Origin of the sequence: Bacillus sp. EKM501B (genome assembly GCF_011800505.1) — a bacterium.
In the GTDB taxonomy this organism is placed as follows: domain Bacteria; phylum Bacillota; class Bacilli; order Bacillales; family Bacillaceae_G; genus Bacillus_A; species Bacillus_A cereus.
The window spans coordinates 57,672-115,342 of record NZ_JAALFZ010000008.1; the positions used below are offsets into that span (position 1 = coordinate 57,672).

Below are 57,671 nucleotides of genomic sequence, written 5' to 3' on the forward strand. Positions count from 1 at the left end.
GGTTCATTTAGATGAAAGAATTCATGACAAGGTAAAAACGTACTCACTTGGTATGAAACAACGCCTTGGAATTGCGCAGGCGCTCCTTGGGAATCCAAAATTGCTCATATTAGATGAGCCAACGAATGGTTTAGATCCAGCAGGGATTAGAGAACTTAGGGAATTTATACATAAGCTTGTAAAAGAAGAAAATATGAGCGTGTTTATTTCAAGTCACTTGCTAAGTGAAGTGCAAATGATATGCGATCGCGTTGCTATTATTCATAAAGGAAAAATGATAACAGTTGCCAAGGTTGAAGAATTAATTAAAACAGCAAGTGATCGTGTAGAATGGATTGTTACACCAATTTCTAAGGCGAAAGATATGCTAGAAGCGGCCGAAGAAGTAAGGGAAGTGAGTGTAGAAGGCGATCGATTACTATGCCGCATGGATATTGCATCTATAAGTAGTTGGAATAAACACTTTGTCGAAAATGAAATAGATGTACATAGCGTTAAGGAGCTTGTATTTACGCTAGAAGATTTATTTATTGAACTCACAAGGGGTGAGCAGCATGCGTGAATTTGCGAATCTAGTTTTAAATGAATCAGAAAAGATTTACCGCAAGAAACGTATTTTTGTTGTCATGCTTATTTTAGCAATCTTGATCCCGCTTTTTGTGTATGCGCAGTATCGTGAAATAGAAACGACACAAAAAAGACTCGGTACAACTGATTGGAAGGTTTCATTGCAACAGCAAATTGTTGATTCTCAGAACCGGTTGAACAATTCTAGGTTGCCAGAAGAATGGCGTGATTGGTTAAAGGTAAGAGTTGAGCAACAACAATATTATTTAGATCATGATATTAATCCGATGGCACCGGGTGCACCGACTTTTGTCAGAGCATTTATTGAACAAGGAATTACATTATTTATTCCGCTTCTTGTAATGATTGTAGCCATTGATATCGTTTCAGGAGAACGAAGTGATGGGACGATGAAGATGTTACTTACGCGGCCAATTCGGCGTTGGAAAATACTCCTTAGTAAATACGTGACGATGTTATTTTTCATTTCGCTCATACTGTTTCTTGTAGGTTTGTTTGCTTACATATTATCAGGGCTTGTATTTGGATACTCGGGATGGAATTTACCTGTTTTAACAGGATTTGTTATTGATAAGGAAACGCTAAATACGAACTTTGTGCATCTTATTCCGCAGTGGCAATACATCTTAATGGCGTATGGACTAGCATGGTTTGTTGCTATCGTTGTCGGAACTATATCATTTATGGTCTCTGTTTTAATTCGTAATACACCAGCTGGTATGGGCGTTATGCTAGCTGCATTAATTGCAGGCGGTATTTTAAGCTCGTTCGCAACATCTTGGGAAGGCGCCAAATATATTTTTAGTGTGAATTTATCATTAACGGATTATTTATCAGGAAAATTACCTGCATTACAAGGTTTATCGATGGGATTTTCTTTGATGAATTTAACTGTTTGGGCAGTTGTTTCTCTTGTTATTTCGTTCGTAGTATTTACAAGACAGGATATGGTGAATTAATTAGACAGGAAGTGACAGTATGGAAAATGTTTTAAAGAATGATTGGGAGCCACTATTGGCACCAGAATTCGAGAAAGAGTATTATCTTACTCTATCCAGTTTTTTGACAGAAGAATACAGCACGCATGTTGTTTATCCGAAGGTAGAAGATATTTTTAACGCTCTTCAGTATACAAGTTATGAAAATACAAAGGTTGTTATTTTAGGACAAGATCCATATCATGGACCGAATCAAGCGCATGGTTTAAGCTTTTCTGTGCAACCTGGTGTTAAAACACCACCGTCATTGTTAAATATGTATAAAGAACTTCGAGATGAATATGGTTATGAAATCCCGAATAACGGTTATTTAGTAAAATGGGCGGAACAAGGAGTATTATTACTAAATACCGTATTAACAGTTCGGCAAGGCGAAGCAAATTCTCATAAGGGAAAAGGATGGGAGCACTTTACAGATCGTGTAATTGAACTGTTGAATGAACGTGAAAAGCCAGTTATTTTCATATTGTGGGGGCGCCATGCGCAGGCGAAGAAGAAGTTAATTACGAATCCGAATCATCATATTATCGAATCTGTACATCCAAGCCCATTATCGGCAAGACGTGGTTTCTTTGGTAGTAAGCCATATTCTAAAGTAAATACGATTTTAGCTAATATGGGCGAAAGAGAAATTGATTGGGAAATTCCAAATTTATAAATAGAAAAGGTAGTTAACAGTCGTTAACTACCTTTTTATTATTATTGTTGCTCGTTCTTTAATTTTGCATCTAGTACAAAAGTGCCAAATGGGATAACTGATGAAACAAATGCTCCAAGTGCCCATAAAATTGATTTACGGTGTACGATTGTTACTTGAATTACTGCAAAGATGAATAGAATAAATAGAACACCATGAGCCATGCCTGTAATTTTAACAGCTGTTGCAAATCCTGCGAAATATTTCAATGGCATTGCTACAAATAATAGTAATAGGAAAGAAATACCCTCAACTAGTCCAATTGCTCTTAATCGTCCGATTGGTGTAGATAACATAAAGTAGCCTCCTTTAACGTATGCTTGTATATAGTAAATTTGTATTCTTTTTCAAAATAAAATAGTCTATTTTGTTTCATTATATACAAAAAGAAAGTTTACACTACGAGAATAGTGCAAAGTTCAAAATATAGTCACAAAAGCATGAGAATTTAAATAAAAACCTATTTGAAGTATTTGACTTCAAATAGGTTTTGTGAATGAAAATATTAAACAAGTACATCCGTTTTTAAAACGAATTTCTCTACAACTTTTGCAACACCATCGTTCATGTTTGTATCTGTTACGTAGTTTGCAATTTCTTTAATATCATCAGGTGCATTGCCCATTGCAACGCCAAGACCAGCAAATTCAATCATCGCTTGGTCGTTATAGCTATCGCCCATTGCGATAACTTCTTCACGCTTAATGCCAAGCTTTTGGATCAGTTTGTTTAAGCTCGTTCCTTTTGTAACACCAGCTTCAGTAAATTCTAAGAAGAATGGTTTCGAACGCATCACGCTTAATTGGCCTTCTAGCTGTTTTTGTAGTTTCTTTTCAACTTCAACAAGGCGTTCAGCTTCTTTATTCATTAATACTTTTACTACGGGCTCTTTAACTGCAGCTTTAAAGTCATCTACTACAACAATTGGCATACCAGTAATATCGCCCTCAATTTCAGTATAAGGATTATTTTCTTCCGTTACGATATCATCGCCCATATAAGTATGAATCCATACATCTTCAGTTTGACTAATTTCAAATAGGTTGTGAACGATTTCAGGAGATAGTGTACTACTAAAGATTTCTTCGTTTGTTTTACAGTTAATAATTTTTGCACCATTAAAAGATAAAATGAAACTGCCGTATTCTTCTAAACGAAGTTCTTTCGCTACATTGCGCATACCGAACGTTGGACGTCCAGAAGCAAGTACAACCTTTACGCCTTGCTCTTGTGCAGTCATTAACGCTTCTTTCGTACGAGGTGAAATAGTATGGTCATCACGTAATAAAGTATCATCTAAATCTAAAACAATCATTTTATAAGTCATATAGAAAATTCCTTTCTTTAATTGAAATCAAAATACATGTTCATGAAGAGATTGAGGAATAATAGTAAGACATCAAACCTCTTTGAAAAGAAGTAGATAAATTATTATGAGTGTGTTGCTCATAATATTGGTTAATAATCATTGGGGATGAATAAAACCCCAATGATTAAAGTTTGATTTTATCGTAACAACTCTAAAGGTAGAGTGCAATAATGGAAGTTTTCCAATTTAAGATATTTGTTTTGCTGTGGAACGAGAAAATAGTATTTCTAGCAAGATTGCCATTACAGATCCAAGAACGAGACCATTACTTAAAAACGATGCTAGAAATGGTGGAAGTGTGGAATATGCTCCTGCTGGAACAAACATAACTCCGACTCCCGTAAAGATTGAAAGACCGGCTACTTTAAATAATCGTTCTTTATCCTGGACAGTTTCGTATTCTCGAAAGGCGAGGCCAATCATGCTTGCGAATACAGGATAAATAGCGGCATAACCAACTGCAACAGGGATTGCTGCAAAGAATGAAGTAATCTTTGGAAATATACTAACGACAATAATAAAGCTTGACCCTAATATAAACGGGAGACGTTTATAAATATTAGTCGTTGCAATAAAACCTGCTGATCCAGAAATAGCGACAGGCCCAATAGCTGAAAATAGGCCGCCTAGCAATTGGTTGATTCCTGTTATAATGCCAGCTTGTTTAAAACGATCTGATGCAGCGTTTTCTTCATATTTAGAGACAACCTTTTGTACAACGCGAATACTTGCTAACATATTTGTTAGAAGTAAGAGCGTAACGAAAATGACCGTAATTACCATGTTCCATTCAACACGAGGCATTCCGAAAACAAATAAGGATGGAAAACGGATTATGTCTGTCACTGGTGTTATTGGATTAGATAATCCGAAGCATGCGAATAATATCCAGCCGCATACGATACTGAAAAGAACGGAATATTGTCCAATAATAGGTAGCTTCATGATGAAAAAGGATAGTAAAATAACAATGAGTGAAAGAATAAATACGTTAGGTTGTACTTCTGTATGTTTTCCATCAAGGCCAAACATTCCCTTTAAGAAGGAGCCACTAAGCTGCGCGACAAGAAGAAATAAATACGTTCCAATGACTGTCGGTGTAAAATAGCGAACGAGTTTATCAATAAGTCCAAAAACGCTAAGAATAATACAAATAATACCACTTAATAAGAAAGCATATTGAAGAACTTTAAGTGTCTCATTATTTGATCCAAATAGTACGACGCCTAAACTTGCGTAAAGGGAGAAAATTCCCCACCAAAGGCCAGCAGGACCTTCTTGAATAGGAAGTTTATGCCCAAATATAGCTTGCAAGAGACCAGCAAAACCTAGAACAAATAATGTTCTTTGTACAAATGCGATGGCTTCAGCGCCATTAAGACCATAACTAGTTGCGACACTAATTGGTACAATAAGGCTTCCAGCTAAAATAAATAGTGCCCATTGTAAGGCGGAAAGAAATGTCTTCATTATATCAACCTCTTTCATAGATTCCGTATCTAGTATATACGTATTTTATTTCCACTGGCAAAGATTGTAGATAGAGAAAAGAGTTGAAACACAGTATGAATGCACGTAAGCAATTATGGATAGCAGTTATATGTATGACTTTTGTTGTAATTCTAGGAACGATAGGATTTATGACGATTGAAGAGATTAGTTTGTTTCAAGCATTTTGGATGACAATGATTACTGTATTGACTGTTGGATACGGAGATGCCGTTCCTGTAACGCAAACGGGGAAAGTATTTGCGCTTCTTATTATTCCTGTTGGCGTAGGTATTGTTACGTATGCAATTGGGGTAGTGGCAGCTATGATTATTGAAGGGAATTTATTTCATGCAGTACGGAGGAAGAAGATGGATAAACAAATAGCGCAGTTGAAAAATCATATTATAGTATGTGGTTGCGGTAGAGTGGGGCTTCAAGTTGTACATGAATTGCAAGAAAAGAATATTCCATTTGTCGTTGTTGATAAAGATGAAAGTATATTGGAGCAGGAAAAGCTTTTATTTGTACATGGAGATGCAACGGAAGATCAAGTATTACATAATGCCGGAATTTTAAAAGCAGCTGGTTTAGTTGCTATTGTTGCAAATGATGCCGAAAATGTATTTATTACATTAACAGCAAGAGGGTTAAACGATACGATTAAAATTGTGGCGAGATCTGAAAAGCCAGAAACTGAAGAGAAATTAAGGCGTGCTGGTGCAAATAAGGTTATTAATCCATCTAGTATGGCGGGTATTCATATCGCAAAAGGTATTGCAAATCCATTAACCGTTCATTATATTGATACAGTGTTGTATGGAGTAGAACAGTCATTTGTCATTGAAGAAATTCTAGTTGGAAAAGATTCAATATTAGTTGGTAAATCGTTACTAGAGAGTAATGTAAGGAATCAGTTTGATGTAACAATATTAGCGATTTCAAGAAATGGGAATATTATACATAATCCGGCAGGGCAGGAAAAATTGAAAGAACGTGATATGATAATAGTATTTGGTTCAGTAGAAAAATTGGGACAATTCGAGAAAGAATTACAAAGTACGAGGTGATAAGGAATGCAAATATCTAGCGACAAGATTTTAAATAAAATGGCGAATGAAATTGCGAAGGCAAAAAGTAGTGAAGGACAAAAGTCAAAAGAACATTTATTAGTTGTGCGTGCTTTATGTGACTTATTATTAGATGAACAAGTTGAAACATCTACATATAGAGAACCGAAAATTCAATCGCAAGTAATTGGATCACAACCAGTAACAACTATGCAACCAATTGCACCTGTTTCTGGGGAGCCAGTATATATAAAAGAAAGTGATGCAAACGGTAATTCTTTATTTGATTTTTAGAAGATAAATCGTTTGGCTTATATGCAAAAATTGCTTATGATAAAGGTAAAAAAGGGGAATTAAGATGAAAATTTTCTTTTTACTAGGTTGTATTGCAGCGGGGCTATCTGTTGCGTTAGGGGCCTTTGGAGCACACGGTTTAGAAAATAAAATTTCTGCAAAAATGTTAGAAGTTTGGAAAACAGGCGTTACATATCAAATGTTTCATGCAGGTGGACTATTCGTAGTTGCTTTATTGATGGATAAGGTTCAATCATCACTTTTAACTACTGCTGGTTGGCTAATGGTAGCTGGAATTATTATGTTCTCAGGTAGTTTGTATGCATTAAGTACGACAGGCATTAAGTTCTTTGGTCCAATTACACCTCTTGGTGGTGTAGCGTTTATTGTGGCGTGGATTCTAGTAGGGACTGCAGTTGTAAAAGGATTATAAAAAAACAAAAGCTGGCATTTGCCAGCTTTTTTTATGGTCTTGGAGTATAAGTTGCTTGTTGACTAGGTAAATACGTAATTTCTTCTGGAAACTCTACGTAATCTAAGTAGATCATTAGTAGTAAATAGCGTTTTCCTGATTGCGGTTCACTAATAACAATATGGTCACGTCCAGCTGCTTCAATAATACCTGTATAAGATTGTGTACCAAGGGAACTGCCACGTTCATAAGTCATTACAACCGTAGCTTGCTTACCTTTGTTTAAACGAAGGATATTTTCAATATAGGATTGCTCTAGAGGTAACATGCCTTGAGAAATTGCATATTGAGCTTGCGCAGCTTGAGCTGTTTGTTGTTGCATCGCTTGCTGCTGTTGTTGAGTCATTTGTTGCGGTTGTACATAAGTTCCAGATGGTTGATAAAAACCTGTTCCATAGTACGGATTTTGTTGCTGTGCCATTCAAAAATCCCTCCTCATTTTTATTCCTTAATATACGCTAGGGCAGTCTCCAGCAGATGGCTGGAAGAAGCAGTGCTTTTTAAAGCGACCAGAGTTTTGTTGGTTATACCAAGTCGGTGGACATGCCCCTTCAGGTCTAAAGAACCATAAGGCAAAGTTGGCAGGCCAAAAACGTTGCCCTTGAATGGTCCGTCTTGCTAGGGCAATATCTTGTTCACGTGCCCGTTGATAAAAGTATCCTTTTTGCGTTGCTTCAAAACCGCCGGGGTTTTGATAAACCATTTGACGTAAATTACGAATGCTTTTAAAGTCTAAACAATTTCCGCGGACACGATTTACCCCAACGTTTCCGACCATTAACATTCCTTGTTGTCCTTCTCCTTCGGCTTCAGCACGCATCAGTCTAGCTAACAACTTTACATCTTCTTCGTTATAAGCAATAACTCCCATTATGTGTCACCTCTCTTTTTGGAATACCTTTTGGAAAGAGGTTTATCTCTAGATGAAGTGTGTAACAATTACTAGTTCATACGTATGAGGAAAAGGGCTCAGATATGACAACCAAACGAAGTTTTACATTGAGAGCGGAAAATAAAAAAAGCTAGCGTGAGCCAGCTTTTTTATTAAAAAACTTTAGACCATAAGTTTGAGAAGAAATCACCAATAGAGCGCATTGTTAACACAAACCAATTTGCTTTTTCAACTTCCTCTGTCGTTTTTGCAGTAACTTTCATACTTTTACTACCGTCTAAGAAACCATATTTATCAGTTGATTCTAAAGTAATTGAGCCTACTTTGGCATCTTTCTTAATAGGAGCAACTAAATGTCCATCTTCAGCAAGAGATTTATCTAATTCAGTCCCAATTTTATAAGGTTCTTTGCTACCTTTTTTCGCAATTACTGTTATTTCTTTTTCGGGTGCAACAGTTACTTGGTCTTCTTTCCCTTTTACTACAGAGATTGTATTGTTCTTATTAACTTTTAGTTTTTGTTTTTCAAAGTTATTAAATCCATATTCGATTAATTCACGAGATTCTGTGAAACGTTCATCCATTGATTTTGTTTTAATAATAACCGAGATAAGACGTACATCACCACGTTTAGCAGTAATAGTAAATCCGTATCCAGCTGTATCAGAACTTCCAGTTTTTAAACCATCAGTACCTTCATAAGCGAAAGCAGCTCCTGGTAACATCCAATTCCAGTTTTCCATACGAATTGGTTTTGGGTGATTGTCTGGGAAGTTTCTAAATCTTTGTTTTGTATCCTCTAGCATTTCTGGATACTTTGTAATCATTGCTTTTGAAAGCATACCCATATCACGAGCTGACATAGAGTTTTCTGCATTTGGATCAGTACCCTCAGGATGTTTTCCTTTTAAGTCAGCGTTATTTAAGCCCGTAGCGTTTACAAATTTATATTTCTTTAATCCTAGCTTTTTAGCATGTTCATTTGCAAGATTTAAGAAGTTTTTCTCACTTCCTGCAAGAAGTTCTGCTAAAGCGATACTAGATCCATTTGCAGAGAATATAACAATAGAATGATATAATTCTTTTACAGTATATTGACGTCCTTTTTCGAACGGTACATTAGAGAATTCATTATTACGAGAGACTTCATAAGCGTAATCAGAAATATTTACTTTCGTATCCCATGTGATTTTTCCTTCTTTAATTGCTTCTAAAACAGCGTAAACAACAATTAATTTCGACATACTAGCAATAGCTAGCAATTCATCGGGATTTTGCTCGTGAAGTATTTTTCCTGTATCTGCATCAAATAAAAGTGCAGCGGCTGCCTCAATATGTATTTTTTCTTCCGCATGGGATGTTGTTACTCCTAAGGAAGAAATTGACAATACAAGCAATAGTAAAATAGACAAAATTTTTTTCATATAGATTATCACCTTCGCATCGTTATTTAGCATATAGCTCGTATCATTTTAGCATATCTTTACATATAAAAAGGTTACAATTTTACAATAAATTTGAAAAAATGTCGGTTTTTCTTCAAAAGTGCAGAAAAAAGGGGATTTTTGAGGATAAATATAGAGAAGAATAAAAAAAGGAACGAATTTCGTTCCTTTTCACCATTTATATGTGTAAAAATTTCTCTACTTTTTCGTCTGGTAAAATGTTTCCAACGAAGAATGTTCCAAATTCACCATAACGAGCACTTACTTCATCGAAGCGCATTTCATATATAAGTTTTTTAAATTGAAGAACATCGTCAGCGAATAATGTTACGCCCCATTCGAAATCGTCGAATCCAACAGATCCTGAAATCACTTGGCGTACTTTACCTGCGTATTGACGGCCAATTTTACTATGACTGTACATCATTTTTTTACGCTCTTCCATAGGAAGCATGTACCAGTTGTCATCACCTTGGCGACGCTTATCCATTGGATAGAAGCAAATATGATTTGCTTTCGGCAATTCAGGATATAAGCGAGCTAAAATTTGCGGGTTTTGGTATGGATCCTCATCAGCTGGAAGATAGTTGCTTAATTCAACAACAGATACGTAAGAATATGCAGGAACCATATATTCAGCTAAAGTTGTTTTATTCAATTCTGTCTCAATTTCATTTAACTCTTCCATTGTTGGACGTAAAATCATAAGCATAATATCAGCTTTTTGGCCAACAACTGTATACATTGCGTGACTACCTTTTTTCGCAGTAGCTACTTCGTTCCATTTTTCAACGACATTTAAAAATTCAGACACTGCTTGTCCGCGTTCGTCGCTAGATAATGTTTTCCATGCAGCCCAATCAATAGAACGTAAATCATGTAAACAATACCAGCCATCTAACGTTGTTGTTGCTTCACTCATTCTATTCACCTCAGTTAATGATAGTTTTACACGTTAACTATAGCATATATAGTTTTAAAATCATCTATATAAAACCTTGGCGCATAAAATTGTCACATTTAAGTGTTTAAGCAAGGTGAATTTAACGACTGAATTTTATGAAAATATAATCATTTTTATTTTATCTATTTTTTGGGAGCTATAAGTTTAAAATATAGAAGAAAAGCAGTATTCTTAAAGATAGAGTTTTTTTAACATATGTAGGAGGGTTTATTCGTGAGCAACTTATTTACAACAGTAAAAGAAAAAGTTCAAGGAAAAGGCATTTCTATCGTACTTCCTGAAGGAACTGATGAAAGAATTTTAGGCGCTGCAGAGCGTTTAGCAAAAGAAGAGTTAGTAAAACCAATCTTAGTTGGTAATAGAGAAGAAATTAGCGCAAAAGCTGCTAGCATGAATTTAACATTAGCAGGCGTTGATATTTACGACCCAGCTACATACGAAGAAATGGATGCAATGGTAGCATCTTTCGTTGAACGCCGTAAAGGTAAAGCAACTGAAGAAGACGCTCGCAAAATCCTTAAAGACGAAAACTACTTCGGTACAATGCTTGTATACATGGGCAAAGCACACGGTCTAGTAAGTGGTGCAGCTCACTCTACAGCTGATACAGTTCGTCCAGCACTTCAAATTATTAAAACAAAACCAGGTGTTACAAAAACTTCTGGCGTATTCATCATGGTACGTGAAGAAGAGAAATATGTATTCGCTGATTGCGCAATTAACATTGCACCAAACAGCCAAGATTTAGCTGAAATCGGTATCGAAAGTGCGAAAACTGCTGAGTTATTCGGCATTGATCCACGCGTTGCTATGTTAAGCTTCTCTACAAAAGGTTCTGCGAAATCTCCAGAAACAGAAAAAGTTGTAGAAGCAACTCGCATTGCAAAAGAAATGGCTCCTGAGTTAACTTTAGATGGAGAATTCCAATTCGATGCTGCATTCGTACCATCTGTAGCTGAGAAAAAAGCTCCAGGTTCTACAATTAAAGGTGATGCTAACGTATTCGTATTCCCAAGCTTAGAAGCTGGTAATATCGGCTACAAAATCGCTCAACGTTTAGGTAACTTCGAAGCAGTAGGACCAATCTTACAAGGCTTAAACATGCCTGTAAATGACCTATCTCGTGGATGTAACGAAGAAGAAGTGTACAAGTTAGCTTTAATTACAGCAGCTCAAGCACTTTAATTCTATAATGAATTGAAATAAAGACCGTCGCTATTATAGCGACGGTCTTTATTTTTCTAAACCAAGTGCTTTATTATTACGATCAATAATACGTTGTAAATTCGTCTCATATAAAGGAATCTCATCTATTGTTAATTGAGATGGTGTTAACTTTGGAGCGAATTGCTGCAATGTTTTTAAAAGACGCATCATTAAATCTTGTACTGTAATGGTTTCACCAAGTAATTCTGAGAGTGAGGCCATCGTACTTGGTACAATTTCAGGGTACGTAAAGCGTGTTTCTTCCCCTTGAATTGCTAGGTTGTAGAAATCACGAACGAGTGCGGCACGCTCAGAGCCACTTCCGGTAGCGCAGAGATAGATTTGGACAGCGACACCTCCGCGAATACGACGTTGTGAAATACCAGCGAATTTTTGATCGCGAATACTTAAGTCATAACTACCAGGACAGTAAGAGCCGACAATTTCTTTTGCCTCGATAGTAACGTCGTAATCCTTTAACATCTCCTTAATCAAATGCCACATTGTATCGTATCCAAGGTCAATATCGATACCTTTTTCTGTTTCTTGGAATAAAAGTGATACGTTTAAAACACCTTCATCAAGCACGACCGCAAGCCCGCCAGAATTACGGACAATAACATTGAAGTTGTTTTGTTTTAAAAAAGAAATACCTTCTTCTAAATGCGGAAGGCGTGAATCTTGAATGCCAAGGACAATTGTATTGTGATGAACCCAAGAACGCATTGTTGCGGCTGACTTGCCATTTCCAATGCTTGTGCATAATGTGTCATCCATTGCGAATGACTGAAGTGCATGGAATGTTGGTCCCAAACTAGATTGATCTACAATGCGCCACTCTGGCTGAGATAAAATGGAACGGGAATTGCTCATATAACTAACCCCTTATCTTTAAAATGACAATCTCTATTATAGCAAAAAATGAAGAATGGAGTTTTCTCACATATAAAGGGGGAGCTTAGAGGTGAAATAATAAAAAGGATGCATTACATGCATCCTTTTTATTCTGCAATTTTTTCTAAATTACCGTTTCGGTCCATTCGGAAAGATGTTTGAGAACGTTCTTCGTCATCCATGACTGCCAATTTACGAGCTCGGTTCATAATGTTCATAAGTGTTTCGTAATCTTCTTGTACAGTATGAGATTGCTTTTCTAATTTTTCTAGTTTCTTTTCTAGTTCCTCATTCCGAAGGATTTGTGCTTTAATTTCTTGTTTCAATCTCGTATTCTCGTTTTCAAGAGCTGTCACTTTTATATTTGAAGATCCGACTGTTTGTAAAAAATAAATAACATCTTGCATTGTCATAGAGCTTCTTGCAGCAGGAGCAGTAGATTCTTGATATGGAATAGCTTCTTTATATTGTACGATTGATTCTTCTTGTACTAATTCTTCATAATCAGTTATCGAATCTGAAGCTGGTGGTGTATAAAGTAAACGTTTTTTCGCTTGTTCACCGCTTGCAGCACGCATTTTATCTTTACGATGTTTTTTTGCTAGTTGAAGAGCTTGTTCATAGCTATAGCGAACAACAGCATTCCAGCGGAAACCACAAGCAGCAGATGTACGATTTAACTGATCCCCTACTTCCTCAAATGCATTTAATTGCGTACTTCCTTCTCTAACATGACGAAGTACCGTTTCAGCAAGTAATAAATCATCCTCATCTGTCCAAGCATCTTGTCTTACTTTCATAGATTCAACTCCCTTTCTTTTTATGAACTTCCTATTTTTATAATGGGCAAAAAAATAAACTTTTATACAAAGCTTTTAAAAATATGGTAGATTTCGATGAAAGGTAAAAATTTTCCCATGAATGGTGAGCGCTTCTGTAGGAGAGCATATAAAATATGTAGCATTATGTAGAGAATAGGCTTTGTAGGGAAACTTGCAACGAGCTTCAAAGAGCGGTAAAATACCATTTAGTGTTTATTTTTAAACGTACTTGAGAAAAGTTTAAAATAGAGGAAGTGTTATATAATGGGAAACGAGTTTCGCGTGTGCGATGACTGTCAGGCAACGAACGTTAAAACGTTAGTTCCGAAGTTAAAAAAAGTAGATTCATGTGCAACGATTGAAGTTGGATGTCAGTCTTACTGTGGTCCTGGTCGTAAAAAATCATTCGCATTTGTAAATAACCGTCCAGTTGCGGCTCCAACAGAAGATGAGTTAATCGCAAAAATTGAAGCAAAGTTAAATAAGTAAGAAAAAGAAGAGTGAAAAGATTACTCTTCTTTTTTATGCCCATAAGAGGAATAATTTATTCTGCGAAAGTACTCTTGTATGGACGAACGTTTTCTAAAGGATAGACACAACTTTTGTATTAAAATTCCAATTTGTATAAATTTATATTTCAAAATAATGGTTGACAGTCTTTTAAAGCGATAGGTAGAATAGAAGTGTCTGATTCTGAGAATCATTATCAGGAAAATAACAATTCACCTAATTTTTTTATTACTATTTGAGAATAAATTTCATTTCAATAAATATATGTTGTTAGTTAGGATGGTTGAGGGATGGAAGCGAGCGCAAGCAGTATAGAACAGCAAGAAGAGAATGTTAAAGAGATTAAGAGCAGACCGCTTATCGCTTCTATTATTTTAGTAGCGGGTACAGTTTTGTTAGCTTTAAGCATGGCAGTTTCTATTTCTTTTGGGGCTGCAGATATTAGTTTAAAGACTGTATGGCAAGCTGTATTTCAGTTTGATGGATCTATTACACATCATAATGTAATTCAAGAGCTTCGCATGCCTAGAGCAATAGGGGGCGTAGTTGCAGGTGCCTTTTTAGCGGTATCAGGAGCAATTATGCAAGGTATGACGCGAAATCCACTTGCTTCGCCATCGTTAATGGGGATTACAGATGGGGCTGTATTTGGAATTGCAATTATGTATGCATTTTTTCCTAATTCACCTTATTTAATGTTTGTTATCGCATCTTTTATTGGAGCTGCGTTTGGTGCAAGCATTGTATATGGAATTGGGTCTTCTTCACCAGGTGGATTAACACCTGTGAAATTAGCTTTAGCAGGTGCAGCTATTAGTGCTTTATTAGGGGCGATTTCATCTGGAATCGCATTGTATTTCAATCTTGCCCAAGAGGTAAGCATGTGGAATGCAGGCGGAGTTGCTGGAGTGAAATGGCAAAGTATTAATATGTTAGTGCCAATTGGCCTTGTTTGTCTTTTTATCGCAATTATGATGTCGAGATATATTACAATTTTGAGCTTCGGTGAAGAAATTGCAATTGGACTTGGTCAAAATACGACATTAATTAAATTTATCGGAACAGTACTTGTTCTTGTTTTAACGGGTTCCGCAGTTTCCATGGCAGGATCAGTTGGATTTGTTGGTCTTGTAATTCCGCATATGACTCGTTTTCTTGTAGGCTCGGACTATAGATGGGTTATTCCATGTTCTGCGGTCTTAGGCGGGCTGTTAATTGAATGTGCAGATATGTTATCTCGCGTTATTAACCCGCCATTTGAAACGCCAATTGGAGCAATTACAGCGCTAATTGGGGTTCCATTCTTCCTCTACTTAGCACGTAATGAAGGGAGAGGAAAGATGTGAGGACGAGTGTCTTAACAAAAAAGAACATTTCTATATTAACGATTTTAGTAGGACTAATCGTTTCTATATTTCTTATTAGTTTAAATACAGGAACTTTTAAAATCCCGCCAATGGACGTATTAAAGTCATTGGTTGGACTAGGGGCTGAAGATCAGTCTGTTATTTTATTTGAATTCCGTATGCCGCGTATGGTAATTGCTATACTAGTCGGATCTGCTTTAGCTATGTCAGGTGCGATTTTGCAAGGTTTATCACGAAATCCGCTTGCTGATCCAGGTATTATAGGTATTAATGCTGGAGCGGGATTAACAGTTGTTATATTCGTCTACTTCTTCTTCGGGAAAGTAGGGACTGGTACATTTTTATCTGTATTCATTCTTCCATTCTTCGCACTAGTTGGAGCGATATTAGCAGCGGTAATTATTTATTTACTAGCATGGAAAGACGGCGTTTCATCGACTCGATTAATACTTGTCGGTATTGCCGTTGCAGCTGGATTTGGAGCTGTTAGTTTAATTTTCTCTATGAAGATGACATCTAACGATTTTCGTTTTGCTACGATTTGGCTGGCGGGAAGTCTATGGGGTACAGATTGGAAATTCGTATTAAGTGTACTTCCATGGATGGTTATTTTCTTACCGCTTGCTATAAGTAAAGCACACATATTAAATGTAATGAACCTAGGCGATTCTACAGCAGTTGGCCTTGGTGTAAACGTAGAAAAAGAAAGACGTAAATTATTATTTATTGCAGTTTGTTTAGCAGGTGCATCTGTTGCTGTTGCGGGCGGAATTGGCTTTATCGGTTTAATGGCCCCGCATTTAGCAAGGCGCCTTGTTGGTGGTAAACATCAAATTATGTTGCCCACCGCTGCGCTAATAGGAACGTTTTTACTTTTATTCGCAGACGTAATTTCAAGAAGTGTATTAACAACTTCAGAAATACCAGTCGGTCTTGTTATTTCTGTAATTGGTGCACCATATTTCATTTATTTACTTATGAGGACAAAATAAAGGGAGGCTTTTCGTATGGCAACTTTAGCGGTGGATGCGGTATCTGTTGGCTATAATGAAGGTTTAATTATTGACGGGTTAACAGTTGAAATTCCGGAAGGGAAAATTACAACAATTATTGGACCAAATGGTTGTGGGAAGTCCACATTATTAAAAACGGCGTCTCGTATTTTGAAGGCAAAGCAAGGTACTGTTTATCTCGACGGAAAAGCAATTGAGAAACAGCCAACGAAAGAAATTGCAAAGAAAATGGCGATTTTACCACAAACTGCAGAAGTGCCAACGGGTCTTACTGTATTTGAGCTTGTGTCATATGGAAGATTCCCTCATCAAAAAGGGTTTGGCACGTTGAAAGAAGAGGATTATCGCTACATTAACTGGGCACTTGAAGTGACAGGAATGAAAGAATTTGCGAATCGTCCAGCAGAAGCGCTATCAGGTGGCCAACGTCAACGTGTTTGGATCGCAATGGCTCTTGCACAAGGAACAGAATTACTTGTATTGGATGAACCAACAACGTACTTAGATATGGCTCATCAATTAGAAGTATTAAACTTATTGAAAAAGTTAAATGAAGAAGAAGGTAGAACGATTGTTATGGTTATCCATGACTTAAACCACGCTTCTCGTTTCTCTGATCATATGATTGCATTAAAAGCAGGTAAGTTAATGAAACAAGGAACGCCAGATGAAGTTATGACAAGTGAAACACTTCGTAACGTATTTGAGATTGAAGCTCAAATCGTTCCATGTCCAGTAAACTGTAAGCCAATTTGTTTAACATATGATTTAGCGATGATTAGTAATCAATTGCGTAAAAAAGCATAAGTAGAACCCCCTCGTAAAGAGGGGGGCTTCTAATGGACGTTGAGCTTCTTATATATGAATGGGAAGTTGAACGCCCGTTAGAATGGGTTATTAACAACAGTTAATAAATATATATTAATTAATTGTTATCTTTGTTTCTTATAGTTCATTGTAACTTATAAGATAAATACAGCTAGAAGGAGTGGGAACATGAAGAATTTTAAAATGGCACTATTAGCAATGGTACTAGTTGTGACTTCTGTACTATTTGCAGCTTGTTCTAACAAAGAAGAAGAAAAGAAAACAGATGCAAAGACTGAAGAGCGCACTGTAAAACATGCAAAAGGGGAAATTAAAATTCCTGCAAACCCAAAGAAAATTGCTGACCTTAGTGGTTCAACAGAAGAATTATTAATTTTCGGTATGAAACCGGTTATTACTGCTAATACATCTCAAGAAAAAATTGATGCACATATTGAAAAGAAACTAAAAGACGTTAAACCAGTTGGTTCTGCTTGGGGCGATAAAATTAACATTGAAGCAGTAGCTGCTGCAAAACCAGATTTAATTCTTGTAAATAATCGTCAAGAAAAGATTTATGATCAATTATCTAAAATTGCACCAACAGTTATGTTAAACACTCCATTAGATCAATGGCGTCCAAAATTCGAAGAAGTAGGTCAAATCTTCGGTAAAGAAAAAGAAACAAAAGAATGGTTCAAAAAGTATGATGAAAAAGCAAGCAAATTACATGACAAAATCGTCGCTAAAACTGGTGAAGCAACATTTATGAAAATGGCTGCATATCCAAATGCTTTCCGCGTATATGGTGATTACGGTTACGGTAGCGTAATCTTTAATGATTTAAAACTACCAGCAGTTAAAGGTACACCAACTGATAAACCGTTAGTACAAGTACAAAAAGAAGCTTTAATCGATTACAACCCAGATTACTTATTCGTATTTACAACTGGTGACGGTTCTCAGCGCTTAAAAGAATTCCAAGAAGAATCAATTTGGAAAAACATGAACGCTGTTAAAAATAACCACGTATTTACAATTAAAAATGAAGACTTAAACAAAGGTTACTTCCCACTAGGGAAAGATATGATCTTAGACGAAGTTGCTGAATTCGTTTTAGGTAAATAATGTATAAAGGAAATCACTTTTACTTCGGTAAAGGTGATTTTTTCTTTTTATAAAGGGAATTAATACAGTCTTTCATTTCTTTCTGTTTCTCATTTCGTTTATAATATAAAGTAAGAATGTAGTAAAGAAAGGGGGATGTCGGAAAGTGGTATATTTAAACGACAAACTCAGCGAAACAAAAGTGTTTAAAGACCCAGTACATAAATATGTGCACGTGCGTGATCGTGTTATTTGGGATTTAATCGGAACGAAAGAATTTCAACGCTTGCGCCGTATTAAGCAGCTTGGAACGACATTTTTTACATTTCACGGTGCAGAGCATAGTCGCTTTACTCATTCGTTAGGTGTATACGAAATTATTCGTCGTATGATTGATGATGTGTTTGATGGCAGACCAAATTGGAATGCTGAAGATAGATTGTTATGTTTATGTGCGGCATTACTTCATGATGTCGGTCACGGCCCATTTTCTCACTCGTTTGAAAAAGTATTTTCATTAGATCATGAGAAATTTACGCAAAAGATTATCGTAGGCGATACGGAGATTAATGATGTATTAAGTCGTGTTGATAAGGAGTTTCCACAAAAGGTAGCAGATGTAATTGCAAAAACATCTACTAATAAATTAGCGATTAGTATGATTTCGAGCCAAATTGATGCGGATCGTATGGATTATTTATTAAGAGATGCTTATTTTACAGGCGTAAAGTACGGAAACTTCGATATGGAACGTATACTGCGTGTAATGCGTCCGTATGGGAATCAAGTAGTCATTAAAAATAGTGGTATGCATGCTGTTGAGCATTACATTATGAGTCGTTATCAAATGTATTGGCAAGTATATTTCCACCCGGTAACGCGAAGTGCAGAAGTTATTTTAACGAAGATTTTACACCGTGCGAAATCACTGCACGAGAAGTATTATACATTTAAAAATCATCCTGTTCATTTCTATTCTTTATTTGAAGAAGAAGTAACAGTAGAGGATTATTTAAAGTTAGACGAGAACGTTATGTATTACTACTTCCAAGTATGGCAGGAAGAAGAAGATTCAATTTTAAGCGATTTATGCCGCCGTTTTATGAATCGAAATCTATTTAAATATGTAGAGTTTACAGATAAACACGGTTTAGATAATTGGATGGAATTAAGTAGTTTATTTAAAAAGATTGGACTTGATCCGGAGTATTATTTAGTAGTTGATTCAACATCAGACTTACCGTATGACTTTTATCGTGCAGGAGAAGAAGAAGAGCGTCTACCAATCCTACTTCTTATGCCAAACGGAGAGCTTAGAGAGCTTTCACGTGAGTCGGATATTGTTGAGGCGATTACAGGTAAGAAAAGAACGGATCAAAAGCTATTCTATCCACATGATTTAATCTATGAAGATGGAAGAAAAGGAAAATATAAAGAGAGAATTATTGAGTTGTTAGAAGGAAAGAAATAAGAAGCAGCTAATGGCTGCTTCTTATGAAAAAACTTGAAATTATTTGTCACTTAAGCGTTTTCCGCCAACTGCATAATGGTTTTTAGACATTTCTTCGATGAAAACAACGATGTTTTCTTCAGGAGCACCAGTTGTTTCGCTTACTGCTGCTGTTACTTTCTCAGCAAGAGCTTTCTTTTGTTCTTCTGTGCGTCCTTCTAGCATTTTCACTGTTACGTATGGCATGTACAATCGCTCCTTTTATGTAAGTTACACTCTTATTATAGCGGATTATGGGGAAGAACAATCGAAAAAACAAATAATTTCTTTTTTTGACATATGGAAGAGGAGATGAAGCATGGATCAGTTATTTAGATACCCGTTGCACCAAATTCCCTTGGTAGCAATGGCCATTATTATCGCATTATCAGTTCATGAATTTGCACATGCATATGTAGCATATAAATTTGGAGACGATACAGCAAAGAGACAAGGCCGTTTAACGTTATCACCGATGGCACACTTAGATCCTATAGGTTTGATTGCAGTATTAATTCTTGGATTCGGTTGGGCAAGACCGGTTCCTGTTAACCCATATAACTTTAAAAGACCGCGTCTTGCAGGTATATTAGTTTCAATTGCAGGGCCGATTAGTAACTTAATTTTAAGCGCAATTGGTTTAATTATTTGGTATAGCTTAGTAAAATTTGGTGTATTATACTCAATTCCATCTGCAGTAGCAGATACGTTAGCTCAATTTTTCCAGATTTTTATTATGCTGAATATCGTTTTACTTGTATTTAACTTATTACCGATCCCGCCACTTGATGGGTATCGAGTTGTGGAAGATTTAGCGCCAGCAAATATTCGCGCGAAAATGACACAGTATGAAAAATACGGGGCAATTGCGTTATTAATTCTCGTTATTACACCGCTTAGTAATTACACAATTCAACCTATTTTCCAGGTAGTTATTCCGCATGTATTTGTATTTTTAGATAGCATCATTGCGCCTATTTTTGGCCTTTTATAATTTTTAAGTGAGGAGGATTTTACATATGACAGAGAAAAAGAAAAAAATCGGTTTTAATATCGTGAAAAATGATTCAACAGATGGACATGGTGGATTTGGTGTTGGGGCATTAAGCTTAGAAAACATTTCACCTGTATTTATTGATGTACTAGAGAAAACTGCATTCGTTGATATTGGTGCGATGCACGCGCGTAGTACAGTAGAAAAAGGTATTAAGTTTTTAACAAATAAAGATGAAGTTCCAAACGGAAAACCATTTTGGCTTGTTTGGGTAACGATTGAAAGAACTGCGACAGGTGCGTATTATGCAGGTGTAACAGCTTGTGAAATGACAGTAGACCGTGAAATTCGCCGCGGATATAAATCACTTCCAGAGCACGTAAATAAAATGGATAAATCATTGAAGCGTCACATTATGGTTGACCATATGGATGAATCATCTAAAAAGGTACTTGGTACGTTCTTGAAAGAACATAATGAAGCGATTTGGAACGAATCTAGTGAAGAATTGCGCCGTGCATTATTAAGTGAATAAAAAATAGCTGACGGATGCCCGTCAGCTATTTTTTTACCAAGGAAGATATTTTTTCCACCAACTTGTTTTTTTCTTTTCTTCAGTCGTTTTTTCAAATTCTTCTTTATCATCGACGTGATCCATACAATATTCAGTCGGTTCGGTACCTTTAGCGAAATACATTTTCACAGAAATAGGACAATTTTTTGTAGCAATTTTACCGTTCTCTGGATTGATATTAACCGCTACGACGTCACTTGGTTGTTTAAATTCTTTTTTAGGCTGTCCATCTAAGCCCTTCTCCATCGTATCAGTCCATATTTTCTTCGCATACCCTTGTTCTGCTACGTTTGAAATAGATTTAGGTTGATCATATCCGACCCATACACCTGTTACGATTTGCGGAGTAAATCCGATCATCCAACTATCCGTTTCAGTAGAACCGGATTTTCCTGCATATGTTCTTGATAATTTTGATAACATCGATTGGCCAGTTACAGCAGCATAACTGCTTAGTTTCTTATTAAACATACCAGTCATCATTTCTTCCATTACAAACGCTTTGCTCTTGTCGAGAACTTGTTTACTCTCTAAATGAGCATCGTATAATATATTTCCTTCATGATCCATAATGCGGCGAATGAAAGTAGGTTTTACTTCTTTTCCACCGTTTGCGAACATGCTATAAGCGTTAACCATTTCAATTGGTTTTACTGGTGACGTACCGAGAGCTAGAGAAGGCACATCTTTTAATGCACTTTTAATTCCAAATTGCTTCGCTGTTTTTGCAAGCGCGTCATCTCCTAAAAACAAATTCGTTTTCACAGCATATATGTTATCAGAGACTGCGAGAGCTTGTGCCATCGTTACGAAATCATCTGCATAATAATCTTTATAGTTCTTCGGTTTATACTTTGAAACTCCGTCACCTAAGGTGAATACAGTATATTCGCTTTTTAAGCGCGTAGCAGGCGTGAATCCTCGTTCTAATGCCGCATAATATAGAAATGGCTTAAATGTAGAACCAGGCTGACGAACGGCTTGTGTAGCCCTGTTAAATTGACTCATATTATAATCAGTCCCACCAACAAGAGCAGCCACTTCACCTGTCGTTGGATTCATAGAGACGAGAGCAGTTTGTATGTTTGTTGTATCAGGTATATGATCTTTTACAGCTTGTTCTGCTACAGCTTGTAGTTTAGGGTCTAGCGTTGTATAAATTCGCAAGCCACCCCGTTGTAAAGCTTGTTCGTCTAATCCAACATCACGAAGGAGCGAAGCTTGTACAGCATCTTGGAAATATGGTGCGACCTCTGCTACTTTTTTCGTATCCAATGAGGCAAAAGTTAGTGGCTCTTTCTTCGCTAAGGCTGCTTGTTGCTTCGTAATATATCCTTGTTCTACCATTTCATCTAATATGAGAGCTTGTCGTCCTTTCGCACGATCCTCTTTCAAAAAGGGAGAATAGACACTTGGCCCTTTCGGGATACCTGCGAGCATACTAGCTTCTGCTAATGTTAACTCTTTTGCCGTTTTATCGAAATATAGACGGGACGCAGCTTCGATGCCATAAGCGCCATGTCCGTAATAAATTGTGTTTAAATATCCTTCTAAAATATGATTTTTATTATAGTTTACTTCAAGGCGGACAGTGTACATTGCCTCTAATAATTTACGTTTCCACGTTTTATCATGATCTAAATACAGATTACGCGCGTATTGTTGTGTAATTGTACTAGCTCCTTGTACTTTTGCCATCGCTTTTAAATCAGCAACAATTGCACCCGCAATCCGTTTCATATCGAAGCCGTGATGTTTATAAAATCTTTGATCTTCAATAGAAAGGGTCGCTTCTTTTACATAAGGTGAAATTTCATTAAGAGATACATTGTAACGTTTTTGCATTTCATTACTTTGTCCTATAACAGTGTCATCATTTGCGTAAAAGACGCTTGTTTGCGGGACCGCAACAGGAGGAGGTCCCATAATTTTTGCAACTATAATAATAATAATAAAAGAAAAAACGAAGAAAAGGACGCAAGAAAACATTGCGGTGAAGAAAAGACGTTTATATTTTTTAAGTTTTGGATTCATAGTTTGATCCATCTTTTTTCAGCCCCTCATTAATACAAGCGTTATTGTATTAGTATTGAGGGTTTTCGTTTATTTTAAACAATGAAATTTCGAAAATAAAAAAGCCCCTTCCATTAAGAAAGGAGCTCAAAGGCACGTGCTGGCCAATCGGTAATGATGACATCTACACCATAATCAATCATAGTTTGTAAATCTTTGTATTCATTAATTGTATATGGACGGAAAACATACCCTTGCTCTTGTGCTAACTGCACAAATTCTTTCGTTAATAACTGGAAGTTTGGATGTAATCCATTTGCTTCTCTATGTTTTGCTTCGGCAATTGGATCAGAAAGTGGTGTATCATATAAAATTGCTCTTGGGATTTCAGGAGCAATTTCTGCTAATAATGAAACAGAGTCATGGTTAAATGATGAAAATACAATTTGATTAGAAAGATGATATTCACGCACAAGTGCAACAGCTTTTTCCTCAATATTTGGGTAATGAATAACATCTGTCTTTAATTCAATATTTAGTTGTAAGTTCGTTGTGGAAAGCCAAATGAAAACCTCACGCAACGTTGGGATTTTTGCTTCATGGAAAGAAGGGTCTTTATAGCTACCAGCGTCCAATGATTGTAGTTCCTCTACCGTTTTTTCCGAAACAAGTCCAACGCCATTTGTTGTACGATCGACGGTTTCATCGTGAATTACGACAAGTTCACCATCTTTTGATAAGTGGACATCGAGTTCAATTCCGTGAGCGCCAATGCGTTCTGCTTCTTGGAAGGCAATCATCGTATTTTCGGGATGTGTTCCTTTTACTCCGCGGTGAGCGAAAATAAGTGGTTTACTCATGTGAAATTCTCCTTATTATCTCTTTTCTTTCATTATGAAACTGCTTTAGGGAAAATACAATTGAATATGACAAACATTTACAAAAGTCTAACAGTTGCACAAAAGTTAACGTTAACGTAAAATGTAATAATCAAGTGAAGGGAGGAATAAACATGTATAAAATTGATGAAGTAACAAAGCAAGTTGGTTTGACAAAACGTACACTTCGTTATTATGAGGAAATTGGTTTAATTCATCCCCCTGAACGTAGTGAGGGGAACATTCGCCTGTATACAGACGGGGATATCGCCAGAATTAAAAAAATTGTGGAAGCGAAAGAAGTGTTAGGAATTACGCTTCAAGAGATGCAGCATTTTTTATCGTTAAAAGAAAGAATGGAGCAAAGAAGAAATAGCGAAAACCCTCGTGATCGTGAAGTGATTCAAGAAATTAAAGATATGCTTGAAAAACAAGTGGAAACGCTAGACGAAAAAATGGAGCAAATGCAACGTGTAAAGGCAGAACTAGAAGATAGTTTACATCGTGCAGTAACATTTTTAGAGAACACAAAAGGAGAGTAATCAAAATGGAGAGCAAACAAAAACTAGGGAGATTGATTACAGTGGTGGCTACCTTCCTTGCCTTTTCGGGTATAGGGGTAGTTGACCCAATTTTGCCAATTATTGCTGAGAAAATTGGTGCAACGCATTGGCAAGTTGAAATGTTATTTACCGCTTATATTTTAACGATGGCAATCATGATGTTACCAGCTGGTATATTTGCATCGAGATTTGGTGATAAACGGATGATGACAATCGGTCTTGCGATTGTGACTGTATTTGCGTTTATATGCGGTATATCGCAAACGATTGCTCAATTATCTCTTTTCCGCGCTGGATGGGGATTAGGAAATGCGATGTTTTTTGCTACAGCAATGACGCTATTAATAGCATTAAGTAAAGAAGTTCATGAAGCAGTAGGATTATACGAAGCAGCTATCGGTTTAGGCATGGCTGGCGGACCATTATTAGGCGGGATATTAGGTGGTCATTCTTGGCGTTATCCGTTTTTCGCGACAAGTATTTTAATTTTCTTAGCATTTATTTTAGTATTCTTTTTTGTAAAAGAACCGGAGCGAAAAGTGAAGCGTAAGGCTGCTGGGGTAGGAGAATTACTTAACCTGGTGAAGTATAAACCGTTTATGCAAGGTGCGATTTCAGGAATGTTATACTACTACGGATTTTTCGTTGTGTTAGCATATTCACCACTTATTATGCATTTATCAGCTATTCAATTAGGCTTTGTATTTTGCGGATGGGGGCTCGCGTTAGCTTACGGTTCTGCAATTTTAGCACATAAGCTAGAAGGGAAATATGAACCAAAAACATTATTAAAGGGTAGTTTACTCGTATTTGCGATTTTCTTAATTGCACTATTCTTTGTGAAAATTATGTGGTTACAAATTACTCTTATCGTTTTATCAGGATTGGCATCTGGCTTAAACAATGCATTATATACAAGTTATGTAATGGATATTTCACCTTATGAAAGATCTGTTACGTCAGGTGTTTATAACTTTGTTCGTTGGTTAGGTGGTGCGATTGCTCCAATTTTATCAGGAATTATCGGTCATACTGTTTCACCACAAAGTCCGTTTTTAGTAGGTGGAATTGTTGTGTTAGTTGGTTGTATTATGATCCTAATTCCAATTCGTAAACCAGTAGAAATAGAGACAAAAGCCCTTTCTTAAGAAAGGGTTTTCTTTCCTTTTGCGGTGCAAACCCTTTCCGCACATATGTTAGAACCCTCTGACTAAAATATATTTTCGGTATTTTTGTACTTTTAACTATACATTTTGGATGTTTTGTTTTATTTTTGTTAGGGGACATTAATGATGTCCCTATTATAAATTTGCATTGAAAGGCGTGATTGTACGATGGAACTATGGTTCACTGAAAAACAAACAAAACATTTTGGGATTACGGCGCGTATTAACCGCACATTACATACGGAGCAAACAGAATTCCAAAAACTTGATATGGTCGAAACGGAAGAGTTCGGAAACATGCTTATTTTAGATGGCATGGTTATGACAACAGAAAAAGATGAGTTCGTTTATCACGAAATGGTAGCACACGTACCTTTATTTACACATCCAAACCCTGAAAACGTATTAGTTGTTGGTGGCGGTGATGGTGGTGTTATTCGTGAAGTGTTAAAACACCCAAGTGTAAAGAAAGCAACTCTTGTTGAAATCGATGGAAAAGTAATTGAGTACTCTAAACAATACTTACCATCAATTGCAGGCGCATTAGATAATGAGCGTGTAGAAGTAAAAGTAGGAGACGGTTTCCTACATATCGCAGAAAGCGAAAATGAATACGATGTAATTATGGTAGATTCTACTGAGCCAGTAGGACCAGCAGTAAACCTATTTACAAAAGGCTTCTACGCTGGAATTTCAAAAGCGTTAAAAGAAGATGGTATTTTCGTTGCACAAACGGACAACCCTTGGTTTACACCAGAACTAATTACAACTGTGTTTAAAGACGTAAAAGAGATCTTCCCAATTACTCGTTTATACACAGCAAACATTCCAACTTACCCAAGTGGTCTTTGGACGTTCACAATTGGATCTAAAAAACATGATCCATTAGAAGTAAGTGAAGAGCGTTTCCACGAAATCGAAACGAAATACTACACAAAAGAATTACACAATGCAGCATTCGCATTACCGAAATTTGTTGGGGATTTAATTAAGTAAGAGAATTGTATCAAACAAATAAAGTGTAAGTAGCTCATTTAAGGTGTTTGTCCAGAAGACTTGAACATGCTAGCTACTTACACTTCTGTAGAGAAAATCGTCTTCTTGTTGTTAAAAAGAAGACCCGGTAAATCGAGAAAGAGGAGCAATTCGCTCCAAATTTGAGAAATAGTGAAAGGTTGGGATACCTTAAGTTCCACATAAGGAGGAAAAGAATATGCGTTTTGATGAAGCTTATTCAGGTAAAGTATTTATTAAAAGTCATCCAAGTTTTGAAGAGTCAAAGGTAGTTATTTATGGGATGCCTATGGATTGGACAGTAAGTTACCGTCCGGGATCTCGTTTTGGCCCTGCACGTATTCGTGAAGTATCAATCGGTCTTGAAGAATATAGCCCGTATTTAGATCGTGAACTAGAAGAGGTAAAATATTTTGATGCGGGTGATATCCCATTACCATTCGGAAACGCACAACGCAGCTTAGACATGATTGAAGAGTATGTATCAAAACTTTTAGATGCCGATAAGTTTCCACTAGGTCTCGGCGGTGAGCACCTAGTGTCTTGGCCAATTTTTAAGGCAATGGCAAAAAAATATCCGGATTTAGCAATCATCCATATGGATGCTCATACTGATTTACGTGAATCGTATGAAGGGGAGCCTTTATCCCACTCTACACCAATTCGTAAAGTGTGTGATTTAATTGGTCCGGAAAACGTATATTCTTTCGGAATTCGTTCTGGAATGAAGGAAGAATTTGAATGGGCGAAAGAAGTAGGTATGAACTTATACAAATTTGACGTATTAGAACCGTTAAAAGAAGTATTACCGAAACTTGCTGGCCGCCCAGTCTATGTCACAATCGACATTGATGTATTAGACCCAGCTCACGCTCCAGGAACAGGAACATTAGAAGCTGGCGGTATCACATCTAAAGAATTATTAGATTCCATCGTAGCAATTGCAAATTCAAATATAAATGTAGTTGGAGCAGACTTAGTAGAAGTAGCTCCTGTCTACGACCATAGTGATCAAACACCAGTCGCAGCAAGCAAATTCGTGCGGGAAATGCTGCTCGGTTGGGTGAAATAAAAGCGGAAGCCGACTGTTTAGACCCGGTGACTAAGGTTCTTTCCTGCAAAAGGTGCTTTTTACCTTTTGGCAGGGAAGGTTCTTAGACGCAAGGGTCTAGGAGGCGTAACTGGATAGTAATAAAAGCGGAGGCAGCTCGCTCAGAATCGCAGGTCATTGGAACGCTCGACCGAGAGTGTGAAATGGCTGGAGATTCTAGCCGCTGCAGCTAGATAAAATAAGAGCCCTCTATATGATTAGAGGGCTCTTATTTTGTCGTTATGTGTCGGTAAGTCGATATATTAAAAAAATCGCTGATATAATTCGAGTTGCGCCGATATATTAAAAAAATCGCCGATATAATTCGAGTTGCGCTGATATATTTAAAAAACCGCCGATATAATTTCATTTACCGTTACGCAACACAAAAAAAAGCTATTCTCAAACGATGGGAATAGCTCTTTTTCTTATGCAACCTTCTCTTCCGAAGTAACTCCGCGAATTTCATCAGCAGAGCGGATTGGATATTTACGGAACACAATAGATCCAATGTATCCGACAATAGTGGTAACGATTCCACATAGTACGGCAGCGATCGTTACTTTTATAACGTCATTAAATCCGAATAGGACAAGAAGACCTGGAATTGGTGATGCTGTTCCTGGTGCATTATTAACAAGCTGGAATAGCGATGTAATAATACCGGCAAGTGCACCGCCAACGAAATTTGTCATATAGATAGGAATTGGATTTGCTGAGACAACATCGGCTTGTGTTAAAGGCTCGATTGCTACAGCAATTGTATCTTTCTTTGAACAAATTTTTAATCGTTTAAAGAAAATAAAGTTCATCGGGGCTGAGGCGGCAACGGCAAGACTACCAATCGCCATTGGTAAACCTGTTAATCCAAGCATTGCAGTTAGTGCCATAGAACTTAGTGGAGAGGTAGAAATAACTGTTATTAATCCACCAAGCATAATACCCATAATGATAGGACTTTCTGTAGTTGCAACTGAAATCATAGAACCGATTTTACCGAGTGTTGCGTTAACAAGCGGATCCATAAGCATTGCCATTCCGCGTGAGATTGGTGCAGCGATAAATAGGATTGCTAAAAATTCCACGCCAGCTGGTAATTTCTTTTCGAGAAATTTCACGACGAAAGCACAAACGTATCCAGCGAAAAATCCTGGTAAAATACCGAATCCACTAGTAGCGATACCAATTAAAACAGCGTATACGGGGGAAACACCGATTGCTAATGCGACTAAAATCGCTGCTGCGACACCGCTCATACTACCGGAAGCTTCTCCTACTGATTGTAAAAAGTCATTATGAAACATTTCTCCACCTATATAACGGTGAAATGCTTCAATAAGAAAACTTGCGATTGCTGCATTAGCTAAAGCACCCATCGCCTTCATTCCATAAGGCGCACGGTAACTAAAAAGTGTAAATAGACAAAGTACAACAAGTAATAGTGCTAAACCTTGCAAGATAGCCATTTGAAAACTGTCTCCTTTGATTTTTGTAATAAAAATTCGTATCATTCAATAATAATATAAAAGTGTATGAAACGGAAAAATTTTTTCTTGGGAACTTGCTGTAAGAAAAAATCCCTTACAATAATGTAAGGAAAGTGTAAGACTTTTAGATAGAGTATAGTATGCTCTTTTCCGTATAATACAAGTATAGATATAATACTAGTGAGAAAGAAGTGCAAACAGGAGGTTCATGTATGAAATTGGTAATTAAAGTTTTAGCTATATTCGCCATTATTCTAGGTGGAACAGCGTATTATTTGAACACAAAAACAGAAGGTGTACATGCTTTTGTAGACAACTTCTTTTCAAATAAAGAAATACAAGATTATTATGCGGTTATAGATAAAGGTGAGAAAAAAGACGGAGAATACTTGTATACTTTTAAAGGGTATACAGAAGACGGAAAGTTACAGATCATTAAAAGAATGATGAACCGTGAATTGCATACGGGGGCGTTTATAAAAATTTATGCAAAAGGTATGCAAGGAAAAGGATGGGCTGAAATCCCGAAAGAATCTATTCCACAAAAAGCGTTGGAAAAAATAGAAAAACCATAAAAGGAGCGACTCATTCGCTCCTTTTTAGTGGGTTAAAATAGTGATAGATGTTTTTTCCTTGTTAGAAATAATTTTTGCACGTCCACCAATTGGGAAAGTGAAAATCGGGGTTGTATGCCCGAAACTTGCGTTTGCAATGATAGGAATATGTGCAAGTTCAGGTTTTGAAGCAATCATTTCTTGAATGTCTTCTATCGTACATTCTGCACCTTTTTGCATCTTTCCTATAATGATTCCCTTTATGTATTCAAAATCTTGCTGCTGCATAAGGGAATGTAAATAACGATCAAAAGTTTTAAGAGTAGATGTTCCAGTTAAACTATCTTCTTCAATAAATAAAATTTTGTGCTTTAAATTTGGCATATATGGTGTGCCTTGCAGTAAGTTAAATGTGCTCATATTGCCACCGATAATATCTCCCGTAGCTTCTCCTTCCTGAATTGAAACGTATCCTTCATTTTTAATAAATTCTCGATTTTCCTGATCTATATACCAAGAATCATCGCTCCATGTTTCAGATGGCAGGACTTCAATAGGCTCATTAGAAGTTAAGCACTTTAAAAAGTAATCGGTTGTATACCCGAGCCCTTTCTCCATTCCAAACGAAGAGAAATGGGGTCCTGAATATGTAACGAGACCTGTTTTTGCGTAAATTGCATTATTTAAGGCAGTAATATCAGAATAACCACAGAAAAATTTCGGGTTTTCACGAATTAAATCATAATCGAGATGTTTCAATAAACCATTTGAGTTGTATCCGCCAAGTGTAGTCAAAATAGCTTTTACATTAGGGTCTCCAAATGCTTCATGGAGGTCTTGAATGCGGGAAGAAATAGAGGAGGAAGCAAATCGATCTATCTCATCAGCATATTTTGAGAATGTAACTTGAAAGCCCATGTCAGTTAATCTTTTTATAGCAAGTTTTCTATTTTCATTTGAAACAATACTTAAACTACACGATGGTGAAATCACTCGTATTTCATCACCCTTTTTTAACTTTGTTGGTATCACTATATTCACCTCTTTAATTGAAAGAAAATTTAGATTTAAAAAATATTTTATCATATGAAATAAAGTAGAAGTGAATTATTTTTTGAAATGGAGTTTTCCTGATTTTTCAGCAGACAGACAGAGTCTTTTTTTGATATGATAGGAAAAGTGATTTATTATAAGTAGTATTTAATATCTATAACATTTGAAAGGTGTGCAAGACGTGGAGAAACAACTTGCAGGCTTGCCGGTACACGTTCATTTCGTAACAGAAATCCGTGAAGGGGCGAGGAAGGAAACCGTTGCTTTTGAAGCAAATGGTCAATACTATGTAAAAGGTCAAGGTACATATGTAACATTCCAGGAGCCGAACGAACAAGGCGAAGTGAAAACAATTATTAAAATTCAAGATGAACAAGTTCTCATTATGCGTTCAGGTGCTGTTTCTATGCGTCAGACGCATGTGAAAGGTGAATGGACAACTGGTACGTATACGAGTGAACTTGGTACGTTTGCATTGCAAACAAAGACTGATAACGTTCTTTTTAAATGGTCGGATGAAAAGAAAAAAGGACAACTCTTCTTAACTTACGCATTGCTTCTAAGTGAACAAGAAGCTGGCAGATATACTATTACAATTAATTTGAAGGAGGCAAAATAATGAATTCCTTAGAACAAGTAAAAGGATTGATTAAAGAAGAAATTCAGGCTGCTGTATTAAAGGCAGAATTAGCGACAGAAGAACAGATTCCAAACGTTGTATTAGAATCTCCAAAAGATAAAACAAATGGTGACTTCTCTACAAATATGGCAATGCAACTTGCACGCGTTGCGAAAAAAGCACCTCGTATGATTGCAGAAGAACTAGTTGCAAACTTCGATAAAGCAAAAGCTTCTATTGAAAAAATCGAAATCGCTGGTCCTGGTTTTATTAACTTCTATATGGATAATAGCTACTTAACAGATTTAATTCCAACAATCGTAAACGCTGGTGAAGCTTACGGTGAAACGAATACTGGTAAAGGTGAAAAAGTACAAGTTGAGTTCGTATCTGCTAATCCAACAGGTGACCTTCACTTAGGACATGCACGTGGTGCGGCAGTAGGTGACACTTTATGTAACCTATTAGCAAAAGCAGGCTACGATGTATCTCGTGAGTACTACATTAATGATGCTGGTAACCAAATTCATAACTTAGCTCTTTCTGTTGAAGCTCGTTACATGCAAGCTTTAGGCTTAGATAAAGAAATGCCAGAAGACGGTTACCATGGTGCGGATATCATTGGAATTGGTAAACGTTTAGCAGAAGAATTCGGCGATCGTTATGCGAAAGCTGATGAAAAAGAAAGCTATGAATTCTACCGTGAGTACGGTTTAAAATATGAATTAGCAAAACTTCAAAAAGACTTAGAAAGCTTCCGCGTTAAATTTGATGTATGGTTCTCAGAAACATCACTATACAAAAACGGAAAAATCGATCAAGCTCTTGCTGTATTAAAAGAGCGTGAAGAGATCTTTGAAGAAGACGGCGCAACTTGGTTCCGTTCAATGACTTACGGCGATGACAAAAATCGTGTATTAATTAAAAACGACGGTTCTTACACATACTTAACGCCAGATATCGCGTATCACCGTGATAAATTAGAGCGTGGTTTTGATAAGTTAATCAACATTTGGGGTGCTGACCACCACGGTTACATTCCTCGTATGAAGGCTGCTATTCAAGCACTTGGTTACGATAAAGACACGCTTGAAGTAGAAATCATCCAAATGGTACAACTATACCAAAATGGTGAAAAAATGAAGATGAGTAAGCGTACGGGTAAAGCAGTTACACTTCGTGAGCTTATGGAAGAAGTAGGCGTGGACGCAATGCGTTACTTCTTCGCAATGCGTAGCGGTGATTCTCATTTAGACTTCGATATGGACTTAGCTGTATCAAAATCTAATGAAAACCCAGTATACTATGCACAATATGCTCATGCTCGCGTATGCAGTATCCTTCGTCAAGGCGAAGAATTAGGATTAGCTGTAGATGGAGATGTGAACTATAAACTTGTTACTTCTGAGAAAGAAGTAGAGTTACTGAAAAAACTTGGTGAATTCCCAGCTGTAGTTGCGGATGCAGCACAAAAACGTCTGCCACACCGTATTACAAACTATGCATTTGAATTAGCAGCAACATTACACAGCTTCTACAATGCAGAAAAAGTATTAAACCAAGATAACTTAGAATTAAGTAAAGCTCGTTACGAGTTAATGAAAGCAGTACGCACTACACTTCAAAATGCATTAGCAATCGTAGGAGTATCTGCACCAGAAAAAATGTAATGAAGAAAAGCGGAAGCGGCTCGTTTAGAATAGGAGGGGGATGGAGCTCCTGACAGAGAGGTGTACTTTGCCTCGGAGGAAGGCGCGAAGCCACCGAGTATTCTAGCCGCTGGAACTGGACAATAAAGAAAAGCGGAGCCGACTGTTTAGTCCCGAAGGCTAAGGTTCTTTCCCACAGAAGATGCATTTTATCTTCTCGTGGGGAAGGTTCTTAGACAGAAGGGGCTAGGAGGCAGAGCTGGACATAAAGAAAAGCGGAGCCGATTTTTCGCTTTCAGTAAAAGGCAATCACACAATGTTGTGATTGCCTTTTTGTATGGAGATAATAAAAAAAATTATCAAACAAAAGGGGAATTTGCGTCGTCTTATATAAATGACAGGAGGCTTATGATGGAAGAAAAGATAGAAGAATTAATTGATATATATAAGCAGCAAATATATTCCTTATGCTATAAGTTAGCGAAAACGAAAGAAGATGCGGAAGATATTTTTCAAGAGACGTGGATAAAGGTTTTTTCATCAAGGCACCAACTTTTTTATGTGGATAATTATAAAAAGTGGATTACTACAATTTGCGTTCGTACATTTTATGACTTTTACCGCAAGAAGAAAAGATGGAAAGATCGCGTCTTAGATTTATTTCATAAAGAAGATGGTGGAGAAATAGATTTCGCAGATGATGTGAATATATCAGAAGAATTTATTCAAAAAGTGGAAGCGGAAATGATACGGGAAGTTATACAGCTATTGAATGAAAAATATAAAACCGTGCTCGTACTCTACTATTATGAACAATACTCTTATAAAGAAATGAGCGAAATATTAAATATACCGATTGGTACAGTGAAATATCGCCTTAATTATGCGAAGAAGCAAATGCGAGAACATTTGGAGGGGTTCGTTTATGACAGAAGATAAATTTGAACAGAAGGTAAAGAGTAGCTTAGCAGAAGAGATAACTCCAAGCGAAGAGCTAATAAATAACACGAAGCAGGGCGTGCGAAAGGCTCAGAAGTTAGAGAGGAAATGGATGATTTGTATTCACACCATTTGGATTGTTTTGTTAACAATTGTTATAGAACAATTTGTCACACATTTGGATTATAAAATTCCTATGTTGATAGCCATTGTGATTATGATGCATGTATACATTCCGATATATGTTGTAATACAGTCATTTTTAAAGAAGGAGTATAGATTACATGAAAGAGTTCGCTAATCCGTTTGTACTATTTGAAGTAGCTGGAGTGACGATGTTTTTAGCTTTTATAGCACTTTTAATATGTGTTGCATCATGGGTATATACAGATGCTAAAGCACATCAAATGAGCAAAGGATGGAGTATTTTAGCAGTTATATTGCCATTCTTTATTGGGTTTTTATTATATATGGTAAGAAGAAGTAAAAAGAAGGTTGAAGGAGAATGTAAGGTGAATTTTGTTAAAAAACAGAAAGTAACATTAGTTGCGATATTGGCAAGCACAATGTTTGTATTACTTAGTGGTTTTACTTTTGCACAAACGTTAGATGACGCGTGGAGAGCCGGGGATATATATTTAGCAAATGAGAAGCAAGGGAAAACAAGTTATGAGGCAAAATTCTCATCATGGGATATTGCCAGTAAGGATATTGAATTTCAGTATGAAAAGGATACAGAAGTGACATTTTCTTATGAGACAGATGCAAAACGAGGAAACTTATGTTTTAGTGTGTATGAAAGACAAGGAGAAGGTATAAAAGAGTTAAAGGAAATTTGTGAATCGAAAAAAGGTACTTTTACAGTTACTTTAAAAGCAAATGAAGAATATGTATTGAATATAAGCGGATTAACAGTAAAAGATGGATTTGTAAAAGTGAATTGGCAAGAGAAATAAAAGGGGCCCTATAAAGGACCTCTTTTTTATTGAATAGTATAAGTAACAGAGAAACTAACAGGACTATAGTAAACGTAAGGTGCATGAAATTGAACATACATATTTCCATCTGTTTTTGCAGTGAAAATTCGGCCGTAACCATCAGAATAACGTCCAATTAGGTTATGATTTGAGTCATAAACACTGTAACTAGGAGTTTTGCTGTTAGGATGAATTGTTAGTTCTTGTCCTTTTTGAAGGAAAATAGGTTCTTGTTCAGAACTACCTCCAGTTTGCAAAGAATAAAATTTTGTAAAGCTTTGTTCTTGAGCGGCAGCAGCGACTTTTGTTTCAGGAATAAACGCAGTAGCTCCAGTAATTCCTGCTAAAGTTAATGCACCTGCTAAAATCATTTTTTTCATAATAGAAAAAACCTCCTTATTAGTTGTAATCGGTTTTGTTACAGATAATATTGTATACGATAATGGGTAGGATAAAATATGCTTTTATGCATATATATTTTTTCTCAATAAAAGACCACTGATAAAATCAGTGGTCTTTTAAATGATTAAGCAGCTTTCTGTTCAGTTTGAGGAACAGGTTTTTGAAGCGAGTTATAAACTCCTGTTCCGATAACGTCTAATGCCATTCTCATTCGTTCAGGTGAAATGTTTTCTAATACGTTATCTTGAGGTGTATGGTATACCTTCTCAATATGATAGATTAATGGATTCCAACTATCGACACCCATCCAAATGAATAGAGCAGCAGGAATACCAGCTTCAGCAAATGGAACATGATCACTAGAACCGAATTTACCTTGTAGGATGAGGTTATTATTTAGTTGTTTACCTGCTTGCAAGGCAGCGTCTGTTACAAAGTTTGTAGAGCCATCAGGTGTCATAGCATATAAATTCTTTGCTTTATCATAATTTGTTGCAACCATGTCGGCGTTAAAGACACCTAAAATACGGTCGCGTTCTTTTTGGGATAGACTATTCACGTAATAATCCGAACCAAGTAATCCAGTTTCTTCAGAACCAAAGGTAATAAAGCGAATTTCTTTATCAGTTTCTACATTTTGAAAAGTACGAGCTAGTTCTAATACTAATCCAGTTCCAGAAGCATTATCATTTGCGCCAGGTGCTCCGACAACACTATCATAGTGCGAGCTTACAACGACTGCTTTTTCATTACCTGTACTCTTCTTTGGTTTCTTTTTGGCGATAACATTTAGAGATGTTAATTTAGATTCATGTCTCGCTTTTAGGGAAAGAATTGTTGTCCCTTTTTTAGCGATTTCTTCTTTAAATGCATTTCCTTGCGCATAAGCAAGACCAAAGACAGGGATAGATTGCTTTTTCATTAGGCGGGGATTGAAGGTTTGTCCATAATTTCCGCGTCCGCCAATTAAACTGTATAAAAGAACACCTTTTGCACCTTTGCTAACAGCATTTTCAACTTGTTTATTATAGTCGGTAACTGTCGTTCCTCTTTCAAATAAAACAATTTTACCGTTTACTTCATTTGGAATATCTTCTAATTTTGTCCCACCTTGAACAAAGATAAGGGGAGCTGTAACAGCTTCTGTAGAAATTAGTGCATTAGGAGCAGCACCAGCTTGCCAATTACGTTTTGTTGATAGGGGTGATTCAATGAATCCAACGTATTGATCGGGCACCTGAAATGGTTGATATTCTACTTCATAGCCCATTGATTTAAGCTGCATACCAATGTAACGAGAAGCCCATTCTTCGGATTTTGTTCCACCGGGGCGAGGACCAATTGTTTCAGATAAGAAACGAACATGTTCAATCGCGCGGTTTGGATCAATCTGTTTTGTAATAGATGGAGTTTGTGTAACCTCTGACGTGGAATCCGCTTTTGCTTGCCCAATTGGAGCTAAGCTAACAGCAAGTGATACAGCAAGCAAAGAGCTTACTATTTTTTGTTTCAATGATTTTCTCATTTTTTCCTCTCCTATTCTTCTATTCTCTCTGACTGACAAAAGAAGACGGATAATGACTTTATTTTACCTTCACACCTTTTATTTTTCAATATTCTGACATTGAGAAATAAAAAAACGATATATGCATATTTGCATATTTTTGAGGGAGATATGTATGCTATCATTTTAAACGAAGGTTCGCTTTCTACTCTGAAAGCTCCTACATTGCATGAATCTAGTGTACCCAAACTTTAGATTATGTAGAGGAATGGAACCACTGTAGGGTTTCATTTCTCATGTTTGAATCAGTTGATGGTAATTATGTTTCCGCATTTCATAATTATTATCAGTGATATATGTAAGGCATCCATATGAAAATAAGAGGCTGTTCAAAGGTTTTCCGTACTTTTGGGCAGCCTCACCCCGTTAAAAGGACGATACTTTATGTATCGTCCTTTTTGTATAAAAAAACATCCAATCAATTGAGAGATTGATTGGATGTGAAAAAATTATTAATAATTTTTTTTGCGTTTTGTAGCTAAAATACTTAATAATCCAGCTAGTAGAAGAACAATACCTACTGTTTGTGTAGGGTCTTCTTTATGACCTGTATTTGGAAGGTGCTTATCCGTATTTCGATCATCTTGCTGTTTGTTATCTGTTTTATTCGATGTTTCTTCGGAAGTTCCGTTTTCGTGTTTCTCAGATGTTTCATTGCCTTTGTTATCTTCTTTATTTGGAGGAGTAACTGGCTTGTCATCTCCACCTGAAGAAGATTCAATTTTTTTATTTGAAACTGTAATTTGTAGTGGCTTAGCTTGGGCTTTATCAATTGTAAAGTTTATTGGTGATGCATCTAATTGATAGCCTTTAGGAGCCTTTGTTTCTACTAATTGATAATTACCAGGTTTCAAATCATTTACGATTACTTTTCCGTGTTGATCTGTTTTTAAACCTTCTCGGATGACTTTTCCATCTTGGTCTAAAATATTGAAAATGGCACCTTCAAGTGTTCCGTGGTGATCAATATCAACTTTAGTTAACTCAATTGAACCTGTTGTTAAACTATTTAAGGCTGTAACAGAGGTAACCTGAGATTGTCCTTTCGTAATTGTGAAAGGAATTGGTTTAACGTTTAAATCATAGCCAGTTGGAGCTTTCGTTTCAATGAACTGATAATCTCCCGGACGTAAATCAGAAACTGAAATCTTCCCATCTTTATCAGTAGTTAAATCAGTGCGAACAATTTTACCTTTCGCATCGATGATGTTAAACACTGCATCAGAAAGTTTTGTATCTGGATTTATATCATCCACTTTTATTAATTCTACAGCACCCTCAGTTAAGCTATTTGTAGCAGTAACTTGGAGCTTTTCTTTTTGGCTTTTCTTAATTGTAAACTTAATAGGTGTACTATCTAATTTATAGTGTTCAGGAGCTTTCGTTTCAATAAACTGATAGTCCCCAGGACGTAAATCAGAAACAGAAATTTTTCCATGTACATCTGTTGTAAGTTCAGTGCGAATGTCGTTACCATTCATATCAGTAATTTTAAATATCGCATCTTTAAGAGCAGTACCATCTACATCATCTACTTTAGAAAGTTCCACAGTGCCTTTCGTTAAGCTATTTGTAGCTGTAACGGAGATAGGATCAGCTTGGCTCTTTGTGATTGTGAATGGAATTGGCTCTTTGTTTAAATCATAGTGTTTCGGAGCCGTTGTCTCGATGAATTGATAATCACCAGGACGTAGGTCAGAAACGCTAATTTTACCTTGTTGATTCGTAACAAGATCTTTGCGAATTACAGTGCCATTCATATCCACAATTTTAAATACTGCGCCTTCAAGAGTAGTGCCATCGACGTCATCCACTTTAGAAAGTTCCACGCCGCCTTTTGTTAAACTATTTTTCATAGTAACGGTAGCAATATCTTTTTGGCTTTTTTCAATTGTAAATATAATTGGTTTTTTGTCTAAATCATAGTGTTCAGGGGCCGTTATTTCAACGAATTGATACGTACCAGGACGTAAGTTTTCGATAACGATTTTACCTTCACTGTTTGTTTTTAAATCTGTTTTAAGTACTTTGCCATCTTGATCTAGTAAATTAAATACCGCATCGGCAAGTTTTGTTTGAGTGTTTAAATCATCAACTTTAAGTAATTCGATACTACCTTGTTTTAAGCTATTTGTAGCAGTTAAAGAAATAACTTTCTTCTGTCCTTTTTCAATAGTGAATTTGATTGGTGTTTCATCTAAAACGTAATGCTTAGGAGCTTTCGTTTCGATGAATTGGTAATCACCAGGACGTAGGTCGTTAATTTCGATTATTCCTTGTTCATTTGTAACAAGGTCTTTATGAACTACATCACCGTTCATATTAACAATTTTAAATACTGCATCTTTAAGAACAGTGCCATCAATATCGTCTACTTTAGAAAGTTTAACTGCACCCTTTGTTAAAGCATTTGTAGCAGTGATATGAAGAGTTTCAGTTTGGCTCTTTTTAATTGTAAATACGATAGGTTTTTTATCTAAATCGTAATGTTCAGGAGCAATTGTTTCAACGAATTGATACGTACCAGGACGTAGATTTTCAACAACAATTTTACCTTCAGCATTTGTTTTTAAGCCTTCTTCAACTAGCTCACCGTCTGCATCTAATAAATTAAATACGGCGTTAGAAAGTTTTGTATTTATATCAATATCGTCAATCTTTGTTAGTTCAACGCTACCTTTTTTCAAAGCATTTTTGCCTGTAACATTGATCTCTTTCGTTTGACTTCTTTCAATTGTAAATGGAATCGTTGTTTCATCTAATACATAGTGCTCAGGAGCTTTTGTTTCAATGAACTGATAGTCTCCAGGGCGTAAATCAGAAACAGAAATTTTTCCGTTTTTATCTGTAACAAGATTCGTATGAACTTCCTTACCATTCATATCCACAATCTTAAAGATTGCACCTTCGAGCATCGTACGATCGATGTCATCAATTTTTGTTAATGTTACTGCACCTTTCTTTAAACTGTTAGTAGCGGTAACAGTAATATTCTCTTTTTGACTTTTTTCGATAGTGAACGGAATAGGGTCTTTGCTTAAGGTATAGTCTTTTGGAGCTTTTACTTCAATAAATTGATAGTCTCCAGGACGTAAATCAGAAGCAGTAATTTTACCGTTTTTATCAGTCGTTAAATCTTTTCGAATTACCTTTTTAGTATCATGAGCGTCAACGATTATAAATTCTGCACCTTCAAGAGTAGTGCCATCAACATCATCAACTTTTGTTAAAGTGACGCCACCTGTAAGTAAACTATTTTTTACAGTAACAGGGATAGGAAGATCTTCCTTACTACCTTTTTTAATTGTGAACTTAATAGGTGTTTTGTCTAATTTATAATGTTCAGGGGCTTTTGTTTCGATAAATTGATAATCCCCTGGTGCTAAATCAGGAATAACTAATACTCCGTGATCATCTGTTGTTAAATCTTTCATAATTTCTTTGCCAGTTGGGTCTTGCAATGTGAATACAGCGCCGGCAAGAGCTTTACTACTTTCCACATCATCTTCTTTAATAAGTTTAACTTTTCCTTTCGTTAAACTATTTTTAAATGTAAGTGGAAGGAGTTTTTGTTGTCCTTTTTCGATTGTAAATTCAATTGGTTCTACATTTACATCGTAATAAGTTGGAGCCTTTGTTTCGATAAGTTTATAGTTACCAGGACGTAAGTCATCTACAACTAGCATTCCTTTATTATTCGTAACAAGGTCCGTACGAACATCTTCATTAGTATCTCTATTAACGATTTTAAATACTGCACCTTCAAGTGTTTCCTTTTCATCTGCAGCATTCACTTTTGTTAACTCAATACCGCCTTTTGTTAAGCTGTTTTTAGCGGTAACAGTAGCCTGAGTTGTTTGACTTTCTGTAATCGTAAATTTAATTGGTTTTGTATTTTTGTCGTAATACTTCGGTGCTGTTACTTCGATAAATTTATAATCGCCAGGGCGTAAGCCAGTAGCGATAGCTTTACCATCCGCACCAGTTTTTACATTTTCGCGAATGACTTTCTTTTCATCATTTGCATCAACAATTTTAAATACAGCACCTTCAAGAGCTGTACCATCGATATCATCAACTTTTGTTAATTCAACATCTCCTGGTTTTAAAGCATTTTCAGCTTTCACAAGTAGAGTTTCTTTCTGACTTCTATCGATTGCAAATTCAATAGGTTCTGCTCGTAAAACGTAATGTTCAGGAGCAGCTATTTCAATGAATTTATACGTACCAGGACGTAGGTTACTAACTTTAACTTTACCGTGTTTATCAGTAGTTAAGTTAGTGTAAGGGGAAACGTCATTATTATTTGTATCGACAAGCTTGAATACTGCACCTTCAAGTGGTTTTTTCTCACCAAACTCATCAACTTTTAATAATTCAACTTCGCCCGTTTTTAAGCTGTTATTTGCCGTAACAGTAGCAAGAGCTTGTTGGCTTTTATCAATTGTAAACTCGATAGGGTTTGTACTTAACGTATAATCCTTAGGAGCTTCTGTTTCGATAAATTTATAAACACCAGGCTCTAGATCTTTAATGGTAACTTTTCCATCTGAACCTGTTTTTATATTTTCACGAATTACTTGTTTCTCGTCATTCGCATCGACAATTTTAAATACAGCACCTTCAAGGGCAGTGCCATCGACATCATCGACTTTCGTTAAAGTGACACCACCTTTAATGAGGTGATTTGTCGCGGTAACAGTAAGTGCTTTCTGTTGGCTTTTTTCAATTGTAAATTTAAGCGGTTTTTTATCTATTTCATAATGTTCAGGTGCTTTCTCTTCAACAAACTGGTACTCTCCAGGAAGTAAATTTTTCGCTTCGATTTGTCCGTTACCATTTGTCGTTAATTTGGTATAACCAGGAATTCTTTTGTTATTTTGGTCCCGTACACTAAATACAGCACCTTCTAAAGTATTACCCTCTTTATCAACTTTTGTTAGGATAGCTGAGCCTCTAATTAAGCTGTTTTGGGCCGTTTTATTGATTACTGTTGTTTGATCTTCCTCGATTGTAAATTCAATAAGTCGATCATCTAATTGATAATGCTCAGGAGCCTTTATTTCTTTTAAATAGTAAGTTCCTGGTTTTAAATTATCTACAGTAATTTGTCCTTTATCATTTGTTGTTAATTTTTCGTGTTCTGAAATTATTTTTTTATCTTTATCAAGTAGTGTGAAAACGGCACCTTGCAGTGTGACGTTTTTATTCAGGTCATCAGACTTTGTTAAAACTACTTTACCGACAAACTTCTTATTTGCAAGTTTATATGTTGTAGTCTCTTGTGTACCAAGTTCAACAATTTTTCCTTGTTTTAAATCCCAGCTAATTACATAGCCTTCAGGAGCCTTTGTTTCTTTTAATAAATATTTATCGCGTTTTAAATTATTAAATTTAGCGATACCGTCTTTGTCTGTTGTAATTTTACGGATAACAGTTTTACCTGTACGATCGTATAAAGTAAATTCTGCCCCAGCTAATAGTGCGTTTTTATTGTCGTTATCTACCTTTATAATTTCAAGGTTTCCACGGCCTTTAGTAGCAGATCCTCCGCCTGAACCAGAAGACATTCTCACTTCAATCGTTTCAGTAGTTTCTGTGTTTTTAACTGTCAACTTATTGCCTGTGATTTTCGCTTTATTACTTACTTTTTCTTTATCGTCTGCATTAATAAGTGAGCGATATTCTAAAATATAAGCTCGATCAATTTTTTTCAAGAAGGCAATTTCGAAATGTTGCTTTCCGGTATTATTGTCTGTTGTTATTTTGAGTTTATAGTCTGTTCCTTCTTTTAATTCGTTTACTGTATCTTTTGTTAAATTTCCATATGGATCAACAGTTGTAGGATATAAGTGGAATGAATCTTCCACAATTACCTGATTTTCGGTTGGGTCATCTGTTACAACGGCATCTGCAATGGTTGATTGGCTTTCGTTAATTGCGATACTCCAATTAATATAGTTGTCGTCTTGCACAGCTTTTTTAGTAACAAAGCTGCCACCTTTATTTACTTGAGTGTCACCTGTAAGGGTGTTTATAATTTTAGAGCCATCTTTTAAATCTGCCTCGTTTTTGTAGGTACCTTGGATAAGTTCACCATCAAGGCTTGTTTTAAAGATAATATAGTAAGGTGAATTAATTGATTGTTTGAAATGAACCTTTAGGGTGTTTTTATTGTTCTCTGTAGGTTCTTCAAGTTCATATTGCTCAGTTGGTACAGCATTACCAGGTTGTGCATTATTAGGATTTCCATTTAAAATCATATCGCGCACTTCAATGGATCCAGGCACTAACTTTTGTTTATCTTGTATGACGTCTATAACATAAGGATCTTTAATCTCAACATTATTATAGTTAAAGCCTATTATCCAAGTAATTTCCTTCGTTTGGGCGTTATAAGAACCGTATTTATAACCATTTGCTTTTGTGAAAGTATCAGGATCAAAATTAGCTTCAACTTTATTTGATTGTGGATTAGAATCCGTATCTATCCAAGATAGGTTACCTGTATTTTTAAATGAAGTTTTACCACTTTCTAGCTTTGTATAATCAAAGTCTGTCGTATATTTTACAACTAATGTCTTTGTCATATTAGACTGATATGTACCTATAAGAGTAATTTTGAAGCCTTTATCTGTTGCATCTAAAACATAGTCAGTCCCAGCTTGAAGGGTATAATTTCCATCTTTAATTTCTAGTTTCTTATCTTTTAATTGTAATCCACCATGATTAAAGGTATCCGTAATGATCGCGTTGTTTAATGGATAGTTGTTATTATTTACTATAATTGTCCAAGTTGTTGTTTTGTCTTTATAATTTGTTTCAGCTTTATTATTAGATTTAATAATATTTTGCTGCTTGAAGCTAGCTTCATTTTCTTTACTTGAATCATTATCAGCTGTAACTTTATTTTTTACTTTTCCATCTTCTATAACTTTATTAGTTGGCTTGGTTTTATAGGTAATCACATAAGCACTATTAATATCATCATTAAACTGTAAATCGAATCCATTCTTCTTGTTACTTACAGTGTAATTATTAACAGCGTCTCCGGTTACAAGCGTTCCTTGTTCATTATATGAAGCGTTTTTCACAACAATAGAATTTGCATCTAGTTCGTGTGTATCGTCAAAAATATCTTTTAAAATCGCATCTGCTTTTTTGATCTCTCTTTGATCACCATTGTAAGTAATTGTCCACTCAATTGTTTGCGTCTTTGGATCATATTTACTTGTTTTATTTAAGTGTGTACCACGAGAAACCGTTACAGTAGAGCTTGCGTTTTGTTGCTTTTGATTATCACTCGTTATCGTAACGTTATTTCGGAAACTTTTAATATTTTCATCAGTAATTTTTGTGGCATATTCGATTTGATATGCTTTATTGATAGAATCCTTGAAAGCAATCTCCAATTTTGAGCCATCTGATGAAATAATATTGTAATCTGTTGGCTCAGCTTCTGCACCACGCGTTACATTCCCATTAACATCAACTTCTAAATAATAAACTTTAATAGAATCTTTATTTAAGTTTGTACCTTGTGGAATGTTATCTTTAAAAATAGCGTTTTTAAGGGTGTCTTGCGTTTTGTTCATCTCTACTTTCCAATTAATTTCATTTGTATTAATTGGTCTATCAGGTAATCCTTTTTTATTCGTAGCTGTTTGTACATTAGGCTTAAAGTCAACTGTAATAGAAACATCCTTATCTTTAATAGGGAAAGGAATTTCTTGTGTTGTTGTACCTTTAATTTCAGCTTTATTAAATTCTGTCTTTAATTGTAGGTTACCAGCAACATCTGGATGCTCTTCAACATAATCGTTGAATGTCATCGTGACTTTTCCATCTTTTGTAACAGTAAAATTACCAATTTGATGGTTTTCACTATCATATAAAGGACTGTTAATTGTATTGTAAATCTTAAAATGTTTAGGAAGATCAAAAATATAGTAATCTCCATTTTTCACATTCATTGACTTTAAAAGTTCCCATGTAAACTCAATATTGGCAGGGGAATCTGTACTTGGACGGTTATCCTCTGTAAATGGTTTTCCGTCTTTATCCGTCAACTTTACACCGGTTAAAATGTTTGTTGTTATTTGCTTTGGACCTGAATTTGTATTCTCAGCAGGGTCGCTTGATAGCTTTTGTTCTGGATTGTCAGTAGCAATTTTAGCTGCTAGGTTTTGTTCCGGATTATCAGTGGCAGTTTTAGCTGCTGGGTTTTGTTCCGGATTATCAGTGGCAGTTTTAGCTGCTGGGTTTTGTTCCGGATTATCGGTAACAGTTTTAGTTGCTGGGTTTTGTTCCGGATTATCAGTAACAGTTTTAGTTGCTGGATCTTGCTCCGGATTGTCAGTAACAGGTTTAGCTACTGGATCTTGCGCTTGTTTATTAGTATCCTGTTTGGTGCCATCTTCTTTAGAGTTTTCTACTTGAACAGGAACTGATATAGGCTGAACCATTGTTCCTAAAGGAAAAGCGATTTGAACTGATTTTTCCCCAGGTTTTAAAGTTGAGTTAAACACGGTATCAACTTTAATTTTTCCTTTAGCGTCTTTCAAATTTTCTACTTGATCATTAAATATTAATTTTAATTTATTATCTTTAGCTGTTATAAAATATTGACCAATATTTTTTTGATCTGTTACTAAATCCCCTTGCAAATCTTTAGATACTTTTAATGCAAGTGGTATTTGAACTACTGCTGTATCATTTGCGTGTGCAACTTGTTGATCCTTTATTGACCAAGCGTATTCTACTTGAATGGTTGATCCTATCTTTATTAAATTGTTAGGATTTTTTGATTCGTCAATAATATGATTCGTCGCATCTTTCATTTCAACAGTGTCAAATAAGGAATCCCCTGTTAAGGTTTCCGCTCTTACTTGATTGTATGGAAAACTAGCAAGTTGCGAAAATAGTACGAATACAATTAAACATACATTAAAAAGTTTTTTCATTTTTCCTCCTCTGAACATTCATTTGTCCATTGGGGACTTATTCCACATGAACAAATGGAATATTAAAAGTATTTGTTATAAGCTATTTATTTTTGTTATCCCTCCGTTTCTATACGCGTTCTCAGACAAACAGAATTATGTTCAAAGCAATATTATTTAACGTAAAACAAAATGTATATTTACACAGTTCTATGGAAATATACACAATTCGACAAAAAATGTCGAAAAAAATACTGATATAAATAATGATATCAGACCTTTATATGTGAGATAGTTTTCATGTATATCTAGTAAAAAAGAATGGTTATAAAGGTAAGTTTTACGATACATACTAACCAATGTAGTGTATCCCTTTGTGAAGGCTTATTTTTGCCTTAAAGTTATGTGGAAATAAAAATCTAGATAGGGTTGGTTTTGGTCAGAATGAAGACAATATGTACTTTGAAAATAGTCATTTATTTTGTCTAAAGAGAGTTGTGCGATTAGTGGACCGAAGTTGAAAGGTGATAGTTTCTTACATTGTTAGAGAAATATAAGGATTACAGAATATTCGACTAACACGTTACTACGGTCATTTTTGAGCCTGTTTAAATAATAGGAAAGAAGGTGTTTTACTCCTTAGTTACAATATCTTTTTAGTAAAGATAAGCTTAAGTAACCTCCGCTAAAGATTATATACTTAAATGATAAAGAGTTCAACACTAGTTCACATATTTTCCCAAAAATAAAAAACGGCTGTTTTATGTGGAATAAATCTACAAAACAGCCGTTTTTGGTATTAGATTTCTGTTAAGATTATTGGTTCACCGCGTGTTACGACAACGGTATGTTCACATTGTGCAACAAGACTTTTATCTGGTGTAACGAATGTCCAACCATCGTCACCACGTTCAATAATATGATCAGCTTTCATAGAGATGAACGGTTCTACAGCGATAACAAGACCGTCTTTTAGAAGCGCATTATCCATTGGGTCATAGTAACTTAAAATGTGATTTGGTGCTTCATGTAAGCTAAGACCAATGCCGTGACCAGTTAAGTTTTGGATAACATTGTATCCACTTTTATGTGCGAAGTTTGAAACAGCACGACCAATTTGATTTTGTTTTGAGCCAGCTCTAACCTTTTTCATTGCTGCCCAAAATGCATCAACCGCTGCTTGGCAAAGTTTTTCTTTTGCCTCGTCTTCTCCAAGAACAAATGAAATGCCTGTATCTGCATAATAGCCATCAAGTGCAGCGGATACATCGACGTTTACTAAGTCGCCTTCTTTTAATACACGATCTCCTGGAATACCATGAGCAACTTCTTCATTTACACTAATGCAAGTTACACCTGGAAAATCATATTCTTTTTCAGGTGCAGAAATAGCACCATGCTCATCTAATACTTTTTTACCGATCAAATCAAGCTCTTTCGTTGTCATACCTGGCTTCGCTTGTTTTTTCATTTCTTCACGTGCAAGCGCAACGATGCGGCCGATTTTTCGTAAGCCTTCTAAATCTTGTTCATTACGAATAATCATGAAAACCACTGTCCTTCCTCGAATATATATCTTATCCGATTGTATCATGTTTATTTTCGTCCTGCTACTCGCTTGCGGTATGCAGGTTGATTCCTCTCATAAAGAATACATGACAATTGTCATATCGATGTCATGACGCATCATACTGTTTCCTAAGTTTTCCAAGGAATACAATGTAAATATAAGAAACAGCGGGGGTGGAGAGATGGAAAAGATTATTGAAGTAAATGATGTTTCTAAAACATTTAAACATAAAAACGCAGTAAATAATGTTTCATTTCATGTAAATAAAGGGGAAATAGTAGCGTTGCTTGGTCCAAATGGTGCGGGGAAAACAACGACGATGTCGATGATGCTTGGATTAAAGGAACCAACGGAAGGTAAGGTCTCTATATTTGGAAAGAGTCCAAAGCATAGAGATGTTCGTAATAGCCTCGGTGCGATGCTGCAAGAAGTAAGTGTCATTGATAGTATTACGGTGGAAGAGGCAATTGAGTTATTCCGTAGTTATTATACGAATCCTATAGAGAAAGAAACGTTACTGCAGTTATCAAATTTAGAATCAGAGCGAAAGCAAAGATGTGAGAAATTATCAGGTGGGCAAAAAAGAAGGTTAAACTTTGCGCTTGCACTTGCGGGAAATCCGGATTTGTTATTTTTAGATGAGCCGACAGTCGGAATGGATATTACGTCTCGAAGAACGTTTTGGGAAACGATTCGAAAGTTAGCAAGTGAAGGGAAAACGATTATTTTAACGACGCATTATTTAGAAGAAGCAGATGCTTTAGCAAATCGTATCTTATTATTTGCGAACGGAAAGATTATCTCAGATGGTACACCAGACGAAATGAAAGCAACGATTTCGAGAAAAACAATCACATTTTACTCAAAGGAAAGCATTCCTACAAAATTACTAAAGGAATTACCAAATGTAATAGAAGTAAAGTCAAACGAAGGCCGCTTCATTTTAACAACGGAGGATACGGATGCAACTTTAAAAGCCATTTATCAAAGGAGTTTACCTGTAACAGATGTTTCAGTTGAACGTGGAAGTCTTGATGAGGCATTTGAACAATTCGTTGCAAATCAGAAGGAGGAAATCGCATGAGAGCGTTATGGATGCAGTGCAAAATAGAAATTTTACGTACATTCCGCAATAAATTATTTATCTTTTTCTCATTATTAATGCCTGTTATGTTTTACTACATTTTCACAAATGTTGTTCAAGTACCACAAAACGGAGATGCGTGGAAAGCACATTATTTAATTTCGATGGCAACTTTCAGTATTGTAGGGACTGCACTCTTTAGTTTCGGTGTAAGGCTTTCTCAGGAAAGAGGGCAAGGATGGACACATCTTCTAAAAATTACACCGCTTCCAGAGGGGGCATATTTAACAGCAAAAATTATCGCTCAAACAGTAGTAAATGCTTTTTCAATATTAGTTATCTTTATTGCAGGGATACTAATTAATCATGTTGAGTTAACGGTAGGGCAATGGATTGGTGCGGGGTTATGGTTATTGTTAGGGGTAACACCATTTTTAGCGTTAGGAACAGTAATAGGTTCCATTAAGAAGGCGGACGCAGCTGCTGGCTTAGCTAATATTTTAAATATGAGTTTAGCTATAGTTGGCGGGTTATGGATGCCGATTGAAGTATTCCCAAAAATATTAAGAACGATTGGTGAATGGACACCAACATACCATTTCGGAAGTGGTGCGTGGGATATTGTAGCTGGAAAATCAATTGGATGGGAAAATATCGCGGTATTAGGAGGTTATTTCCTTATATTTGTTGTAGTATCAATATATATAAGAAAAAGACAGGAAGCGGTATAAATGATAGAGAAGAAGAGGATTGAGATTTTTCCGAAACATATGGGATTCTTTCCGTACATGTGGTTTGTTTATCTATTATTTCCAATTTATCACTTAGCACAAGCATCAGGATGGAAGCTTGTGCTAGGGAGCGGTATGTTGATACTTTTTATTATCACATACCGTCAGCTTTATTTTGTTCAGAAGACGTTTATTTTATGGGCATGCATTCAAATGATACTCATTTTTTTATTTGCTTTATTTTATAATCCTTTTATGATATTTTTTGGCTTTTTCACAGCAAGTGCGATGGGATTTGCGCCGAATAAGAAAGTATTTCAAGTGCTGTTATGCTCGTTAGTTATAATGCTTGGAGCATTTGTATTTGTAAATATGAATCAACTAACACCAACAAGTTTAGTAAATATCGTCCCGATGTTTATTTTAATGCTTCTTACGCCATTTGGTATGCGTAATTTTAATCAGAAAAAGATGTTAAGAAATCAATTAGATGAGGCGAACGAGCAAATTAAAGACTTAGTAAAACGGGAAGAACGGCAGCGGATTGCAAGAGATCTTCATGACACATTAGGACATACGCTATCTCTTATTACTTTGAAAAGCCAGCTTGTAGAGAAGTTAATTGTGAAAAATCCGGAGCGTGCAAGTGCGGAAGCGAAGGAAATTACACAAACGTCTCGTACAGCCTTAAAACAGCTGAGAGAATTAATTTCTGATATGCGTATGATTACGGTAGAAGAAGAGCTAGAGCAAATAAAAGCAATCTTACAAGCAGCTAATATTGAATTAGAAGTGAGGCAAGAAGCAAGATCGAGCTCGTTATCACCAATTGAACAAAATATTGTCGGGATGTGTTTACGTGAGGCCGTTACAAATGTTGTAAAACATAGTAAGGCGACGCGGTGCGCAGTTTCTGTATTAGAATCACAAGGTGAACTAATTTTGAAAGTAGAAGATAACGGAATTGGTTTAACAGATCAAAATCATGATGGAAATGGTATTCGCGGCATGAAAGAACGAATTGCTCTTATTGATGGATTTGTTGAACTAGGTACAATCAATCCAGGGACGTTGTTAACAGTAAAAGTTCCAGTTGTTATTAGAACAGGAAAAGATGAGGTGAGGGCATGATCCGAATTATTATTGCAGAAGATCAGCGGATGCTTCGTGGTGCGTTAGGGGCTCTGCTTGATCTAGAAGATGATATCGAAGTAATTGGACAAGCGGCAAACGGGGAAGAGGCGCTAAAATTAATTGAATCGTTAAAACCGGATATAAGTATTATGGATATTGAAATGCCGATTCAAAGTGGATTAGATGTTGCTGAAGCGTTAAAGAAAGAAAAATCATCATGCAAAGTAATGATTTTAACAACATTTGCACGGCCGGGATATTTTGAAAGAGCAATGAAAGCTGGTGTGCACGGCTATTTATTAAAGGATAGCCCAAGTGAAGATTTAGCGGCAGCAATTCGTAATGTAATGAAGGGAAAACGAGAGGTCTCCCAAGATTTAATGTTCGGCCTATGGCAGGAGCAAAATCCGTTGTCAGATCGCGAAAAGGAAGTATTGTTGCTTGCGAAAGAAGGAAAGACGGCAAACGAAATTGCGAAGGCACTTTATCTTTCGCCGGGTACAGTACGTAATTATATTTCTGAAGTATTAACGAAGCTCGATGCGAAAAATAGAATTGAGGCAATTACAATTGCGGAAGAAAAGGGTTGGATATGAAAAGAAGTTTACCTATGATTGGTAAACTTCTTTTTTATTATTGTACCGCTATTACTTTATTTATTTTTTGTAACGGTTTGTAACCGTGTGCTTCAAATGCCTTTGCAAATTCATTTGATACGGCAGTGCCATATAAATCTTTTGCAGCTTGTACAATATGAGATTGAAGTGATTCAAAGTCTTCAGCGGAAGTTGCATAATTTTGCAGTGTACGCATAACAACTTTACTTACTTTTTCATTTCCTTGCTTTTGAACAGCAACACCGTTATATGTTTTACCTTCAGCTAATTGATATAATACGTGACTGATAATACCAGAATTCACGTGTGATTCTTGATTATTACCATCGTTATAGAAATCTTGTAAATTTGTATATAATTTATGACCGCCGTCACCAATTTCCCTTGGGATATCACGAATTGTTAGGCCACCTAATGTATCGCCCATAATCCAGTTTCCTTTATCTTTCTTTACGTAATATTCGATTTGTGTACCCCAGAAATCCGCTAATCCCTCGTTTAGTGCAGATGTTTCAGCGCTTGGATATCTCACGACTTTATTTTTCGTCGTGCCACTAAATACAGCATGTCCAAATTCATGAGCTGTTACATCAAGAGCGGATGTTAGTTTTCCGTCTAAACCATCACCAAATACCATTTGGTTCCAAGCGGGATGCCAAAATGCATTTACATAGTCTTCTTTTACACCATCACTAACTTCAGTAGAATCAAAACCGTGTACACTAGCGACAACTTTTGAATCTTTATTGTCGTAACTTTTTAGATTATGTTCTTTCTTAAAGTAATCGTAAATATCACTCATGTTCTTCATAGCGCCCGCGGCTTCTTTATCTGCAAAATTAGGAGTACTACTTGAAATTAGTGTCCCTGGATAACCAGCTTGACTATATCCCCCGAGGGAATCGGCGTAGTTTGCATTATAAATATAAATACCATTTCCGCGTGATAAATCCGCTAAATAAAATTTTCCATCAGTTCCTTTGGCAATATTGAAAGAGATGTTTTCTTGAAGTGCATTTTTCCCAGTTCCTTGCTCACTTGCGGGGGATAATCTAGGTGATGTTACTTGATTTATAGTCTTATTCTCTTTGTTTTTAATGAATTTTTCTTGGAAAAGTACTTCGCCAGTTTTTAAATCAACTATAGCATTGCCGTTTATAATTTGTTCATTGTTTTCATAAGTAAATGTAATAACAGTTGCGAATGTATAATAGCCATCTTTTTTCTTATAAACAACGGTTTCGCTAGAGAATTCTGTCTCAACTGCATCACTTGGAATTTGAACTATATCGCGTAATTTAGATTTTACTTCATTTTTCGACAAAAAATTTGTTATAGTAAGATTAGGTTGTTGATTTAAATTTTGAACAACTTTACCACTAACAGTTGTGATTACTCCATTTTTATCTACTTTTACAATGAGATCTTGGCCATATACTTTATAGTTTTTATATGTTTGTGCAAGGCGAACTTCGGTTTGATTTTCTTTGGTTTCTTTATTTGTAGGTTGGAAATCTACATTTTTTTCAGTAGTGACTTGTTCTTGTTGAGCTTTCGCCCCATTTACCTCACCTTTTAAATACTTTTTAGCAATATTTTCTTTCGTATCATTTTGAGGTTGTGTTAATTTCCCGATTGTTAAACCAGGCTGAGCAATTTCAACTTTGACTGCACTTTTGTCTAATTCTTGAGCATGAATAGCTTCTGTTGATAAAGGGCAAAGAAGACCGAATGTAATGAAAGCACTAGCAAGTTTTCTATAATTCATCTATAACACTCCTAATCTATTATTGTATGTGAGATGAATTGTATGAAAAAATTGCCGAATTTTATATATATTATGCATTATTTCATATCAAAAATTGTCGAATTCACATTATTGTAGTGGTATGACAACTCAAAAAATTAGATTGTTCTAATGGGATGGTGAGTAAGTATGCACGCAGAAAAATTAGGAAGTGAAATTAAGAAAATTAGGGTGATGAGGGGATTAACACAGAAACAGTTATCCGATAATATATGTCATCAATCGGAAGTGAGCAGGATTGAATCGGGTGCGGTATACCCAAGTATGGATATATTGCAAGGTATCGCAGCAAAATTACAAGTTCCCATTATTCATTTTTATGAGGTACTCATTTATTCTGATATTGAAAGAAAAAAAAAGTTTAAAGATCAAATCATTATGCTTTGTAAGCAAAAAAGATATAAAGAAATTTATAATAAAGTATGGAATGAGCTGAAAAAGGAAGAATATCATCCTGAATTTCAGCAGTTTCTTCAATGGCAATATCATGTAGCAGCTTACATATTAAAGAAAATCGATTACGAATATTGTATTTTAGAATTGAAAAAATTGTTAAATCAACAGTTAGCTGGAATAGACGTATACCAAAATCTTTATATAGAAAATGCGATTGCAAATATTTATGCTGAAAATAGCTATTTTAAGAAGAGTATTGAGTTATTTGAAGATATATTAAAACAATTAGATGTATTGCATGATAATGAAGAATTTGAAGTGAAGGTAAGATATAATCATGCAAAAGCATTATATTTAGATAATCAATATGAAGAGTCACTTTATCAAGTAAATAAAGCGATTGAAATATCATGCCGAATTAATAGTATGGCATTAATTGGACAGCTATATTATCAAAGAGGTGAATGCCTAGGGAAGTTGGAGTACGATGAGGCAGAGGTTGAAGATGCATATAAAAAGGCAAGTTTCTTTTTTGATATATTAGAAATGCATGCATATAAAGAAGCGCTCGTAAATAAAATCAGTAGATAAATATCCTAAAAAATGGGTATGCATAATTGCATATAATAGGGATAAATTTTCATGATATATTAAAATAAAAAATGTGGGTGATGGAATATGAAGAAATTACTTATTGGTAGTTTATTGACGTTAGCGATGGCATGGGGTATTTCATTAGGCGATACGGCATTAGAGAAAAGCCATATAATTTCTCATAACGATCAAGAGGTACAATTAGCTAAAGATTTACCTTTTGAATATTAAAAAACAACCGTCTTACTTAGGCGGTTGTTTTTTTATGGAGTAACATCCAAACGTCTTTACTAGAAACAGGTTTGCTAATAAAGAATCCTTGAATGTGATCACAATTTTGTTTATGTAAAAATTCCCATTCTTCTGCTGTTTCTACACCTTCTGCAATCACTTTTAAATTTAGTTCTTTTGATAGTGTAATAATGGAAGAGACAATTGCTTCTTCTAAAGGACTAGTTGTAATTCCACAAATAAACTCTCGAGCGATTTTTAATGTGTTGATTGGATATTTTGTTAAATAAGCTAAAGAACTATAACCAGTACCAAAGTCGTCGATTGAAATTTGAATACCGAGATTTTGAAGTTGTTCTAGTTTTGCAACTACAGATTGATTTTGATTAATTGCGATGCTTTCCGTAATTTCAATATCTAGTGCTTCTGGTTTCAGTTCTGTCTCTTCCAACACCTTTGAAATAGTTGGGATTAAATCTGCATGGTTAAATTGAACAACAGATAAATTCACACCAACTTTTAAGTGAGAAAAACCTTGATTATGCCATCTTTTTGCTTCTAAACAGGCAGTACGTAAAATCCAATTGCCAAGTTCAATAATAAAACCAGTTTCCTCTGCTAGAGGGATAAATTGGGCAGGAGATACGATACCGAGTTTTGGATGCTTCCAACGTATTAATGCTTCAAAACCGATAATTTGTTTTGTTTTTGTGCTTACTTGTGGCTGGTATTCAAGGAAAAATTCATTTTGTTGTAATGCTTTTGAAAGTTCACCTTCTAAGAATTGAATTTCATTTTGAGCGATACTCATTTCTTTTGAGAAGAAAACAAATCTGTTTTTTCCATTTGCTTTCGCACGATACATAGCCATATCAGCATTTTTCATTAACTCATTTACATCAGTTCCATAATCAGGGTACATCGCAATTCCGATACTTGGTGTAATAGAGAGTTCTTCGCCTTGAATGAAGAATGGTTTGTTTAAAATAGTTAAAATCTGTTCAGCTATAAAAATTGCACTTTTTTCTGAGTACATTTCTGGTAATAGAATTGTAAACTCATCTCCACCTTGGCGAGCGACGATATCTTTTGAACGCAAGCAACCGCGTAATCTTTTTGCTACTTCAATTAATAATAAATCTCCGACGTCATGACCAAGTCTATCGTTAATTTTTTTAAATCGATCTAAATCAAGGAATATGACGGCGACATCATTTGCGTTAGTTTGAGCTGTATTTAAAATGGCTTTTAAATCTTTTTCGAACTTTCGGCGATTTGGTAATCCAGTAAGTGCATCGTGAAAGGCTAAATGTTCTACTTGTTTTTGTTTTTCATATAAGGTGGTAATATCACGTGCTATCCCAAACATTCCGACCACTTCTTTGTTTATAAAAGTAGGGATAAGTGTAATATGAAGATAATAATAATAGCCTTCTTGTTCTTTTGTCCGAACTTCTAACGTTTGTGGCCTACCTTCCTTTGTAATTTGTAAAGCCTTCTTTAGTAGTTCGTGGTCTTTTGAATCAATGAAGTGTACCAGAGAATAGCTTGCCACTTGGCAATAATAGGCAGTAAATAAGCTTTCGCAAGCCTTATTAGATTGTTGAAAAATGCCATTCATATTTAAAGAGAAAACGGCATCGGGATGATCTTCGAATAAAGACTTATAGCGTTGTTCACTTTTTGATAATGCAAATGCACCTTCTTCAACTTCATCCTCTAGTTGTGTAGTCAACTGTTCATATGTAAGGATTAGTGCTTGATTATCTTTCCACATGTAAAGTTGCCGCAAGAATAACAAAATAAGTGATAATACGAGACCAATTAACATAAATTTATCATCCCAAGGTTGAATGATAATAAAGGAAAAAGTAATAATTATACTAAAATAAGGTAGTATAAAACGTACATAATCGAATCGATAATATTTTGCTTTCGTTTCATGTTGCATTGGTTTATCCAAGATATATAGTATGGAAGAAAGTCCAATTAATAAAATAGAAGCAGTGTGTATTAAATAATTAAATTCAGGAGAAGTTTTCATCCCAAAATTTAATTGAAACAGATGAATGTAACCGTATACGAGTATAATAGTGAAACCGATAATTAATGCGATTCTACTAGAAGAATATTGTTCTCTTCTATAAAGACTAATAACGGCGTAAATTACTAATGATTGTGCAATAAAATAGCCAATTAAAATCCAAGTTTCCTTTGTTAACATACGGAAGCTTGAAAGGTCCAAGATAAAAGTTAAAGTGAAATAAATGTTCATAATAACAATAAAGATGCTATCGAATGAAAATTGAGCAAGACCCTTAATAGAGTAAATTTTTATAAACTTTATAGCAAATCCAACAAAGAGTAAAACATATTGTATGATAAAAAAAGGTAATGCTTTATATGAGAATATAACTTGCTTATGAATAGAAAGTGAAGGAAGAAATAAAGTTATTTCCATAGCTAACCCGCATAGACAAGTACATAATAATAAAATCCAAAATAATTTATCACCATGCGTCATTTTTCTAATCGCTTTACATAAGCAATAGCAAGAAAAAAGTGCAGCGAAACAGAATAAGAAAAGAATCCCGATTTCTTTTATATTCGACTCATTTGGTATAAGGAATATCCAAAGAGCAAATATAAATATGTATATTATGACAGATTGTATATACTTTTTTTGATTAATCATATTATGACTCCGTTTCAATAAAGTTGAATCTCGGGGAGAAAATGCTAATTTAAATAATAGCATATAAAACAGAATGTTTTTTACTATAAAAATTACTTTTTTGAAAAAATGGTGCAAAGTTACAATTTACCACTGTAACATTGCACCACTTATTCTTTTAATTCCTCTTATAGCAGAAAGTTCATCTATTAATTGGAATAGTGCTAAGTCTTTTTGTTTACTTTCAATCATAATATCGAAATTATGATTGTGTTTTTTTGCAATGTGTAAGAAAGGCTTAATAAACTCTAAATCGATATATTCAGCATGAGCCCTAAATTCTTTTTCCGATCTCGGGGAGGAAATGTGAACTTTAGGAGAGATATTTGTATGTGACCAAGTTTCAAAAATTGCAGGAAGCAACTCTTCTAGTGGTTCCTCGCAAAGATTGGCCATATGATGATGATAATCAAATACAAATGGAATATTTTCTTTTTGGCAAATGGATAAAGTTTCAGCGGTTGTATAGGTTTTATCATCATTTTCAAGAGTCATTTGTTTTTTTATATGTGTAGGAAGTTTTTTTATGTTTTCATGGAAGCGCTCAATTGCCTTTTCTTTATTTCCATAGGCTCCACCTACATGAATATTAATGTAAGAAGAATCTGCAATGCCTATAGCATCCAATATTTTATAATGATAAGTCATATCCGTAATAGCGTTAGTAGTAATATGTGGCTTGTCGCTTGTAAATAGCGTAAATTGATTTGGATGAAAACTTATTCGTAAATTGTGTTCTTTAATTAAAGCCCCTATTTTACGCCAAAGTGGTGTGAATACCCCAATATAGTCAAACTCGACTTC

52 protein-coding genes (2 of these 52 cut by a window edge) are annotated in these 57,671 nt (G+C 35.6%); 31 read left to right on the forward strand and 21 right to left on the reverse strand.

All coding sequences use genetic code 11. From position 1 onward, the window contains the following. The 3 genes in view from HFD78_RS16535 to HFD78_RS16545 are tightly spaced (at most 19 nt apart) and all read left to right on the forward strand, a layout consistent with a single transcriptional unit that may run on beyond the window. Nucleotides 1–562, forward strand: partial view of an ABC transporter ATP-binding protein gene (locus tag HFD78_RS16535; protein ID WP_000207719.1) — the 3' portion only. The gene continues 356 nt to the left of window position 1, outside the view; the window shows 562 of its 918 coding nt (coding positions 357–918); the start codon falls outside the window, past its left edge; it ends in the stop codon at nucleotides 560–562. Next, nucleotides 555–1,547, forward strand: a complete 993-nt coding sequence (locus tag HFD78_RS16540; protein WP_001206477.1) for an ABC transporter permease subunit — start codon at nucleotides 555–557, stop codon at nucleotides 1,545–1,547. Before HFD78_RS16535 ends, HFD78_RS16540 begins: the two co-directional genes overlap by 8 nt. 19 nt (nucleotides 1,548–1,566) lie before the next feature. Then, nucleotides 1,567–2,244, forward strand: coding sequence for a uracil-DNA glycosylase (locus HFD78_RS16545; RefSeq protein WP_000432520.1), 678 nt, complete (start codon nucleotides 1,567–1,569; stop codon nucleotides 2,242–2,244). 41 nt (nucleotides 2,245–2,285) lie between these two features. Here HFD78_RS16545 and HFD78_RS16550 read toward each other — a convergent pair whose 3' ends face one another. The 3 genes from HFD78_RS16550 to HFD78_RS16560 form a co-directional block, all read right to left on the reverse strand. Beyond that, nucleotides 2,286–2,579, reverse strand: a complete 294-nt coding sequence (locus HFD78_RS16550; protein WP_000953396.1) for a DUF3817 domain-containing protein — start codon at nucleotides 2,577–2,579, stop codon at nucleotides 2,286–2,288. Between the two features lie 209 nt (nucleotides 2,580–2,788). Beyond that, nucleotides 2,789–3,610, reverse strand: coding sequence for a Cof-type HAD-IIB family hydrolase (locus tag HFD78_RS16555; protein ID WP_000221395.1), 822 nt, complete (start codon nucleotides 3,608–3,610; stop codon nucleotides 2,789–2,791). A 228-nt stretch (nucleotides 3,611–3,838) separates the two neighbouring features. Continuing rightward, on the reverse strand, nucleotides 3,839–5,122 hold the full coding sequence (locus HFD78_RS16560) for a purine/pyrimidine permease (RefSeq protein ID WP_000847044.1): 1,284 nt from the start codon (nucleotides 5,120–5,122) through the stop codon (nucleotides 3,839–3,841). 95 nt (nucleotides 5,123–5,217) lie between these two features. Here HFD78_RS16560 and HFD78_RS16565 point away from each other — a divergent pair, with 95 nt between their 5' ends. From HFD78_RS16565 to HFD78_RS16575, 3 genes are all read left to right on the forward strand, one after another. Then, nucleotides 5,218–6,210 carry a potassium channel family protein gene (locus tag HFD78_RS16565; RefSeq protein ID WP_000993988.1) on the forward strand — a complete coding sequence of 331 codons (993 nt, stop codon included), beginning with the start codon at nucleotides 5,218–5,220 and terminating at the stop codon, nucleotides 6,208–6,210. 6 nt (nucleotides 6,211–6,216) lie between these two features. Then, nucleotides 6,217–6,504, forward strand: a complete 288-nt coding sequence (locus tag HFD78_RS16570; RefSeq protein ID WP_001167349.1) for a YwdI family protein — start codon at nucleotides 6,217–6,219, stop codon at nucleotides 6,502–6,504. 64 nt (nucleotides 6,505–6,568) lie between these two features. Next, a complete protein-coding gene (locus HFD78_RS16575) occupies nucleotides 6,569–6,937 on the forward strand; it encodes a DUF423 domain-containing protein (RefSeq protein WP_000688315.1) in 369 nt (122 codons plus the stop codon). Between the two features lie 31 nt (nucleotides 6,938–6,968). On the opposite strand, the gene gerQ is transcribed toward HFD78_RS16575, so the two are convergent. The 4 genes from gerQ to hemQ all read right to left on the reverse strand — a co-directional run bounded on the left by gerQ (nucleotide 6,969) and on the right by hemQ (nucleotide 10,235). Further along, nucleotides 6,969–7,397: a spore coat protein GerQ gene (gene gerQ / locus HFD78_RS16580; RefSeq protein ID WP_000068652.1), complete on the reverse strand. Its 429-nt coding sequence runs from the start codon at nucleotides 7,395–7,397 to the stop codon at nucleotides 6,969–6,971. A gap of 27 nt (nucleotides 7,398–7,424) precedes the next feature. Beyond that, nucleotides 7,425–7,847 (reverse strand): cell wall hydrolase CwlJ, encoded by a 423-nt coding sequence (cwlJ, locus tag HFD78_RS16585; protein ID WP_000538167.1) that lies wholly within the window; start codon nucleotides 7,845–7,847, stop codon nucleotides 7,425–7,427. 173 nt (nucleotides 7,848–8,020) lie between these two features. Continuing rightward, the gene (locus HFD78_RS16590) at nucleotides 8,021–9,292 is read right to left on the reverse strand and encodes a serine hydrolase (RefSeq protein ID WP_000722867.1); all 1,272 of its coding nucleotides are present in this window, start codon (nucleotides 9,290–9,292) and stop codon (nucleotides 8,021–8,023) included. Between the two features lie 199 nt (nucleotides 9,293–9,491). Continuing rightward, entirely contained in the window at nucleotides 9,492–10,235 is a 744-nt protein-coding gene (gene hemQ, locus HFD78_RS16595; RefSeq protein WP_001287595.1) for a hydrogen peroxide-dependent heme synthase, read from the reverse strand. A gap of 255 nt (nucleotides 10,236–10,490) precedes the next feature. Here hemQ and pta point away from each other — a divergent pair, with 255 nt between their 5' ends. Further along, entirely contained in the window at nucleotides 10,491–11,462 is a 972-nt protein-coding gene (pta, locus tag HFD78_RS16600; protein WP_000067225.1) for a phosphate acetyltransferase, read from the forward strand. Nucleotides 11,463–11,510: 48 nt separating this feature from the next. On the opposite strand, the gene lipL is transcribed toward pta, so the two are convergent. Both lipL and HFD78_RS16610 read right to left on the reverse strand, forming a co-directional pair. Further along, the gene (lipL, locus tag HFD78_RS16605) at nucleotides 11,511–12,356 is read right to left on the reverse strand and encodes an octanoyl-[GcvH]:protein N-octanoyltransferase (protein ID WP_000071949.1); all 846 of its coding nucleotides are present in this window, start codon (nucleotides 12,354–12,356) and stop codon (nucleotides 11,511–11,513) included. A gap of 128 nt (nucleotides 12,357–12,484) precedes the next feature. Continuing rightward, complete coding sequence (locus tag HFD78_RS16610) at nucleotides 12,485–13,177, reverse strand: RsfA family transcriptional regulator (protein ID WP_000868358.1); 693 nt, start codon at nucleotides 13,175–13,177, stop codon at nucleotides 12,485–12,487. A 285-nt stretch (nucleotides 13,178–13,462) separates the two neighbouring features. Between HFD78_RS16610 and HFD78_RS16615 the strand changes: the two genes are divergently transcribed. The 6 genes from HFD78_RS16615 (at nucleotide 13,463) to HFD78_RS16640 (ending at nucleotide 19,473) form a co-directional block, all read left to right on the forward strand. Beyond that, nucleotides 13,463–13,687, forward strand: a complete 225-nt coding sequence (locus HFD78_RS16615) for a YuzB family protein (protein ID WP_000526078.1) — start codon at nucleotides 13,463–13,465, stop codon at nucleotides 13,685–13,687. A gap of 311 nt (nucleotides 13,688–13,998) precedes the next feature. Continuing rightward, nucleotides 13,999–15,054 carry a FecCD family ABC transporter permease gene (locus tag HFD78_RS16620; protein WP_000388296.1) on the forward strand — a complete coding sequence of 352 codons (1,056 nt, stop codon included), beginning with the start codon at nucleotides 13,999–14,001 and terminating at the stop codon, nucleotides 15,052–15,054. Then, nucleotides 15,051–16,067 (forward strand): FecCD family ABC transporter permease, encoded by a 1,017-nt coding sequence (locus HFD78_RS16625; RefSeq protein ID WP_001260757.1) that lies wholly within the window; start codon nucleotides 15,051–15,053, stop codon nucleotides 16,065–16,067. Before HFD78_RS16620 ends, HFD78_RS16625 begins: the two co-directional genes overlap by 4 nt. A 15-nt stretch (nucleotides 16,068–16,082) precedes the next feature. Then, on the forward strand, nucleotides 16,083–16,895 hold the full coding sequence (locus HFD78_RS16630) for an ABC transporter ATP-binding protein (RefSeq protein ID WP_000212068.1): 813 nt from the start codon (nucleotides 16,083–16,085) through the stop codon (nucleotides 16,893–16,895). Nucleotides 16,896–17,084: 189 nt separating this feature from the next. Then, nucleotides 17,085–18,023, forward strand: coding sequence for an ABC transporter substrate-binding protein (locus tag HFD78_RS16635; RefSeq protein WP_000787733.1), 939 nt, complete (start codon nucleotides 17,085–17,087; stop codon nucleotides 18,021–18,023). A gap of 145 nt (nucleotides 18,024–18,168) precedes the next feature. Next, nucleotides 18,169–19,473, forward strand: a complete 1,305-nt coding sequence (locus HFD78_RS16640; protein WP_000262731.1) for an HD domain-containing protein — start codon at nucleotides 18,169–18,171, stop codon at nucleotides 19,471–19,473. A gap of 39 nt (nucleotides 19,474–19,512) precedes the next feature. Here HFD78_RS16640 and HFD78_RS16645 read toward each other — a convergent pair whose 3' ends face one another. Further along, on the reverse strand, nucleotides 19,513–19,698 hold the full coding sequence (locus HFD78_RS16645) for a 2-hydroxymuconate tautomerase (RefSeq protein ID WP_001147171.1): 186 nt from the start codon (nucleotides 19,696–19,698) through the stop codon (nucleotides 19,513–19,515). Between the two features lie 112 nt (nucleotides 19,699–19,810). Between HFD78_RS16645 and HFD78_RS16650 the strand changes: the two genes are divergently transcribed. Both HFD78_RS16650 and HFD78_RS16655 read left to right on the forward strand, forming a co-directional pair. Further along, on the forward strand, nucleotides 19,811–20,485 hold the full coding sequence (locus HFD78_RS16650; protein WP_000372455.1) for a site-2 protease family protein: 675 nt from the start codon (nucleotides 19,811–19,813) through the stop codon (nucleotides 20,483–20,485). Nucleotides 20,486–20,510: 25 nt separating this feature from the next. Continuing rightward, nucleotides 20,511–21,020 carry a YwhD family protein gene (locus HFD78_RS16655; protein WP_000136672.1) on the forward strand — a complete coding sequence of 170 codons (510 nt, stop codon included), beginning with the start codon at nucleotides 20,511–20,513 and terminating at the stop codon, nucleotides 21,018–21,020. A 33-nt stretch (nucleotides 21,021–21,053) separates the two neighbouring features. On the opposite strand, the gene HFD78_RS16660 is transcribed toward HFD78_RS16655, so the two are convergent. Both HFD78_RS16660 and HFD78_RS16665 read right to left on the reverse strand, forming a co-directional pair. Further along, on the reverse strand, nucleotides 21,054–23,105 hold the full coding sequence (locus tag HFD78_RS16660) for a transglycosylase domain-containing protein (protein WP_087967140.1): 2,052 nt from the start codon (nucleotides 23,103–23,105) through the stop codon (nucleotides 21,054–21,056). 101 nt (nucleotides 23,106–23,206) lie between these two features. Continuing rightward, entirely contained in the window at nucleotides 23,207–23,932 is a 726-nt protein-coding gene (locus HFD78_RS16665; protein ID WP_000042788.1) for a glycerophosphodiester phosphodiesterase, read from the reverse strand. Between the two features lie 152 nt (nucleotides 23,933–24,084). Between HFD78_RS16665 and HFD78_RS16670 the strand changes: the two genes are divergently transcribed. From HFD78_RS16670 to speB, 4 genes are all read left to right on the forward strand, one after another. Next, nucleotides 24,085–24,492 carry a MerR family transcriptional regulator gene (locus HFD78_RS16670; RefSeq protein ID WP_000276578.1) on the forward strand — a complete coding sequence of 136 codons (408 nt, stop codon included), beginning with the start codon at nucleotides 24,085–24,087 and terminating at the stop codon, nucleotides 24,490–24,492. Nucleotides 24,493–24,497: 5 nt separating this feature from the next. Continuing rightward, nucleotides 24,498–25,661, forward strand: a complete 1,164-nt coding sequence (locus HFD78_RS16675; protein WP_000444233.1) for an MFS transporter — start codon at nucleotides 24,498–24,500, stop codon at nucleotides 25,659–25,661. Nucleotides 25,662–25,847: 186 nt separating this feature from the next. Beyond that, entirely contained in the window at nucleotides 25,848–26,675 is an 828-nt protein-coding gene (speE, locus tag HFD78_RS16680; RefSeq protein WP_000424696.1) for a polyamine aminopropyltransferase, read from the forward strand. A 217-nt stretch (nucleotides 26,676–26,892) separates the two neighbouring features. Then, a complete protein-coding gene (speB, locus tag HFD78_RS16685) occupies nucleotides 26,893–27,765 on the forward strand; it encodes an agmatinase (protein ID WP_001209831.1) in 873 nt (290 codons plus the stop codon). Between the two features lie 446 nt (nucleotides 27,766–28,211). On the opposite strand, the gene HFD78_RS16690 is transcribed toward speB, so the two are convergent. Then, nucleotides 28,212–29,249, reverse strand: a complete 1,038-nt coding sequence (locus HFD78_RS16690) for a PTS sugar transporter subunit IIC (RefSeq protein ID WP_000996328.1) — start codon at nucleotides 29,247–29,249, stop codon at nucleotides 28,212–28,214. Nucleotides 29,250–29,482: 233 nt separating this feature from the next. Here HFD78_RS16690 and HFD78_RS16695 point away from each other — a divergent pair, with 233 nt between their 5' ends. Further along, nucleotides 29,483–29,845, forward strand: a complete 363-nt coding sequence (locus HFD78_RS16695; protein WP_000779915.1) for a YxeA family protein — start codon at nucleotides 29,483–29,485, stop codon at nucleotides 29,843–29,845. A 24-nt stretch (nucleotides 29,846–29,869) separates the two neighbouring features. Here the strand turns inward: HFD78_RS16695 and HFD78_RS16700 are convergent, their stop codons facing one another. After that, nucleotides 29,870–30,856 (reverse strand): S66 family peptidase, encoded by a 987-nt coding sequence (locus HFD78_RS16700; protein ID WP_000613235.1) that lies wholly within the window; start codon nucleotides 30,854–30,856, stop codon nucleotides 29,870–29,872. A gap of 202 nt (nucleotides 30,857–31,058) precedes the next feature. Here HFD78_RS16700 and HFD78_RS16705 point away from each other — a divergent pair, with 202 nt between their 5' ends. The 5 genes from HFD78_RS16705 (at nucleotide 31,059) to HFD78_RS16725 (ending at nucleotide 35,040) form a co-directional block, all read left to right on the forward strand. Then, the gene (locus tag HFD78_RS16705) at nucleotides 31,059–31,496 is read left to right on the forward strand and encodes a YwiB family protein (RefSeq protein WP_000414867.1); all 438 of its coding nucleotides are present in this window, start codon (nucleotides 31,059–31,061) and stop codon (nucleotides 31,494–31,496) included. Beyond that, a complete protein-coding gene (gene argS, locus HFD78_RS16710) occupies nucleotides 31,496–33,166 on the forward strand; it encodes an arginine--tRNA ligase (RefSeq protein WP_001086446.1) in 1,671 nt (556 codons plus the stop codon). Before HFD78_RS16705 ends, argS begins: the two co-directional genes overlap by 1 nt. Before the next feature lie 390 nt (nucleotides 33,167–33,556). Beyond that, entirely contained in the window at nucleotides 33,557–34,084 is a 528-nt protein-coding gene (locus HFD78_RS16715) for an RNA polymerase sigma factor (RefSeq protein WP_000391478.1), read from the forward strand. Then, nucleotides 34,071–34,385 (forward strand): hypothetical protein, encoded by a 315-nt coding sequence (locus HFD78_RS16720; RefSeq protein WP_000133823.1) that lies wholly within the window; start codon nucleotides 34,071–34,073, stop codon nucleotides 34,383–34,385. The genes HFD78_RS16715 and HFD78_RS16720 overlap by 14 nt, the downstream gene beginning before the upstream one ends. After that, nucleotides 34,369–35,040: a hypothetical protein gene (locus HFD78_RS16725; protein ID WP_000657192.1), complete on the forward strand. Its 672-nt coding sequence runs from the start codon at nucleotides 34,369–34,371 to the stop codon at nucleotides 35,038–35,040. Before HFD78_RS16720 ends, HFD78_RS16725 begins: the two co-directional genes overlap by 17 nt. 26 nt (nucleotides 35,041–35,066) lie before the next feature. On the opposite strand, the gene HFD78_RS16730 is transcribed toward HFD78_RS16725, so the two are convergent. From HFD78_RS16730 to map, 4 genes are all read right to left on the reverse strand, one after another. Then, a complete protein-coding gene (locus tag HFD78_RS16730; RefSeq protein ID WP_000738221.1) occupies nucleotides 35,067–35,441 on the reverse strand; it encodes a hypothetical protein in 375 nt (124 codons plus the stop codon). Between the two features lie 146 nt (nucleotides 35,442–35,587). After that, complete coding sequence (locus tag HFD78_RS16735; RefSeq protein ID WP_191968092.1) at nucleotides 35,588–36,988, reverse strand: M28 family metallopeptidase; 1,401 nt, start codon at nucleotides 36,986–36,988, stop codon at nucleotides 35,588–35,590. Nucleotides 36,989–37,479: 491 nt separating this feature from the next. Further along, the gene (locus HFD78_RS16740; RefSeq protein ID WP_191968093.1) at nucleotides 37,480–45,990 is read right to left on the reverse strand and encodes a SpaA isopeptide-forming pilin-related protein; all 8,511 of its coding nucleotides are present in this window, start codon (nucleotides 45,988–45,990) and stop codon (nucleotides 37,480–37,482) included. A 778-nt stretch (nucleotides 45,991–46,768) separates the two neighbouring features. Further along, complete coding sequence (gene map, locus HFD78_RS16745) at nucleotides 46,769–47,563, reverse strand: type I methionyl aminopeptidase (protein ID WP_003313889.1); 795 nt, start codon at nucleotides 47,561–47,563, stop codon at nucleotides 46,769–46,771. Between the two features lie 157 nt (nucleotides 47,564–47,720). Between map and HFD78_RS16750 the strand changes: the two genes are divergently transcribed. Genes HFD78_RS16750 through HFD78_RS16765 form a run of 4 tightly spaced genes read left to right on the forward strand, consistent with a single transcriptional unit; the run spans nucleotide 47,721 to nucleotide 51,084 of the window. Then, entirely contained in the window at nucleotides 47,721–48,623 is a 903-nt protein-coding gene (locus HFD78_RS16750) for an ABC transporter ATP-binding protein (protein WP_086408427.1), read from the forward strand. Continuing rightward, nucleotides 48,620–49,354, forward strand: coding sequence for an ABC transporter permease (locus HFD78_RS16755; protein WP_001202431.1), 735 nt, complete (start codon nucleotides 48,620–48,622; stop codon nucleotides 49,352–49,354). The genes HFD78_RS16750 and HFD78_RS16755 overlap by 4 nt, the downstream gene beginning before the upstream one ends. Further along, nucleotides 49,355–50,485, forward strand: a complete 1,131-nt coding sequence (locus HFD78_RS16760) for a sensor histidine kinase (RefSeq protein ID WP_000570610.1) — start codon at nucleotides 49,355–49,357, stop codon at nucleotides 50,483–50,485. It begins immediately after the preceding gene. Beyond that, nucleotides 50,482–51,084, forward strand: coding sequence for a response regulator transcription factor (locus tag HFD78_RS16765; RefSeq protein WP_000619245.1), 603 nt, complete (start codon nucleotides 50,482–50,484; stop codon nucleotides 51,082–51,084). The genes HFD78_RS16760 and HFD78_RS16765 overlap by 4 nt, the downstream gene beginning before the upstream one ends. 37 nt (nucleotides 51,085–51,121) lie before the next feature. Here the strand turns inward: HFD78_RS16765 and HFD78_RS16770 are convergent, their stop codons facing one another. Then, nucleotides 51,122–52,873, reverse strand: a complete 1,752-nt coding sequence (locus HFD78_RS16770) for a M4 family metallopeptidase (RefSeq protein ID WP_061655673.1) — start codon at nucleotides 52,871–52,873, stop codon at nucleotides 51,122–51,124. A gap of 168 nt (nucleotides 52,874–53,041) precedes the next feature. Between HFD78_RS16770 and plcR the strand changes: the two genes are divergently transcribed. Together plcR and HFD78_RS16780 are read left to right on the forward strand one after the other, a co-directional pair. Next, nucleotides 53,042–53,899, forward strand: coding sequence for a transcriptional regulator PlcR (gene plcR / locus HFD78_RS16775; protein WP_061655672.1), 858 nt, complete (start codon nucleotides 53,042–53,044; stop codon nucleotides 53,897–53,899). Between the two features lie 87 nt (nucleotides 53,900–53,986). Further along, nucleotides 53,987–54,133, forward strand: coding sequence for a quorum-sensing peptide PapR (locus HFD78_RS16780; protein ID WP_000734730.1), 147 nt, complete (start codon nucleotides 53,987–53,989; stop codon nucleotides 54,131–54,133). 16 nt (nucleotides 54,134–54,149) lie between these two features. Here HFD78_RS16780 and HFD78_RS16785 read toward each other — a convergent pair whose 3' ends face one another. Beyond that, a complete protein-coding gene (locus HFD78_RS16785) occupies nucleotides 54,150–56,828 on the reverse strand; it encodes a DUF4084 domain-containing protein (RefSeq protein WP_016111031.1) in 2,679 nt (892 codons plus the stop codon). Nucleotides 56,829–56,954: 126 nt separating this feature from the next. Beyond that, nucleotides 56,955–57,671: the 3' portion of a UV DNA damage repair endonuclease UvsE gene (gene uvsE, locus HFD78_RS16790; protein WP_002101584.1), read on the reverse strand. 237 nt of this gene lie beyond the right edge of the window; 717 of the gene's 954 nt are visible here — the last part of the coding sequence; its start codon lies off the right edge, out of view; it ends in the stop codon at nucleotides 56,955–56,957.

Bases quoted from the DNA above. Each gene is read 5' to 3' on its own strand.
- HFD78_RS16720 (WP_000133823.1), top strand. From the start codon at position 34,071: ATGACAGAAGATAAATTTGAACAGAAGGTAAAGAGTAGCTTAGCAGAA.
- HFD78_RS16545 (WP_000432520.1), top strand. From the start codon at position 1,567: ATGGAAAATGTTTTAAAGAATGATTGGGAGCCACTATTGGCACCAGAA.
- HFD78_RS16665 (WP_000042788.1), bottom strand. From the start codon at position 23,932: ATGAGTAAACCACTTATTTTCGCTCACCGCGGAGTAAAAGGAACACAT.
- HFD78_RS16765 (WP_000619245.1), top strand. From the start codon at position 50,482: ATGATCCGAATTATTATTGCAGAAGATCAGCGGATGCTTCGTGGTGCG.
- HFD78_RS16635 (WP_000787733.1), top strand. From the start codon at position 17,085: ATGAAGAATTTTAAAATGGCACTATTAGCAATGGTACTAGTTGTGACT.
- HFD78_RS16655 (WP_000136672.1), top strand. From the start codon at position 20,511: ATGACAGAGAAAAAGAAAAAAATCGGTTTTAATATCGTGAAAAATGAT.
- HFD78_RS16760 (WP_000570610.1), top strand. From the start codon at position 49,355: ATGATAGAGAAGAAGAGGATTGAGATTTTTCCGAAACATATGGGATTC.
- HFD78_RS16565 (WP_000993988.1), top strand. From the start codon at position 5,218: ATGAATGCACGTAAGCAATTATGGATAGCAGTTATATGTATGACTTTT.
- speB (WP_001209831.1), top strand. From the start codon at position 26,893: ATGCGTTTTGATGAAGCTTATTCAGGTAAAGTATTTATTAAAAGTCAT.
- plcR (WP_061655672.1), top strand. From the start codon at position 53,042: ATGCACGCAGAAAAATTAGGAAGTGAAATTAAGAAAATTAGGGTGATG.
- HFD78_RS16615 (WP_000526078.1), top strand. From the start codon at position 13,463: ATGGGAAACGAGTTTCGCGTGTGCGATGACTGTCAGGCAACGAACGTT.
- HFD78_RS16570 (WP_001167349.1), top strand. From the start codon at position 6,217: ATGCAAATATCTAGCGACAAGATTTTAAATAAAATGGCGAATGAAATT.
- HFD78_RS16770 (WP_061655673.1), bottom strand. From the start codon at position 52,873: ATGAATTATAGAAAACTTGCTAGTGCTTTCATTACATTCGGTCTTCTT.
- HFD78_RS16610 (WP_000868358.1), bottom strand. From the start codon at position 13,177: ATGAAAGTAAGACAAGATGCTTGGACAGATGAGGATGATTTATTACTT.
- hemQ (WP_001287595.1), bottom strand. From the start codon at position 10,235: ATGAGTGAAGCAACAACAACGTTAGATGGCTGGTATTGTTTACATGAT.
- argS (WP_001086446.1), top strand. From the start codon at position 31,496: ATGAATTCCTTAGAACAAGTAAAAGGATTGATTAAAGAAGAAATTCAG.
- HFD78_RS16670 (WP_000276578.1), top strand. From the start codon at position 24,085: ATGTATAAAATTGATGAAGTAACAAAGCAAGTTGGTTTGACAAAACGT.
- gerQ (WP_000068652.1), bottom strand. From the start codon at position 7,397: ATGGCACAGCAACAAAATCCGTACTATGGAACAGGTTTTTATCAACCA.
- HFD78_RS16690 (WP_000996328.1), bottom strand. From the start codon at position 29,249: ATGGCTATCTTGCAAGGTTTAGCACTATTACTTGTTGTACTTTGTCTA.
- HFD78_RS16735 (WP_191968092.1), bottom strand. From the start codon at position 36,988: ATGAGAAAATCATTGAAACAAAAAATAGTAAGCTCTTTGCTTGCTGTA.
- HFD78_RS16645 (WP_001147171.1), bottom strand. From the start codon at position 19,698: ATGCCATACGTAACAGTGAAAATGCTAGAAGGACGCACAGAAGAACAA.
- HFD78_RS16785 (WP_016111031.1), bottom strand. From the start codon at position 56,828: ATGATTAATCAAAAAAAGTATATACAATCTGTCATAATATACATATTT.
- HFD78_RS16715 (WP_000391478.1), top strand. From the start codon at position 33,557: ATGGAAGAAAAGATAGAAGAATTAATTGATATATATAAGCAGCAAATA.
- HFD78_RS16675 (WP_000444233.1), top strand. From the start codon at position 24,498: ATGGAGAGCAAACAAAAACTAGGGAGATTGATTACAGTGGTGGCTACC.
- HFD78_RS16550 (WP_000953396.1), bottom strand. From the start codon at position 2,579: ATGTTATCTACACCAATCGGACGATTAAGAGCAATTGGACTAGTTGAG.
- HFD78_RS16630 (WP_000212068.1), top strand. From the start codon at position 16,083: ATGGCAACTTTAGCGGTGGATGCGGTATCTGTTGGCTATAATGAAGGT.
- HFD78_RS16540 (WP_001206477.1), top strand. From the start codon at position 555: ATGCGTGAATTTGCGAATCTAGTTTTAAATGAATCAGAAAAGATTTAC.
- lipL (WP_000071949.1), bottom strand. From the start codon at position 12,356: ATGAGCAATTCCCGTTCCATTTTATCTCAGCCAGAGTGGCGCATTGTA.
- HFD78_RS16780 (WP_000734730.1), top strand. From the start codon at position 53,987: ATGAAGAAATTACTTATTGGTAGTTTATTGACGTTAGCGATGGCATGG.
- HFD78_RS16590 (WP_000722867.1), bottom strand. From the start codon at position 9,292: ATGAAAAAAATTTTGTCTATTTTACTATTGCTTGTATTGTCAATTTCT.
- HFD78_RS16725 (WP_000657192.1), top strand. From the start codon at position 34,369: ATGAAAGAGTTCGCTAATCCGTTTGTACTATTTGAAGTAGCTGGAGTG.
- cwlJ (WP_000538167.1), bottom strand. From the start codon at position 7,847: ATGGGAGTTATTGCTTATAACGAAGAAGATGTAAAGTTGTTAGCTAGA.
- speE (WP_000424696.1), top strand. From the start codon at position 25,848: ATGGAACTATGGTTCACTGAAAAACAAACAAAACATTTTGGGATTACG.
- HFD78_RS16555 (WP_000221395.1), bottom strand. From the start codon at position 3,610: ATGACTTATAAAATGATTGTTTTAGATTTAGATGATACTTTATTACGT.
- HFD78_RS16650 (WP_000372455.1), top strand. From the start codon at position 19,811: ATGGATCAGTTATTTAGATACCCGTTGCACCAAATTCCCTTGGTAGCA.
- HFD78_RS16695 (WP_000779915.1), top strand. From the start codon at position 29,483: ATGAAATTGGTAATTAAAGTTTTAGCTATATTCGCCATTATTCTAGGT.
- HFD78_RS16755 (WP_001202431.1), top strand. From the start codon at position 48,620: ATGAGAGCGTTATGGATGCAGTGCAAAATAGAAATTTTACGTACATTC.
- HFD78_RS16750 (WP_086408427.1), top strand. From the start codon at position 47,721: ATGGAAAAGATTATTGAAGTAAATGATGTTTCTAAAACATTTAAACAT.
- HFD78_RS16560 (WP_000847044.1), bottom strand. From the start codon at position 5,122: ATGAAGACATTTCTTTCCGCCTTACAATGGGCACTATTTATTTTAGCT.
- map (WP_003313889.1), bottom strand. From the start codon at position 47,563: ATGATACAATCGGATAAGATATATATTCGAGGAAGGACAGTGGTTTTC.
- HFD78_RS16620 (WP_000388296.1), top strand. From the start codon at position 13,999: ATGGAAGCGAGCGCAAGCAGTATAGAACAGCAAGAAGAGAATGTTAAA.
- HFD78_RS16740 (WP_191968093.1), bottom strand. From the start codon at position 45,990: ATGAAAAAACTTTTTAATGTATGTTTAATTGTATTCGTACTATTTTCG.
- HFD78_RS16660 (WP_087967140.1), bottom strand. From the start codon at position 23,105: ATGGATCAAACTATGAATCCAAAACTTAAAAAATATAAACGTCTTTTC.
- HFD78_RS16575 (WP_000688315.1), top strand. From the start codon at position 6,569: ATGAAAATTTTCTTTTTACTAGGTTGTATTGCAGCGGGGCTATCTGTT.
- HFD78_RS16730 (WP_000738221.1), bottom strand. From the start codon at position 35,441: ATGAAAAAAATGATTTTAGCAGGTGCATTAACTTTAGCAGGAATTACT.